Below are 48,073 nucleotides of genomic sequence, written 5' to 3' on the forward strand. Positions count from 1 at the left end.
CGTAAGAAAGAATTCATCTCGATCTTTTGGGTGACGGCCGCGGTCAACGTTCTCGCCCTGCTGGTGTTCGGCTGGCCGCCGCTCACCCAGGCGTTCGTCGACCTGGCGTCGTAGCGAGCGTTCCCTCTAGCTGCCGCGGTAGGTGGAGTACGCGAACGGGCTGAGAAGCAGCGGCACGTGGTAATGCGCTGCGTCGGTCACGATGAAGTCGACGGTGACCCTGGGGTAGAACGATCGCCGGCTCGTGCGGGTGAAATAGGGTCCGGTCTCGAACTCGAGCCGGTAGTCGCCCGCCGGCAGTTTTTCCTCGCCCAGCTCGGCGACGCGGCCATCGGCGTCGGTCACTCCCGAGGCAATGACTTCCCCGGTAGGGCCGGCCAGAGCCACCAGAATGCCGGCGGCGGGCACACCGAGACCCGAATCTAGTACGTGAGTAGTTACGTGGCTCATGCCGTGGCCTCCTCGCCGAACAGTTTCCTCAGCCTGAGCAACGCGATGTCGCGCAGCTGTTCCCCCACTACCTGCAGTTCGGTCGCCGCATCCAGTGTCAGGCGGCGATTGAGCTCGTCGAGGATTTCGGATCGGGTGCGACCTGCTGCCCTGATGATGAACACTCGACCGAACGCCTGCTCGTATGCGGCGTTGCCTGCCGCGAGTTCGTCGGCCAATTCCGACGCGTCGCCCTGCTCGGCTCGGCTGAAGGTCTGCGCAGCGCCTGAGCCTGTGAGCTTTTCGCCGATGCGCGGGTGATGCGCGATGGCCTGGTCGATCTCCTCGGCGGCCAGCGGCGTCGCCTCGGCATAGGCGACGAGCAGCAGCTCGTCGAGATTTTCGAAGGGGGCGTTGGAGGCGACGTCGTCAACCCAGCGCGGCACGGCGAGACTGGCCTTGAGGCCAGCACGCAGGTCGGCGTCCGTCGCATCAATCATCGTGTGTATAACTGTACCGATGACAGTGGCACAGAGACCCGATGTGACGGGCATCGTTTTGGCCGCTGGAGCGGGAACTCGCGCCGGTGTGCCCAAGGCGCTGCTGCGGCATCCCTCCGGTGAGCCGTGGCTGCAGATCGCCGCGCGGGTGCTTCGTGCCGGCGGGTGTTCCCGGGTCGTCGTGGTTCTCGGTGCCCGGGCGCAGGAGGCTCGATTGCTCGCGCCGAGCGACGCCGAGGTTGTGGTGGCACGGCGCTGGCAGCAGGGGATGTCTGAGTCGCTGCGTGCGGGGTTTGCCGCAGCCTCGGGAGACGCAGCCCTGGTGACGCTGGTCGACCTCCCCACGCTCCCCGCATCAGTGGTGCGGCGCGTACTGGACGGCGCGGGCGGCCTGCGCCGGACGGTCGTTCACGGACAGCCGGCTCATCCCGTCTACTTCTCGGCAGGCCACTGGATGCCCGCAGCCAGCAGCCTCGAGGCAGACACCGGCGCACGGCGCTACCTGGCGGCGCATGATGTGACCGAGATCGAGTGCGGCGACCTGTGGGACGGCGTGGACTACGACCTGGGAAACTAACCAGCCCTGGTTGCCAGAGTTCGCACCGCGGCCTCGAAGGCGGTCAGTGCAGCCGCGACATCCCGGGCCGTCACCGACTCGTCGGGATGATGACTCACCCCGCCCTTGCAGCGCAGGAACAGCATGGCGATCGGGGTCACCGCGACGATGGCGACACCGTCATGGCCTGCTCGACTCCACATAGCCATGGGCTCGTCGTCGCCGGTGGCCCGAATTCCGGCCTCGAAAGCCGAACGCAGGTCGAGGTCGCAGACGACGGCATCGGCACGGTAGAACTCGTGCCGATGGAATTCCAGTCTGCGCCGGTCGGCGATCGCCCTTCCAGCTTCGTCGATGATCCTGAGCGCTTCGTCACGGTCATCGTCGAACTCCGCGCGCAGGTCGAGGCTGAATTCGACCAGCCCGGGGATCACGTTCACGCCGCCGGGATGCACCTCGAGCTTGCCCACGGTGCCCACGACGCCACGTTCGCGTGACAACCGCTCGACCTCGACCACGAGTTCACTCGCACCCACCAGCGCGTCCTGGCGGCGTTCGAACGGTGTGCCGCCGGCATGACCGGCCTTGCCGACCATCCTCAGTTCCAGCCGCCTGGCAGCGGCAATGGATGTCACGACCCCGAGTTCGCGCCCCGCGTCCTCGAGGATCGGGCCCTGTTCGATGTGCACCTCGAGATAGCCGATGAGCTCCTCGGGGCGGCGAAATGCGCCGGGGAGTCTCGCCGGATCCAGCCCGAAGTCCTGAAACGCCTCGAAGAGGGTGATGCCGTCGTCGTCGGTCAGGTTCCACCACTCGTCGTCCCAGGTGCCTGCGACCGCCCGGCTTCCGAGCAGCGCTGTGCCAAACCTGGTGCCCTCCTCATCGCTGAAGGCGACGAGTTCGAGGGCGAATGGCAGCGTGCCGGGCTCGATACGGGCGGCAACCGAGATGGCGAGCAGCACCCCGAGCATCCCGTCATAGCGGCCGGCGTCCGGCACCGTGTCGATGTGCGATCCGAGCAGCAGGGCGGGAAGGTCGGGCTCGCGGCCCTCCATCCGGCCGCACTGATTGCCGGCGGCGTCCTGCCAGGTCTTCAGACCGGCTTCAGACATCCACCCCGCAATGAGTTCGTTTGCGGCCGCATGTTGCGGGCTGAGGTGCACGCGCTTGAGAAAATCGGGTTCGCTCGACAGAGCTGCGAGTTCATCACAGCGGTCCAGGATCAGCCGGGCTGCGGCGTCAGTGACCATAGGAATCCAATGCTGCGCCCACTCCACTGCCTGCCGTGACCGTCATTCCGCCGCGGCGCAGCATCTGCTCGAGCGCTGCCAACGTCGTCAGCACCGTGTCGCGGCGAGCGTTGTACCCCATGGTGCCGATGCGCCAGACCTTGCCCGCGAGTGGGCCGAACGACGTGCCGATCTCGATTCCGTAGTCGGTGAGCATCGTCGAGCGTGCACCATCCGGGTCGATGCCGTCGGGCACGAACACGCCGACCACGTTGTTCATGCGCACCGACTGGTCGCCAAAGAGTTTCAGGCCGAGACCGGTGAGCCCCGCCGCCATCGCGGAACCGTGAATCCTGTGCCGCTCGACCGCCTGGGGCATGCCCTCGATAACGAGCAGTCGCGCGCACTCACGTGCCGCGTACAGCATGCTGGTGGCCTCGGTGTGGTGGTTGAGACGCTTGGGGCCCCAGTAGTCGAGAATCTGGCTGAGATCGAAGTAGTTGCTGCGAATCGGATGCGCGCTGACGGCGTCCCCCTCGGAGCGGATGCCCGCCTCGACACTCTTGCGGCTGTTGATGACCTCGACTGCGCGGGCCGAGAGCGTAATGGGTGAACTTCCGGAAGGACCAGCGAGGCATTTCTGCAGGCCGGAGGTGACGGCATCCAGCCCCCAGCCGTCGGTCTCGAAGGTGTTACCGGCGAGCGAGGCCGTCACATCGCTGTAGAAGAGCACTCCGTGTTTCTCACAGATCGGGCCGATCTCGTCAAGGGGCTGCACCAGGGTCGTCGAGGTGTCTCCGTGGACGATTCCGAGCAGCACGGGCTTGTGCTGCACGATGGCAGCCTCGATCTCCGCCGCCGTGAAGACGGTGCCCCACTCTCGCTCGATCACGCGAACGTCCGCCTGGCAGCGTTCGGCAATCTCGCGCAGGAGGTGTCCGAAGCGTCCAAAGACCGGGATCAGCACAACATCGCCGGGCCGAATCAGGCTCACAAAGGCAGCTTCGATTCCGGCCCTCGATGTGCCATCCACGACGAGAGTGGCCTCATTCGTGGTGGAAAACACGTCGCGATACAGCGCCATGGTCTCGTTCATATACCCCGTCATGGCCGGGTCATACTGGCCAACCAACTGCGCAGACATCGCTCTCAACACCCGCGGATCTGCGTTGATCGGGCCCGGCCCCATCAGCAGACGAGGTGGCGGATTGATCGGCTCGAGTGACATATCACCATGGTACGGAAATCGTGTCACGGGCATGTTTCGGCGCAGCGGTGGATCCCGAGGCTGTCTCATGTTCATGCGTTCATATCGAATTCATAGAATTGTTACCTACGATGAATTCAATGATCTTCAATCTGAGTCGTCCGGCCAGCGAAAGCGTGGGCAGCGACACGCCCATGTCTGGCCGAGTTCGGCGCCGTCTTTCTGTGCTCGGACTGCGCACCCCGCGACTGTTGCGCGGTCCGCGGGTCGACTCTCCGCTCGACTCCCCGACCATTCGCACCGAACGCCTCGTCATTCGCCCGCACAGCCTCTCGGATGCCGACGCGTGGTACCAGATCCAGTCTGATCCGGGCGTTATCCGCTTTCTCTCGTGGCCGCTGCGCGACCCCGCAGAGTCACTCCAGCATCTGAAAGACCGCACCAGTCACACGCGACTAGCTCAGGCAGACGACCTGCTTGCACTAGCGATCGAGCACGACGGTCAACTCGTCGGCGACCTGTCGGTGCACCTTCGCACCGTGCATCCCGATTTCCGGTCCGCCGAGATCGGCTGGATCCTTTCGTCGGCCCACGGCGGTTCCGGTCTTGCCTCCGAAGCCGTCCACGCCGTGATTGACATGCTGTTTACCCAGCTGGATGTGAAGTGGATGTTCGCCCTGGTTGACACGCGAAACGATAAGTCACTGGCGCTCGCGTCGCGACTCGGGTTCACCGAGGTGGTCCGCGACGGGGCAATCCTCACCATGATGCTGACGAAAGACACCGTCGCCGACGCGAAGCGCCACAACAACTCCTGAGCGCGCTCAGCCGGACGGCGTCAGGCCCTCCGCGACGTCGATCAGCGCAAGGTCCCCGAAGCGCGGCCCGACGAGACACAGTCCAACCGGAGCATCGAGCAGCGAACCTGGCTGATGCACGCCCATCAACGGCACGCTGAGGGCAGGCCGGCCGGTCAGCCCGGCGACGCAGGTCAGTCGCAAGGTCCCCTGGCGTGTGCGTTCGATGAGCTCGGCATCTGCATTCACCGACGGGGCGACGGATGAGGCCGACGGCAGCAGCAGCACCCGGTCACCAAGCGCAGCCTCAAGCCGCGTTCTGGCGGCACCCAACGCCTTGCGACCGGCGGATTCCTGCTCGGGCGTGATGGTGGACGCAAACGCGAAGCGCCCCGCGACGTCCTCGCCCAGCGCGCCGGGATGGGCCTCGATCCACGCCCCGTGGGTGCGCCAGGCCTCCGCCGCCTGCACTGTGCGGAACGTGAGGAAGAGCTCATCGATGTCGCCGAGGTCGACGTCCTCGGTCGACAGCCCGGCAACGAGCGCATCGAAGGCCGCAGCGACCGCCGGCTCCGCATACGCCGCGAGGGCGGGAGCGACCACAAACCGTTGCTCAACCGCGCGCTGCAGGGTCGTGTCGAGGGTCGACTCGGCGGCGGTGCGCATGGTTGCCGCGTTTCGCGTGAGCCACCCGACCGTGTCGAAGGTCGGCGCGAGCGCCACGAGGCGGTCCATGCTGACCGACCCATGGGTCGTTCGAAGACCCCACAGTCCCTGGTACGACGCCGGGACCCTGATCGACCCTGCGGTGTCCGTGCCGAGTCCGATCGACGCCTGCCCGGTGGCGACGGCCGACGCGGGTCCGCTCGACGAGCCGCCGGGAACAGCCCCGAGCACGGCTGCGTTGGGCGGGGTGCCATAGTGCGGGTTGCGGCCTGCAATCGAGTACGCAAACTCATCGGTCTGCGAAATTCCGGTGATGGACGCCCCCGCCGCGAGCAACGCAGCCACGGCGGGCGACGTTGCCGTCGCGATCTCGCTCTCCGCGAGATAGGTGGGGATGCCCGCCCCGACCGGAAAGCCCTCGACGTCGTACAGGTCTTTCACCGCCACTGTTTCACCGGAAAGCACCCCCGCGGCGATCCCGGCCACGAGCGGTGTGCCGACAGTTCGCCAGATCGACCTGTTCACGGCTGGCGCGGGGAGTGCCACGTGCGCGGCAGCGACCACCCACGATCCTTCTTCGAATCGCCACAGCTGCGTCTGCTGGCCCCGACCGCCGGTGAGCGGCGCCGTGATCGCGATGACGAGCGCCGCGTCATCCGAGATATGGACGATTTCGACATGCAGGATGTTTCGTGCCGGGGCTCCCCCACGTCCCTGACGGAACTCCGAGATCGCGTCGTGCCCGATGAGAATGCCAGCGGCATCGCCGCGGATCGTGTCAGCGCCACGAGCGAACAGCTGGTCGAGAGCCCGAAGATCATTGCCCATCAGTGCCCGCTCGTACTGCCAGAACGCGAGAAGCAATTGGTCGTGATCAGGCAAAATCGGCCTTCCGGATGCGGGCGTGCACTCCCTTGACGAGGTCGACCACCTGGGAGATGTTGAAATCGGTGGCGGCGCTGAGGTAGGCGTAGGCGTGGGCAGCATCCATGCCGTAGCGGGCGCGGAGAAGGGCGATCGCCGCCCGCACGCAGTCCTGCATGGCAATGTCCAAATCTTCGTTCATGCCGGTGGGAATCAAGAATTCCTGTGTCTCGGCGAGCGGTCCGACGAGCTCACCGAACTCCGTCACGGCATCCTCGTGGGCGACCACCTCGAACCGAATGGTGGCGCGCAACGATGCCTCCATCGCCGTCAGCGCGACCTCGCCGTCGCCCTGCGCGAAGTGCGGGTCACCGACGTAGGCGAGCGCGCCATCCACCTGCACCGGCAGATAGAGGGAGGCACCCACCGTCAGCATGTTGATGTCGATGTTGCCGCCGTGGGCGCCGGGCGGCACCGAGTGCGGGCGCTCGTTCCCGGCGACGGCCACACCCATGATCCCGAGAAACGGATGCAGTTCAAACCGCACATCGTGCGCGCCGCCGAACACCCTCGGCATCGTGCCATGGTCGCCGTCGACAGCCGCGAACACGCTGACCAGGTCGCCGGACTCGGGATATTCGCCGGGCAGGGCGCCGCGGCCATGGCGGTTCGAGATGATGCCGTACGGCACCCGCGGAAGAGTCTCGAGCACGGTCATCCTGAGCAGATCGCCCTGGCGCGCGCCGCTGACATGGATCGGGCCCGAGATGACGTGGGGGCCGCCGCCCGCGCGATCGTAGCCGGAGGCGGCGAGCCTGGCCGCATCATCCAGAACGTCGGCAACGCCGAAGCCGCCGAAGAACGCGCGCGGATCGCGCCCCTGGTCCTCCATGATGCCTTCGTGGCTGATCGTGTCGATCGTGACCTCGGTTCCCGAGTCGATCGTGAGCACGGCCGAATCGGCGGCGCAGGGCAGCCTCCCCCACAGCACATCTGCCGGGTCGGCAGGCAGGTAGGTGTCAGCGCGAATCGGCCCGAGGCCGGATTGCAGGGCATCCATGGTCACAACAGCCCCCATCGGTTCCATTAGTGTCTAAACACTAGCGACAGTGGGGTCGCCCAGACCCCAAGGAGAAATCGTGATCACTCGGATGCGCCGAAACCCGGCCGGCCTTCACCTCGCTCTCATGCTCGCACTGACGTTTTCGACGGGTGTGATCGACGCCGTCGGATACCTCGGCCTCGACCGCGTCTTCACCGGGAACATGACCGGAAACGTCGTCATCCTCGGAATGGCTCTGACCGGCGCCAACGATCTGCCCATCGTCGGCCCGATCATCGCGCTCGTGCTGTTCATGACCGGGGCCGCGGTGTCTGGTCGCACGCTTCGGCACGAATCCGCGGGCTGGCACAACCGGTCGACGGCGCTGTTCTCCGTCGTCGGGCTCGTGCTGGTGGCCGCCGCCGTGCCGATGCTCATCGATTCCGATCCCGCCGAACCGATCAAGCTTTCCGTTACCGGCGCGCTCGGCCTCGCGATGGGCCTGCAGGCTGGCGCCGCCAGGCACATCGGAGTGAAGGATGTCACCACCGTCGTCGTCACATCGACCATCGTCGGGCTCGCCTACGACTCTGTCTTCGCCGGACGGAGCAAGGGTCATCCGTGGCCGCGCCGCGTGCTCGCGATAGCGCTGATCGGCGTCGGAGCCGCCGTCGGTGCGCTCCTGCTGCAGGTCAGCATCTCTGCCGGCATCCTGGTCGCCGCGGGCATCACGCTTCTGGTCGCACTGGTCGGCCACCTCGGCCGCCCGGCTCCCGCGGCCGCCGCCGAGTAGCCGCGGCCTCCCGGCCACCGCCCTCTCCCGATCTCCCCCGGCTTCCGCCCCTCCCCCTCCTCCTCCTCCGCGCTTCCCCCCTTCCGAAATGACGGAGTTCGCACCCCTTGGCCCAGGCATCCACTGGGCTGGGTAGCCGCGGAATGGGCCAGGATCCGTCATTTCGGAAGGTGGGTGGGCGGCCCTAGTCGTCGGACCAGCTCGCGACCAGCCTGGAGACGTATGACGTCGCCGGCGCCTGGACCAGCTCGCGGACCGTCGCCCGCTGGGTCGCGCGCCCACGCTCGATGACGACGACATCGTCGGCGAGCGCGACGACGTCGTCGAAGAGATGCGTGACGACGATCGTCGGTCCGCCCCAGTCGTGGATGAAGCGCCCGAGCTCGCCGCGCACCTCCTCGCGCACCTCGACGTCGAGTGCGGCGAGCGGCTCGTCGAGCAGCAGCAGTTCCGGATTGCTCGCCAGTGCGCGGCCGAGCGCCACACGCTGCGCCTGACCGCCCGAGAGCTGCGGAGGGCGGGTTGACGCGAGATCCGCGATGCCGAGCCGGTCGAGCCACTGCACAGACTGTGAGCGCGCGGCGGCGCGGGGTATGCCGGATGATCGTGGCCCAAAGGCGACGTTCTCGAGCACGCTCAGGTGCGGGAAGAGCAGGTAGTCCTGGAACACCACCCCGATGCGGCGGTGCTCGGTCTCGACGTGGGTGGACTCGTCGTCGAGCACGCGACCGTTTACCACGACTGACCCGGAGTCGAGGTCGATGGTTCCGGCGAGCAGGCCCAGCGCCGTCGACTTCCCGGCGCCGTTCGGCCCGAGCAGCGCCAGAGTGCGGCCGGCGGTGACCGCGAGGTCGAGGTCGAGGGTGAAGGCTCCGCGCGCGAGCCTGAGCGCTGCGGCGACGCTCATGCCGTCACCCCCGGCACCCATCGGTCGCGCAGGCTCACCAGGGCGGTCGCGGAGATGACCATCAGCACGAGCGAGAGGGCGATCGCGGCATCCGGGTCGGTCTGCAGTTGCAGGTAGGTGGCGATCGGAAGCGTCTGGGTGACGCCGGGGAAGCTGCCGGCGAAGGTGATGGTCGCGCCGAATTCTCCCAGCGCGCGACAGAAGCAGAGCAGCGCGCCGGCGGCAACACCCGGCGCGACGAGCGGCAGCGTGATGCGACGAAATACCGTGAACCTTGACGCGCCGAGGGTGGCGGCGGCCACCTCGAACCTGCGATCCGATGCCCGCAACGCACCATCCACCGCCAGCACGAGGAACGGCATCGCGACGAACACCTGCGCGATCACCACGGCCGCGGTGGTGAAGGGAAGTTGGAACGGCAGGAATTGCCCGATCAGCCCGTTGCGCCCCAGCAACAGCAGCAGCGCGACGCCTCCCACGACGGGCGGCAGCACGAGCGGAACGGTCACGAGGGCGCGAAGCAAGCGCCTCGGTACCGCGGGCCACTGGTCAGACCTGGCGAGCACGAGCGCCAGCGGGATGCCCAGCACCAACGAGATCGCCGTCGACAGCAGCGCGGTTCCGAGCGACAGCCCGAGCGCCGACGCAACCGTGGGCTGACGCAGCAACTCCGGCAGCTGGGCCCACGGCGCGCGGACGACGAGTGCCATGAGCGGCAACCCAAGCAGTGCCAGCGCCAGCCCGGCGGGAATCCACAGGGCTGGGGACAGAAAGCTCCGTCTACTGCTGCGGCGCGCCGAAGCCTGCATCATCAAGGATCTTCCTTCCCGCTGGCGAGAGCACGTAGGCGACGAAGGCCGTCGCCGCAGCATTCCGGGTGGATGCCGCGAGCCGAGCTATCGGATAGACGCTGACCGCGGCGGCGGCCCCGGCGAACTCGATCCCGTCGACCCGATCCCCCGCGGCGCGCACGTCAGTCGCATAGACGAGCCCGGCATCGACCTCCCCGAGTTCGACTTTCGTCAGAACCGCCTTGACGTCCTGCTCCAGGGTGTCTGGCTCCGGTGCGATCCCGGCGGCGGCGAACGCGGCCATGGCTGCCGCCCCACAGGGCACCTCGGCGGCGCACAGGGCGATGCTGAGCTCCGGCCGCGTGAAGTCGGCGAGTCCGGCAACGCCTCCGGGATTGCCCGGGGGCACCGCGATCTCGAGGGTGTTCGTGGCGAATGCCGTCGGCTCGCCCTCGGTAAGTCCAGCCTCGACGACGGTCGTCATCGTGGCGGCACTGGCGGCGGCGAACACGTCGACCGGTGCCCCCTCGACGATCTGGGCGGCGAGCGCCGAGCTGCCGCCGAAGTTGAACGTAACGGTCACGTCAGGGTGTTCTGTGGTGAACGCGTCGGCGATAGTGCCAAAGGTGTCGGTGAGGGATGCCGCGGCCGACACGGTCACGGTGCCGGCGAGTGTGTCCGTGGTCGTCGTTGCCACCCCGGGCGCGGGTGCCGCGCATCCGCTCAGGAGTACCGCTACGGCGACGAACGCCGGCGCGGCGCGTCTCACGGGTGAGCTTCCGGAGTCTCGACCACGACGTTCGTCGCCTTCACACTCGCGGTGGCGAGGGTGCCGGGTTCGAGTTCGAGTTCGTCGGCGGCCTCGCGGCTCATGAGCGACACGATCCTGAACGGCCCTGCCTGCAGTTCGACCTGAGCCATCACGGTGTCTTTGACAACCTTCGTGACGATTCCCGTGATCCGGTTGCGTGCCGATGCCTTCGAGGTGGGGAAGGCTGCGGAGAGCGCAGATTCGGCGGCCAGCTCCTGGGCGAGTCCGGCGAGCTCGCGTCCGTCGACGAACGACCGTCCGTTGGGGCCGCTGACGAGGGTGAGGCGTCCGCCGTCCGCCCAGCGGCGCACGGTGTCGTCGCTGACCCCGAGAAGCGCAGCAGCTTCGCTGACCTTGAACTGTGTCGCCGCCATGGGGATCTCTTTCCGTATTCGCGTTCAGATCATGCTATCCGAACCGCGAATACGGTTTCATGCGCAGGTGCGATTCGCAGGCGCGAGAATGTACCCGTGGATCTTCGCTACTCGCGCCAACTCGCGCTCCCCGGCTTCGGAGCCGACGAGCAGGCCAGGCTTGCGGCATCCAGAGTTCTCGTCGTCGGCGCTGGCGGCCTCGGCAGCAGCGTGATCCCCTCCCTCGCCGCGGCGGGCGTCGGAACAATCGGGATCATCGACGACGACACGGTCGAACTCAGCAACCTTCATCGGCAACTGATGCATTCCGTGGCCGACATCGGGCACAGCAAAGTGAGCTCAGCGGCGGCCAGCGTCGCAGACCTGAACCCGGCAACGATCGTCGTGGCACTGAACGAGCGGCTGACGAGCGTCACCGCGCCTGAGCTGTTCGCGGACTACGACCTCGTGCTTGACGGCAGCGATAACTTCGCCACCAGATATCTGGTGAGCGACGCGGCGACCCTCGCCGGAATTCCGGTGGTCTGGGGCTCGGTGTCGCAATACGGCGGTCAGGCAAGCGTCGCACCGCCGGGCGGCCCCGGCTATCGCGACCTCTTTCCCGTGCCGCCGTCGCCCGGCGCAGTTCTCTCGTGCGAGGTCGGCGGCGTGATGCCGACGGTGGTTGCCCTAATCGGTTCGATCATGTCGACGGAAGCGATCAAACTCATCACCGGCATCGGCAGGCCCCTGGTCGGCCGGGTGACGATCGTGGATGCGCTCACGGGTTCGTTTCGCGAACTGTCGTTCGAGAAAGACCCGACGGCGGAGCCCATCACTGCCCTCATCGACTATGACGCGTTCTGCGGGGCGTCCGATTCGGGCGGCACCGCTGCGTCTGAGCTCATGACCCGGCGCGACGACTTCACACTGCTCGACGTGCGTGAGCCGTGGGAGGTCGAGCTGGTGTCACTGCCTGGGGCGATTCCGATTCCGCTCGGCAGCCTGCCCGTCCGTCTGGGCGAGCTCGATCCGGCGAAACCCGTGGTCGCGTACTGCCACCACGGGGTGCGGTCGGCCGCAGCCCGCGACATCCTCACCGCCGCCGGCTTCGACGCCAGCCACCTCGCCGGCGGCATCGACTCCTGGGCGCTCGAGAACGATCCAGACATGCTGCGCTACTGATGGGCCATCGGAGCGTTGCCGAGCACGCTGAGCACATCGCCGCGATGCTCGAACCGACCCTCGCCGCGCGCATCGAGACCGTGGCACTCGACGACGCGTTCGGCCGGGTGACGGCCGCCGAGGTGCTCTCGCCGGTCGACCTTCCGCTGTTCCGTAACTCCCAGATGGATGGATTCGCGGTGCTCACCACCGACCTCGCGACGCTGCCCGCGACCCTCCCCATCGCCGGTGAGATCGCGGCGAGGCCGGGTGATCCGCTGCCGTTGCTGCCGGGATCCGCGGTGCGCATCATGACCGGCGGAGTCGTGCCCGCGGGGGCCGATGCCGTGGTTCCGGTCGAGGACACCACCGTCGACGGCTCCACCGTGACGATCACCCGCGCACGTTCCACTGGTGAGTACGTGCGCGACCAGGGCAGCGACCTTCGCCGTGGCGACCGGCTTCTGCCGCTTGGGCTCAGGCTCGGCTCGCGCCATCTGGCGGCGCTTGCCGCCGCCGGGCTCACCTCGGTCGACGTGGTCGCCAGAGTGCGGGTGGCGGTCATCACCACCGGCTCCGAGCTGATCCAGCCCGGCGACATTCCCGTGCTGGGGCAGGTGTTCGATTCCAACGCCACCGCGCTGGCTGCCGCGGTGCGGGCCACGGGTGCTGTGGTCGCCTTCCGTGCCCACGTGCTCGACGACCACGAGGCCATGCTGCGCGCGCTGACCGAGGCCGCCGCGACGGCTGATGTGATCATCACCTCCGGCGGCATCTCGATGGGCGACTACGAGGTGGTGCGCGAGACTTTGGAACCGAGAGGCGCCGAGGTGGGCCATGTGGCGATGCAGCCCGGCGGCCCCCAGGCCACCGCGACCTTCGACGGCGTCCCGGTGATCTGCTTCCCCGGCAACCCCGTGAGCACGCAGATCTCGTTCGAGGTGTTTGTGGCACCGCTGTTGCGCGAGGCTTCCGGGGTCGCGGCCGCCGTGCGGCGGCGTCGCACGATGACGGTCGGCACCGCGTCCATCGCCGGCAAGCGCCAATTTCTGCGTGGAGCGGCGGTGGGTGGCGACGGGGTGACCCTGGTCGCCGGGCCCAGCTCACACCTTGTCGCCGGGCTGGCGGCATCCGATCTGCTGATCGTCGTGCCGGAAGACGTCATCGAAATTGCCGTCGACGATTCCGTGGAAACATGGGAACTATGACCGACTCCCCCGCACGTCTCAGCCATCTCGACGGCGACGGGCGCGCGCGCATGGTCGACGTGAGCGATAAGGCCATCACCAAACGCACAGCCACCGCGACCGGTCGTTTCTTGAGCACAGCAGAGGTGCTGTCGCTGGTGAGGGCGGATGACCTCCCGAAGGCCGACGTTTTGGCCACAGCCCGCATCGCCGGCATCCAGGGCGCCAAGCGCACGAGCGAGCTGATCCCGCTGTGCCACCAGCTCGCGCTGAGCTCGGTCACCATCGACTTCTACCTCGACGACACCTCGATCGACATCACCGCCACAGCGACGACGACCGGCAAGACCGGTGTCGAGATGGAAGCGCTCACCGCTGTGGCGATCGCGGGCCTCACCCTTCACGACATGACGAAGGCCGTCGACCCCTTTTCGGTTCTCGGTGAGATCAAGCTTGCCTCGAAAACCGGAGGCAAGAGCCGCGGTACCGTGCGCCCCCTCACCGCCGCCGTGATCGTCGCGTCGACCGGTGGCGCCGCTGGCACCCGCGAAGATACGACGGGTCCGCACATCGCCCGCTGGCTGGGCGAGCGCGGCTGGACAGTGGATGCCACGACCATCGTCGCCGATGCGGATGTCGCCGCCGAACTGGCCAGGATCGTCGCCACCGCCCCCGCCGTCATCATCACCACCGGGGGCACGGGCATGAGCCCCACCGATCAGACGCCGGAGGCCACGCGGGCGCTGCTCACCCGGGAGCTTCCCGGAGTTGCGGAATCGATCAGGGCCCGTGGCCTCCCGCACACCCCGAAGGCCGCGCTCAGCCGCGGCCTCGCCGGCACCGCCGGAGACACCGTGATCGTGAACCTGCCCGGCTCGACCGGCGGCGTGAAAGACGGGCTGGCCGTGCTCGACGAGCTGCTCGACCACCTCGTCGCGCAGGTGGCCGGGGGCGGCGCCCATGAGTGACGTTCTGGCGGTGATCACCGACGAGCCACTCGACCAGGACCGGTTCGAGGCGTTCGTGCTCGACAGCGCAAACGGGGCGATCGTGACCTTCCGCGGCATCGTGCGCGACCACGATCACGGTCAGTCGGTTTCCGGGCTCGACTACCAGTCCCACCCCGACGCGCAGCGGTTCCTCGAGGAGTGCTGCACAGCGGTGGCCAGCGAGTCAGGGCTGCGGGTCGCGGCGGGCCATCGCACGGGATCGCTCACCGTCGGGGATGTCGCGCTCGTGGCATCCGTCGCCGCACCGCACCGCGCGGAGGCCTTCGCCGCCTGCGAGAAGCTCGTCGAGTCGATCAAGCTCTCCGTGCCGATCTGGAAGCGGCAACACCTCGCCGACGGCGCCACGGAGTGGGTCGGGCTGTAGCGTTACCCGCATGCCCCGCACCTCGGCCGCCCCATCCTCGGGCGCCATGAACGCCATGAACCGCATCCACCGCGCCCTCATCCGGCTGACGCGTGGGCGGGTGGGCTGGCACCTCAGCGGGATGCCCATGCTCGAGCTCACGACGACCGGGCGCACGTCGGGCGAGCCGAGGTCGACCATGCTGAGTTCACCGTTGCAACCGGGCGGAAGCTATGTCGTGGTGGCCTCCCGCGGTGGCGACGACAAGCATCCGGCCTGGTACCTCAACCTGGTGGCTAACCCGGCCGTCGAGGTCGACTATCAGGGCGGCGGGAAGCAGAAGCGCCTTGCGCGGGTGGCAACCGCGACCGAACGCGCCGAGCTGTGGAGCGTAGTTACGGCTGACCACAAGAACTACGCCCAGTACCAGTCACGGACAGACCGACAGATTCCGCTGGTATTCCTCGACCCGGTCGGGTAGCTGCGCTCAGCCGCCCGCGAACGGCGGCAAAACGTCGACCCGAGCGCCGACGGCGCGCGAATCGTCGCGGCTCACCACTCCGTCGACGAGGAACGATCCCGCCGCGAGCACTCTCGCCATGGCGTCTCCGTAGCGCTCGACCAGCAGCGACCGCAGTTCACCGACGGTGGATGCCACCGGCAACTGCTCCTCGTCGCATCCCGCGGCCTCCGCGGCCGCCGCGAAGTACCTCACGGTCACCTCAGCCACCGATCGCTCCCATGCTGCGCTGGGGCCGTACAAAATCGGCACGCTCCATGCCGTGACCCTTTTGCTTGCCCCACATCGCCGCCCGCCACCACTCAGCGATGGTGGCATCCGTCGATCCGTCGCGAAGCAGTGCCCGCAGGTCGGTCTCGTCGTCGCCGAACAGGCACGAGCGAACCGTGCCCTCTGCGGTCACGCGGGTGCGGTCGCAGGCCGCGCAGAAGCTGCGGGTGACCGAGGCAATGATGCCTACCGTGGCAGGGCCGCCGTTGTAGGTGTGCCCGGCGACGAGCCACTCTTCTGCCGGGTCCGACGGGTCGACCCGGTGTGGCTGTGTCAGGGTGAATCGGGCGCCGAGCACGTCGAGCAACTCGGCAGCGTCGACCATGTTGTCGCGCGCCCAGGCCTCGTCGGCGTCGAGCGGCATCTGTTCGATGAACCGCAGCCTCGCCTCATTGGCCAGCGACCATTCGAGCAGGTCGGCAGCACCACCGAGGGTGTCACGCATCAGCACGGCGTTGATCTTCAGCGGCGCGATTCCCGCCCGTTTCGCGGCTTCGATGCCGGCAAACACTGCGGGCAGCCGGTCGCGGCGGGTGAGCCGGGCGAAATGATCGCGATCCACGGTGTCCAGCGAGATGTTGAGCCTGGTCAACCCCGCCGCCACGAGTTCGTCGACGCGCTTATCGAGCCCGATCCCGTTGGTCGTCATCGAGATGGATGCCCCACCGGCGACCGCGGAACTCAACCCGATGATCTCCACGAGGTCCGCGCGCATCAGCGGCTCACCACCGGTGAACCGGATGTCGTGCACTCCGAGGTCGCGCACGGCGATGCCGACCAGCCGCGCGATCTCGACGGGAGTGAGCAGGTCGTTGCGGGCGATGGCGGGAAGACCCGCCTCCGGCATGCAGTACGTGCAGCGCAGCGAGCATTTCTCCGTGACCGAGATGCGGAGGTCGCGGGCGGTGCGTCCGTGCTGATCGATCAGCCCCGAGGCATCCGGTCGCCCCTCGGTCGTCGGCAACGAGGCGGGGTCGCGTCGAATCGCAGGGAGGCCGAGCGACAGGGTCATCCTGCAAGCCTACGCGTGCGGGCCTGAGCGTTCGGGCCTGAGCGTTCGGTATTCTGAAGCATGGCCATTTTCTCCCGCGGTTTCACGGGTCGTCCCCGTGAGGCGCAACCCGACCTTCCCCCTGGTCAATTTCTTACCGAAGACTTTCCCGTGCTCTCCGCCGGGCCCACCCCCACGATCGCGCAGGCCGACTGGTCGTTCACGATCAAGACGGAGCTCGGCGCGACGCACTCGTGGTCATGGGATGAACTCCATGCGCTTCCGATCGAAGATGTGCACACCGACATCCACTGCGTCACCCGGTGGTCGAAGCTGGCCACGAACTGGCGCGGTGTGTCGCTCGACACCCTGTTCGCCGGCGTCGAGTCGAGCTACGACTACGTGATGGTGCACGCGACCGGTGGCTACACCACCAACCTGCCGCTCGAAGACCTTCTCGACGGCAAGGCCTGGATCGCCACCGAGTTCGAGGGCGAGCCGCTCGAGCCGGATCACGGCGGCCCTGCACGCATGATCGTGCCGCACCTCTACTTCTGGAAGAGCACGAAATGGGTGCGCGGCATCACGATGCAGCGCAACGACTCCCCCGGATTCTGGGAGCAGAACGGCTATCACACCTACGGCAATCCGTGGCGTGAAGAGCGATACAGCTAGGTGAGCTATCGCGACTGGCTGGTCGGCACCGTGGTGTCGACAACGCAGCAGACCCCCAATGCGAAGAGCATCGTTCTGGATGTGCCGGGCTGGCATGGCAGCGCCGCCGGCCAGCATGTCGACGTGCGGCTCACCGCGCCCGACGGCTACAGCGCGGTTCGGGCGTACTCACTCGCCTCGACCGGCCCCGGCCACCAGGTCGAGCTCGCTGTCGACCTGATCGACGACGGTGAGGTGTCTCCCTATCTCGTCGAGGAGCTCCGCGCGGGCGACCAGCTTGAGTTTCGTGGCCCCATCGGCCGCTGGTTCGTGTGGAAACCGGAACAGACCGCGCCGGTGCAGTTGATCGCCGGCGGGTCAGGGGTCGTGCCGCTGCTGGCAATGATTCGTGCACACACTGCCGCTGCGAGCACGGTCCCCATGCGTCTGCTGTACTCGGTTCGCTCCCCCGCAGACCGTTTCTTCGCCGAGGAATTGGCGGCGACCACCAATGTCGATATCACCCTCGTTTATACGAGAGAGGCACCGGACGGCTGGCCAGCAGCGCCCGGTCGCGTCACGAGAGACGTCATTGCCGCAGCCACCACCCCCGCGAGCGAGAACCCGGCCGTGTTCGTGTGCGGGCCCACCGGTTTCGTGGAGGCCGTCGCCACCTCGCTTGTTGAGCTCGGGCACGATCCTGTCGCCGTCAAGACAGAGCGTTTCGGCGGCAGCTAGCGAATCCGGCGCCTGCTGTAGGCAATGCAGAGCGCCGCGATGCCCAGGATGAACACCGTCAATCCGAGGATGTATGCCACGACGCTGCCCCAGCCTGCGGTGGCCGGATCGATGAACGGGTACGGGTAGGTGGTGGGAGCGAAGCCCCCACGCACGAGGGTGAAGGCCAGCCAGAGCACCGGATACACCACGGGCACCCCGAGCGCCGCCCACGGCAGCGCCGGTCTTCCCGGGGAGATCAACCAGTCGAGGGCGATGAAGATCGGCACCCAGACGTGCAGCACTTCGTTGGGCCATTGCAGCCCCTGAAAGCCCTCGTAGGGAACGTTGCGCAGCAGCAGGTTGTAGACGCCAGCGGTCACGATGGCGTACGCGACGGTCGACATCCTGATCGAGGTGTACAGCACCGTGTCGTAGCGGTACCGCAGCGCCATCGCTCCCCCGACCAACAACACGACGATGTTGATGAGGCCAGACTGGATCGTGAAGTAGCTGAAGTATTCTGTCGGATCGAAGGCGTTGTTCAGCACCCGATCAGCGATCTGGATGCTGATCGTGACGAGTACGAAGAGCCCGACGGCGAGCCTGATGAGCCCGAGCGCCCTGCGGCCGGATTGAACTTTTTTCACGGTAGTTATTCGGAGCCACCACTGATCACGATGGCTCTCTTTTCTTCTGGTCAGGCGACCAGGTGAAATACTCTCTCGTCCCGGTTGGCGTTGGCGGTTCCGAGCGTCTCGAGCCTGCGCGCGACCTTCATGCACCGGGCGACGAATCGAGCCTGACGTGCGTTGAGGTGCCAGGAACTTCCCGCCTCAGAGAAGCTGATCCACACGACGGGGCGCGCACCGGCATCGACGACCAGCCTGTCGCTGCACGCGGGCGCCTTGAGCCAGGTGTTCCCGTCAAGGCGGGCGATGGCCTCGTCCACGTACACGCTGTAGCCGAACTCGTACGCCTGCTCCGCCGTCCAGCCGAGCACCGCCTCGATGGCGCTCGGTTCGAGGGTCGACATCAGCAGGCAGAAGGCGTCCGATAGGGCGAGGTGCTCGCGCCGATCGAGGTCGAGGATGATGTCGTCGGCGGTGATTTCGGTAATGTCCATGTCGCGCTCCCGGATCAGGTGGAACTGTTGTTATCAAAAGAGACTGCATTTCGTGGCAGCTATGACGCGATGATCGAGACTTTTTTCAGGAAATACGCCAGACATATTTATTGTGCAGAATCTGAACATGCTGCTCGTTAAGAACGCCAGACTCATTCCGATCGCCACCGATGGACCTGATGTAGTCGACGAGGGGTGGATGATCGTCACCGACGACGGTCGAATCGACTCTGTGGGCTCCGGAACACCGCCTCGGGTCGAGGGGGCCGAGGTTCTGGATGTGGCCGGCGCCTTCGTAGCACCCGGCTTCGTGTCATCCCACAGTCACCTCTTCACGAGCGGACTACGAGGGCTTGGCGTCGACGCGACCCTTTACGGCTGGTGCGACTCGATGCTGGGCTTCACCGCCAACACAAGCGCCGAGAACATCTATTGGTCGAGCCTTCACGGCTCGCTCGACTTCCTTTCCAACGGCGTGACGAGCGCCTTCGACTTCACCGACCCGCGCTTGAGTTGGGTTCCGATGATCGACGGCGTGCGCAGCGGCAACGGTGTGCTGCGCGACATCGATTACGTGCTGCGCCAGGCTGACGCGAAGGCCGACAGCGGCATTCGCTATATCAACGCTGTGGGCATGGATGTCACTGTCGGCAGCGACGACGAGATCTTCGAGCGCCTCGCCGCCGCTGTCGCCCACGATGCCGGAGCTGACCCGTTGCGCATGCTCGGGTCGGCCGTCTTCGGCGCGGTGCAGTGGTCGCCGCGCCGCGACGCCGCTGAGCTCGAGGTCGAGGCGATGCGCCGGTTCGGCATCATCAACCAAGCCCACTTCCTTGAGACGCGCGAGGAGGTCGACCTGCAGCGCTCCAAGTTCGAGTGGTACGCGGAGGCGGACGCGCTCGGGCCGTCGCTGGTGTTCGGCCACTTCATCCAGACCACCCCCGAGATCATCGACAGGGCCGCAGCCGCCGGCAGCGGTATGTCGTGGCAACCCGCCTCCAACGGACGCCTGGCCTCGGGAATCGCCGACCTGCCCAGGATGCGCGAGAGAGGCATGACGATCGGCGTCGGCCTCGACGACCAGGCCTGCACCGACGTCTCGGACCCGTGGCAGAACATGCGCATCGGCATTTTCCAGCAGCGCGCGGCGACCGGCGACCCCAACGCGATGTCTCCCGCCGACATGCTCAGGATGCACACCCTCGGCTCAGCGCAGGTGCTCGGCATCGCCGATCGCGTGGGCAGCCTCGAGCCGGGCAAGTTCGCCGACTTTGTCGTGGTCGACCCGCGCTCCCCCGATATGGGACCGCTGTGGCATCCGATCGACAACTATGTGCTCTCGTCGAGCCTGCGCAACCTCAAGCAGGTCTACGTGGGTGGTGTGCTTGTTAGCGAGAACGGCGTATCGACGAACCCGCTCGCGGCCGAGGCGAGCGCGAAGATTCACGAGCAGCTGCCCGCCGTCGCGGCTCAGCACGGATGGCCCGCCTGACGGTTCCCGTTTTCACAACGTATGGCGCGGCGCCATACGTTGCCGTCAGCCACCCCATCCCCTTCCGAAATGACGGAGATTCGGCCCGGAATGGCCAGAAAACCCATCAAAAGCGCCCGTTTCGGTCGCGATCTCCGTCATTTCGGAAGCAGCGCGGCAGGCGGAGCGCGCCCGCCGGCAACGCAAGAACGGCCCCGATCCGAAGATCGGGGCCGTTCTCAACTACGGGAGACTAGCGAGCGGCTGAGCCCTCGGTGTATCCCTCGTCGGTCTGCTTCCACGCGAAGAGCGAGCGCAGCTTCTGGCCGGTCGCCTCAATCGGGTGGGCTGCACCCTTGGCGCGCAGGTCAAGGAACTCCGGTGCTCCGGAATCCTGGTCAGCGATGAAACGCTCGGCGAACGCACCGGACTGGATGTCGGCGAGAACGGCCTTCATGTTCTCCTTCACCGACGGGTCGATGACGCGCGGGCCTGAAACGTAGTCGCCGTACTCGGCGGTGTCTGAGACGCTCCAGCGCTGCTTGGCGATGCCACCCTCCCACATGAGGTCGACGATGAGCTTGAGCTCGTGCAGCACCTCGAAGTAGGCGATCTCGGGCTGGTAGCCAGCCTCGATGAGGGTCTCGAAGCCGTACATGACGAGCTGCGAGGTTCCGCCACACAGCACGGCCTGCTCACCGAACAGGTCGGTCTCGGTCTCTTCGGTGAAGGTCGTCTTGATGACGCCGGCGCGGGTTCCGCCGATGGCCTTCGCGTAGGCGAGGGCGATGTCCCAGGCCTGGCCTGACGCGTCGCGCTCGACGGCGATGATGTCCGGGATGCCACGGCCGGCGACGAACTCGCGACGCACGGTGTGTCCCGGAGCCTTCGGGGCGATCAGGATGACGTCGACGCCCTCAGGAGCGTCGATGTAGCCGAAGCGGATGTTGAAGCCGTGCGCGAACGCGAGGGTCTTGCCCGCGGTCAGCTTGCCCTTGATGCTGTCGTTGTAGATCGAGCGCTGGTGCTGGTCCGGCGCCAGGATCATGATGAGGTCTGCCCACTCGGTGGCATCCGCGACGCTGAGAACCTCGAAGCCGTCCTCCTGAGCCTTGGTCGTGGACTTTGAGCCGTCCTTGAGCGCAATCTTGACCTCGACACCGGAGTCGCGGAGGTTCTGTGCGTGAGCGTGCCCCTGCGAGCCGTAGCCAACGATGGCCACCTTCTTGCCCTGGATGAGGGAGAGGTCGGCGTCCTGGTCATAGAGAAGTTCTGCAGCCACTTTTTTATCCTTCTGTTTCGGTGAATGAATCGTTTAGTTTTTGAAGACGCGTTCGGTGATGCTCTTGCCGCCACGGCCGATCGCGAGGAGCCCGCTCTGCGCGATCTCCTTGATGCCGTAGGGCTCGAGCACACGCAGGAACGCCTGGATCTTGCCGGAGTCGCCGGTCGTCTCGATCACGAGAGCGTCTGTGGCGACATCCACCACTCGCGCCCTGAACAGGTTCACGGCTTCGAGCACCTGCGACCTGGTCGTGTTGTCGACGCGCACCTTGATGAGCAGGTGCTCCCTGGTGACGGATGTCTCGGGGTCGAGTTCGACGATCTTGATCACGTTGATCAGCTTGTTGAGCTGCTTGGTGACCTGCTCGAGCGGAAGCTCCTCGACATCCACCACAACGGTGATGCGCGACAACCCCTCGATCTCGCTCTTGCCCACCGCGAGAGACTCGATGTTGAAACCGCGGCGTGCGAACAGTCCGGCGACACGGGTCAACAGGCCCGGCTTGTCTTCGACGAGCAGTGACAGTACGTGACTCATATCTCTACTCCTCTTCCCACTCGGGGGCGTGATCCCTGGCATATTGGACGCTCGAGTTGCTGAGGCCCTGCGGCACCATCGGCCACACCATCGCGTCGCGGCTCACGATGAAGTCGATCACCACGGGCCGGTCGTTGGTCTCGATGGCGAGCTTGATCGCGGCATCCACCTCTTCGGGCTTCGTGACACGAATTGCGAGGCATCCGTATGCCTCAGCCAGCTTCACGAAGTCGGGGACCATCGCGGTGCCGTGGCCCGTGTTCAGGTCGGTGAACGAGTGGCGACCCTCATAGAACAGGGTCTGCCACTGGCGCACCATGCCGAGGCTCGAGTTGTTGATGATCGCAACCTTGATCGGGATGTTGTTGATCGTGCAGGTCGCGAGCTCCTGGTTTGTCATCTGGAAGCAGCCGTCGCCGTCGATCGCCCAGACCACGCGGTCGGGGTTGGCAACCTTCGCACCCATGGCGGCGGGCACGCCGTAACCCATGGTGCCGGCGCCGCCGGAGTTCAGCCACGCGTTGGGGCGCTCGTACTTGATGAACTGCGCTGCCCACATCTGGTGCTGGCCGACGCCGGAGGCGTACACGGCCTCAGGGCCAGACAGCTCACCAATGCGCTGGATGATCTGCTGCGGTGAGAGCAGCCCGTCGTCGGGCATGGTGTAGCCGAGCGGGTACTGCTTCTTCAGCGTGTTGAGGCGGACCCACCAGTCCGCGTAGTCGGGTGTCGTCGAGGCGGATGCGTCGGCGAACGCCATGCTCAGGTCGACGATCACGTCTTTCGCGTCGCCCACGATGGGCACATCCGCCGCGCGGATCTTGCCGATCTCGGCCGGGTCGATGTCGACGTGGACGATCTTGGCAAGCGGAGCAAACTCGCTGGGCTTGCCGGTCACACGGTCGTCGAACCGGGCGCCGAGCGAGATGATGAGGTCGGCTTCCTGCAGCGCGAGCACGGCAGGAACAGCTCCGTGCATCCCGGGCATGCCGAGGTTCAGGTCGTTCGAGTCCGGGAACGCACCGCGCGCCATGAGCGTCGTGACGACCGGGGCGCCCACTCGCGTGGCGAGTTCAAAGAGTTCTTCTGATGCGTTGGCGCGCACAACACCACCGCCGACATAGAAGACGGGACGCTCTGCATCGACCAGCAGCTGGGCCGCGGCCTGCACCTGCTTGCCGTGGGCTTTCACCACCGGGCGGTAACCGGGCAGCTCGATCTTGGGTGGCCAGATGAACGGTGCGCTGTTCTGCTGGCAGTCTTTCGTGACGTCGACGAGCACCGGGCCGGGCCGGCCGGTCGTCGCGATGTGGTACGCCGCCGCGAGGGTTGCCGGCACGTCTTCGGGCTTCGTCACGAGGAACGAGTGCTTGGTGATCGGCATCGTGATGCCGACGATGTCGACCTCCTGGAACGCGTCGGTTCCCATCGAGGTCGAGAACACCTGGCCGGTGATGGCGATCATGGGAACCGAATCCATGTACGCGTCGGCGATGGCGGTGACCAGGTTGGTGGCTCCCGGGCCCGAGGTCGCGATCGCGACGCCGACCTTGCCGGATGACGAGGCATACCCTTCAGCAGCGTGACCGGCACCCTGCTCGTGTCGCACAAGAATGTGACGAACGGCCGTGGAGGCCATCAGCTCGTCGTAGAACGGCATGATCGCGCCGCCGGGGAGGCCGAACACATCCTTGATCCCGAGATGCTCGAGCGTGCGCAGGATTGCGCCTGAGCCCGTCAGTATCTCGCGGTTCGTATGGTCTGTGGTCGAACTCTTCGGCCGCGGCATTGAATCCGTGGGCATGGTGAATTCCTTTGAATAAGACGGTGCGCGATCGCGGGCGTTACCCGGTCACCGCACCCTCGGCTGCAGAGTGCACTAGACGCGAGTACTTCGCGAGAACGCCACGAGTGTAGCGGGGAGGAAGGGGAGCCCAGCCGTTTCGGCGGGCTTCCAGCTCAGCGGGTTCGACAAGTAGGTCGAGCGAGCGAGCTGCGATATCGACCCTTATTAGATCACCATCGCGCACGAAGGCAATGGGACCTGCGTCCACTGCTTCGGGAGCTATGTGGCCGATACACAGTCCGGTTGTGCCGCCTGAGAACCTGCCGTCGGTCAAGAGTAGTACATCCTTGCCCAGCCCCGCGCCCTTGATGGCCGCCGTGATGGCCAGCATTTCGCGCATACCCGGGCCACCCTTCGGCCCTTCGTAGCGGATCACGACGACACTGCCGGCCTCGATGCTGCCCTCGGTGAGTGCATCCAGGGCCGCGCGCTCGCGCTCGAAGACCCTCGCTGGGCCCTCAAAGATGTCTGCGTCGAAGCCTGCGGTCTTCACGACAGCACCCTCCGGTGCCATCGATCCGCTCAGGATGGTGAGCCCGCCGGTGGCATGGATGGGGTTGTCGAGGGTGCGAAGAACCTCGCCGTCGAGCGGCGCGGGGTTCAGATCTGCGAGGTTCTCGGCCATGGTCTTGCCCGTGACGGTCATGGCGTCACCGTGCATGAGTCCGGCATCCAGAAGCGCCTTCATCAGCACGGGAAGCCCGCCCTGGCGGTCCACGTCGTTCATGACGTACTTGCCGAACGGCTTGAGGTCTCCCACGTGGGGAATCTTTGCGCCGATGCGGTTGAAGTCTTCGAGGGTCAACGGAACCTCGGCCTCATAGGCGATGGCGAGCAGGTGGAGCACGACGTTGGTCGAGCCGCCGAGCGCCATGGCGATGGCGATCGCGTTCTCGAACGCCTTGATGGTCAGGATGTCGCGGCTCGTGTGCCCGCGCTCGAGCATCCCGACCACGGCCTCGCCGGAGCGGTGCGCGTAGTAGTCGCGACGTCTATCGGCTGCGGCCGGGCTCGCGGAGCCTGGCAGCGACATCCCGAGCGCTTCCGCTACCGACGCCATGGTATTCGCCGTGTACATGCCGCCACAGGCACCCTCGCCTGGGGCGAAGGCACACTCGATGCGCTTGGCATCCTCGAGGCTCATCTTGCCGGCCTTGACTGCGCCGACGGCCTCGAAGCTGTCGATGATGGTGATGTCTTTCTCTGTGCCGTCGGAGAGCTTCACCCAGCCTGGGGCGATCGAACCGGCGTACAGGAACACGGAGGCGAGGTCGAGACGCGCGGCGGCCATCAGCATGCCGGGGATCGACTTGTCGCAACCGGCGAGCAGCACAGAGCCGTCGAGGCGCTCTGCCTGCATGACAACCTCAACGGAGTCTGCGATGACCTCGCGGGAGACGAGGGAGAAGTGCATTCCCTCGTGGCCCATCGAAATTCCGTCGCTGACGGAGACGGTGCCGAACTGCAGCGGATACCCGCCACCGGCGTGCACCCCCTCTTTCGCGCCCTGCGCGAGTCGATCGAGACTCAGGTTGCAGGGGGTGATTTCGTTCCAGGAGCTCGCGATGCCGATCTGGGGCTTGTCCCAGTCAGCATCGCCCATCCCGACGGCACGGAGCATTCCGCGTGAGGTGGTGGCTTCGATTCCATCGGTGACCGTGCGTGAGCGCGGCTTGATATCAGGCGTTTCCGGCATGGTACGAGGGTACCGCCCCCGGAAGGGCTGTGCGCTCGGTCGGGCTCGACGCACGAGATCCCTTGAGCGTCCCCTGAGCAGTCATCTCGTTCATAACCTCCCGGTTACCCTTCCGCGCCGTGACAGTGCGTCCACCGCGACGGCCGTCAGGAGAACCAGTCCGGTGATCACAAACTTCTGACCCGACCCCAGCCCCAGCAGCCCCAGTCCGTTGTCGATGGACGCGATGACCAGCGCCCCGAGGAGGGCGGACCGCGCACTGCCCCTGCCACCGAAGAGGGAGGTTCCGCCGATCACGGCCGCCGCGATGGAGTAGAGCAACAGTGAGCCCCCGCCGACGTTGCTGTCGACTGAGCGCAGGCGTGACGCCAGAATGACGCCTCCGATCGCGGCCATCGATGACGCGATCATGAAGCAGGCGATACGAACCCGGTCGGTGTTGATGCCAGCCCTTCGAGCTGCCTCGATGCTTCCTCCGACGGCGTACACCGAGAGCCCGAATTTGGTGCGGTTCAGCACGAAGGTCCACAGCAGAAAGAGCACCCCGACAAGCACAAATACATACGGGATACCGCGGCTGAGGTTGGCGATCAGCACAATCCCGCTGCCGAACAGCACGAGGGCCCCTACGCGCAGCGCAACGATCGACAGCGGATCGGCCGAGAGTCCGTTGCGTCGCCGGGTCGAGCGATGAATCAGCTGCACTGCCGCGTATCCGACCACAGCGAGAGCCATAAGCCCCCACGCGATCGCCGGCAGCAGGAACTGGCTGGTCAGGCTGATGACGAGCTTGTCCTGGATGATGATCGAGCCACGGCTTCCGATCAGCAGCAGCACGACGCCGTTCCAGGCGAGGAATCCGGCGAGCGTGACGACGAACGACGGGATCTTGAGCTTGGAGATCAGGATGCCGTGGACCGCGCCGATCGCCGCGCCGGCGACCACCGCCGCAAGCAGGGCGATCGGGGTCGGCACCTGCCCATCCCCCGGCGTCAGGAACAGCGCCACGAGAACTCCACAGACGCCGGACACGTAGCCGACGGACAGGTCGATCTCGCCGATCAGCAGTACGAACACGATCCCCATGGCCAGCGTCGCCATGGCGGCACCCTGCACCATCAGGTTGACGAAATTGCCGGCGGTGAGAAAGTTGCTGTTGAGCGACTGGAACACGATGGCGATGACCACCAGTCCGATCACGATCGGTAGTGCGCCGAGGTTGCCGTTTCGCAGGCCGAGGACCCAGTCCCGCACGTACCCGCGCAGGGTCGCCGGTTCTGCTGCTGGAATACGGGTGAGGTCCGGTGCGACACTCATGCTGAAGTCTCCTCTGCCTGTCCTGGAACGTGCGAGAGACGTCCCGCGGTGATCGCCTCGACCACCTCGGTTTGGTTCGTCGTGCGCCGGTCGAACTCGGCGACGTTCTGGCCGAGACGCAGCACAACGATGCGGTCGGCGACCTCGAAAACGTCGTGGAGGTTGTGCGAGATCAGGAGCACGCCGAGGCCCTGCTCGCCGAGGCGGTGCACCAGTTCGAGCACCTCCCTGGTCTGGGCGACACCGAGTGCAGCCGTGGGCTCATCGAGGATGAGCAGCTTCGCGCTCCACATCACCGCTTTCGCCACCGCCACCGACTGGCGTTGGCCGCCCGACAGTCCCTCGACGCTTTGGCCGACCGATCTGATCGTCGTTACCCGTAGCTGCTCGAGCACTTCCAGCGCCCGTCGCTCCATGGCGATGCGGTCCAACTGGAACGTCCGCGTGAGTTTCTCGCGGCCGAGAAACATGTTCTCGACGACATCGAGGTTGTCGGCCAGGGCGAGGTCCTGATACACGACCTCAATGCCGAGCCGTGCGGCCTCCTTGGGCGACCGCACGGTCACCGGCTCACCCTGCCACCGGATCTCGCCCTTGCTGATGGCGTGGATGCCCGCAATCGCCTTGATGAGGGTCGACTTGCCGGCGCCATTGTCTCCGACAAGGGCGACGATCTCTCCCGGATTCACGACGAGATCAACATTCGAGAGCGCCTGCACAGCCCCGAAATTCTTCGAGACGCCGGTCAGTTGAATAAGTGGCGCGGTCCCGCTCATGCCATCGCGATCTGAACGTCGTCTGCCACGGAGCCGAGGATGGTGTAATCCGCGCGAGTCTCCTGGAGGAACGAGGCTGGGACGAACTCGCTGACCGGCCCGTGCGCAGCAAGACGGGCGATGAATCTCTGCCACGACACCCCGGCTCCCAAATCGCCGTCAAGCCAGAATGAGCGATGTTTCGCGCCCAGGATGTCCTTCGGGCCGATCGTGGCGGCCATCGGTGGCACCCACGACCAGTCCGCTCCAAAGGAATGCAGGGCATTCTGCATGATCGTCATCGGATGCAGTTCGACCATTCGCCCCGGCGCTGCGCGGAAGGCGTCGAGATCTCCCGCAAATTCGTGCCCAAGGTGTGGCTCCCAGAACGCGATGTGCCCACTCCAGCCGACGCCGCCGTAACAGACGTCCGCGCCCCCGGCGTCCTCAATCATGCTCGAATAATCGGCAATGTTGGCGGTATCCGGGAAGTGGATGTTGGATTCGGCTGGTCGCAGCGCCGGGTCGATCAAGGAGAAGAAATTCGCCCACATTGCCGTGCGGAACGATCCCGCCCACTCCGCTGGCGCCGTCTGTCCGTGCTCATCGGCATATTCATCCATGTTGAAGGTGGTCACATGGGAGAGGCTGATGCGCTGCTCGTTGATGGTTTTTGCAGCCAACGCGTACTGCGGGACGGGGCCGACGGGGAGGATGGCGACGAAGTCACGTGACTCGTCCCTGGCTTGCGTGATGCGGCCGACGATGTCATCGGCGAAAGCCGAATAGAACGCGTCCTTGTCGTCTTCCACGCGAATGTGGAAGTCGGGGTTGGTGTGCGTGGTGATGTCTTCGCGCCGGATCTGGCGGGCGGCGGCGCACGCCTCTGAGTCACGAAACGGCAGGAATGACGCGAGTTCGTAGTGAAAGGTCACGCTGGTAACACCTCTTTCATTGGTTCGGTGATGAAGGAGAAACTCAGTTCGTCCGCTATTTCCATCGCGCGGCGCACTGCCCCCAGGGCGGTGGCGTCGCTTCCCAGCGTGCTCAGCCTGATCGTGGTCGGATGAGGAGTAAATCGACTGACACCGTCGCGAATCGGCCCGAGCACGGCTTCTCCGGCATCCGCAATTCCGCCGCCCACCAGGATCAGCTCCGGGTTGAATGTCGCAGCAATCGTTGCGACGCCCCGGCCAAGACGCCCGAGCAGTGTGGTCGTAATGCCGGCCGCCACGGGATCGCCCTGAGCCGCAGCGGCGAAGACAATGCGAGCGTCGATCGCCGATGGGTCCCCGTGGGCCAACTCGAGGAGCACGTGGCCCTCTGGTTCGGAGGCCGCCGCCATGCCGTGCCTTCGGTAGGCGCGGCCACCCGCGAACCATTCGAAGGCGCCGACCGACCCCTCTGGCGGAACATCCTCGTTGTCGCCGCCGATCTGCATGTAGGCGATTTCGCCGGCTGCGCCCGTGCTCCCCCTGAAGAGCTTTCCGTCGATCAGCACGGCGCCACCGATCCCCACCCCGAGTTGGACGAGAAGGACATTCTCGGCGTCGCCTGCCCCGCCTCGCCACTGCTCGGCAAGCAGCGCCAGATGACATTCGTTGTCCACCACGATTCTGCACGGCGCCAGATCGCTGAGTTCCGCGGCGAGATTGAGCCCTTCCCAGCCTTCGATCTGCGGCGCCAGCGAGATCGTGCCGGTGAGAGGATCAACGACGCCGGGCGTTCCCACGGAGATTGCGTGCAGTGCGCTAGCCGCCACGCCGCCGCGTTCGAGCACATCGGCGACCGTGGACCTGATCGCTGCCAGGACGTCACTCGCGCGGGCAGACCGTGGGTGTTCGGCGCGACCCTGGGCTACCACCGCGCCAGAAAGATCCGCCAATTTGACGACGGAGTTGTCAGCGCCAGCGTCGATTCCCAGCACGTATCCGAGTGTCGCGTGGAAGGTCAGGAGTTTTGCTTTGGGCCCGCGTCGACGTGGAATCTCGTCGCTCGATGCCTCCGTCTCAAGAACGTATCCGAGTGCCAGCAGCTGGTCCACAACGTGCGCCACCGTGGGATTCGAGAGGCCTGCTTCACGTGCAAGCTGCGGACGCGAGATGGGACCACTCTTGCGAATGACTTCGAGCACGACAGTCGTGTTCAACTGCCGCAGGAGGCTCGGCGAGTCAGCCGCAAGAGTGGTCCGCATGTCTTATTCCTTCGTGGGCGTCTAACGTCGGGTCAGCGTGCGGGGCAGTACTGGGCGTATTCTCCGACGCAGATTTCGTCCCAGGTGATGAGACCGTCGGCGATCACCGTTTCCTCGATGTTGTCGGCCCGTACCGTGACGGGATCGATCATCATTGCGGGAACTTTCCTCCCCTCGTTGTCCACCTCGGCGGTGATGCCCGTGGGCTCCTCCCCGCGAAGCAACTGCACGGCAAGATCCGCCGCGAGCTTCGCCTGTGTGCCGTAGGAGAAGTAGACGGTGAAGGTCTGCTCGCCAGCGAGGATGTGCTGAAGCGCCGGTACCGTCCCGTCGAGTCCGCTGATGGGAATCATGGGCAGCTGGTGCGACTTGAGCGCCGAGACGACGGCGTTGGCGAGGGTGTCGTTTGCTGCCACGACTCCGTCGATCTTGTTGTTGGATGCTGTGAGCATCTGCTCGAAGATCGTGAGGGCGGTCGCGCCGTCCCAATCTTTGACAGCCTGGTCATCGACCTTCACCATGTCGCCCGAGTCGATGAGAGGGTCGAGGATCTTGTTGTATCCGATGGCGAGGTCCGTCGCGAATGAATCCGTCGGCGCACCATTGAGGATCGCAATGTTGGGCGTGTCGACGTCTTTCAGGTCCTCGACGATGCCCTCGCCCTGCAACTGTCCGGCGGCGGTGGCGTCTCCCGAAACGTAGTAATCGGCGTTGCCTCCCACGGTCAGGCGGTCGTAGTCGATAACAGTTACGCCCTGCGCCTGCGCCTCATCGATGATGGCGGCCCCCGAGCCGTTGTCGAGGTTGACGAGTACGAGAACTGTGGCGCCGTCAGTGATCGCCTGCTCTGCCTGGCTCCGCTGCACGTTCGCATCGCCCTCGGCGTTGCTGATGAGGTATTCGTCTGTGGTCAGGCCGGCAGCTTCGAATGCCTGCTCGAAGAAGACCCTGTCTGCTGTCTCCCAGCGGGGTGACGACTTGGAGTCGGGAAGCAGTACGGCAATCTTCCCGCCTCCGTCTGAACCCGGGGTTGCTGTGTCGCTGCTGCAGGCGCCCAGCCCTGTCACCAGCACTCCGGCGGTGAGGACTGCAAGCAATTTGGTGCGCATCGCTATTCCTTTCGGCCCGTGCGGCAGTTGTACTCTCCACACTGTCAATAATTAGTAAACATTGTTGTTAATTATTAGTCGGTGTGTCAAGAACCAAAATGCCCAGCGAATCAGTCCGCGGACTCCCGCGTCGCGCGTTCGACGACCTCCTCGAGGTCATCCACGTGCATGAGATCAGAGCGGAAGTTTCCGGTGCGATAGCCCGCACGCGCCACCATGTGGGCCGAGATCGGTGACGTCAGCATCTGAAACACCAGGATGGGCGCAAGCACCAGCAGGGTCGACCAGCTGCGCGACGACAGCGCGATGGCGGCGAGGATGAAAATCAGGCCAAGGATCTGCGGCTTCGTTGCGGCGTGAAGGCGGCTGAGGGCATCCGGGAATCGAACCAGACCCACCCCCGCGGCCATCGAGAGGAACGCGCCGAGCAGGAGCAAGACCGCCGCGAGCAGGTCGAGCACGTCGTCAGGCATCATGAGCCACCCTTCGCGGCCTGATGGTCATCGGGAGGAACTGCGCCCGTGATGGCACGATCCTGCTTGGAGACGTATCTCGCCACTGCCACGGTGGCGAAGATGGCAATCGCAGAGAGCACCAGCATGATCGGGACGCTGCGAGAGTGGTTGTTGATCACCATGTCGGCGCCGACCGCGAGGATCAGTGTCGTAAGCAGCACGTCGGAGGCGATCATCCGGTCGAGGATCGACGGTCCGCGCACTATTCGGTAGAGCGTGAGGAGAGCACCCACCACAAAGAGAATTGCGACGGCGATATAGATAGCGGCGATCATGAGTCGCGACCCTTCCGAGGTGGACTGACCGGGATGCCCGCGGTGGGCCCGCTCATCGCCAGCACTCCTGTCGCTTTCACGTCGGCTGCCGAGCCGAGTGCCCTCACGAGCGCCCGTTCGACCGAGAGAACCTTAAGCCGCAGCGCGATGACCGCCTCATCACTATCGGTAGTGAGTGCGTGCAGGTAGATGATCGACTCGTGACGATCAACCTCAGCCACGATCGAGCCTGGGATGAGCGAGATCGCTATCGAGGTGAGAGTGATGATGAAGTCTGACCGGGTGACCAGGTCGACGGCGACCATGCTGTTGCGGGTGATCCCCCGCGGACCGAGCGCCTGAAACGCCACCCCGAATGAGCCGACCACGAGGTCAGCCGCAAATCGTGCCAAAAATACCGCGAACCAGAACGGGTTGAAGCGGCCGGATAGCTCAACCGGCGGCAGGTAAAACGACCGGGTGACGGCGAAGGCGACCAACATTCCACTGACGAAGCTGAGCCAGCTGAGCGTTCCCCAGAGCAACATCCACAGCGCCACGAGGGTGATCAGCAACGGAAGCTGCACCCACAAGCGCCACCGCAGTTCTTTGCGCGTCGCAGGCGCTGGCGGGACTGCCTCGGGGGCGCCCGGGTATACGGTTCCGGTATTAGTCATCAGTACCTCCCGGATCGGGGTCGCCGGGGCCGGAATTGCCGGGGAAGACGATATCGACATAGGTTGTCGGGCCCTCGAGGTTTTCACCAGCCCGCGCGCTCAAGCTGTAGAGCGGGCCAGCGAAGACAGTGAGCGCCAGGCTCACCACGACCATGCCCGCTGTCGCGCCAATCATGAGACCGGGGAGGCGTCGGGTCGCCTGGACTGTTCTTCCGCCCGGAGCCTCCTTGACGTTGTCGAGCAGCGGCGATTCGTAGCCTTCGACGTCGTCGGCTGGCCGCCAGAAAGCCATGTTCCACACGCGGATGAGCGCGTACAACGTGAGCAGCGACACGAGTGCGCCTGCGCCGATGAGCACATACGCGAGCGGCGATCCCTGCTGGGCGCTCGCCTCAAACAACGCGAGCTTTCCGATGAAACCTGAAAAAGGCGGAATGCCCCCCAGGTTCAGGGCGGGCAGGAAGAAGAGCACAGCGACGATCGGTGCCGCTTTCAGCAGCCCGCCGAGCTTTGTGATGGAGGTGCTGCCGCCGACGCGTTCGATCAGACCGGCCCCAAGGAACAGGGTGGTCTGCACGATGATGTGGTGAACGATGTAGTAGATGGCCGCGGTCGTTCCGGCGGCCGAACCCAGGGACACGCCCAGGATCATGTAGCCGATATGGCTCACGAGGGTGAATGACAGCAGCCGCTTGATGTCGGCCTGCGCCACCGCACCCAACACACCCACCACCATCGTCAGCAGCGCAATAATCATGAGCGCGATGTTCAGCTGGGGCCCCGGGAAGATGATCGTCTCGGTGCGGATGATCGCGTACACGCCCACCTTCGTCAGCAACCCGGCAAAAACCGCGGTGACCGGTGCTGGCGCGGTGGGATACGAGTCCGGCAACCAGAACGACAGCGGGAACACCGCCGCCTTGATGCCGAACGCGATCAGCAGCATGACGTGCAGGATCACCTGGACGTCGATCGGTATCTCGGCCATCCTGAGCGAGATCTGGGCGATGTTGACAGTTCCCACGGCCCCATAAATCATCGCGATGGAGGCGAGAAAGAGCATCGACGAGACGAGACTCACCACAATGTAGGTCGTGCCCGCCCTGATGCGCTCCTCGGTTCCACCGAGGGTGATGAGCACATAGCTCGAGACCAGCAGGATCTCGAAGCCGACATACAGATTGAACAGGTCGCCCGCGATGAACGCGTTGAAGACTCCGGTCGCCAGGATCAGGTAGGTCGGGTAATAGATCGAGACCGGGGTTTCATGGTCACCGTCTGCGAGACCCTGGCCGACCGAGAAGACGAGCACGGCGAGCAGCACGAGCGCCGAAACCACGACCATCAAAGCCGCGAGCCGGTCGACCACGAGCACAATGCCGAACGGTGCTTCCCAGCCGCCGACCTCCATCGCCAGCGACCCCTGCAGGTCCACCGTGTACAGCAGGATTGCGCCAATGGCCAACACGATCACCAGCGCGATGATCGTGACGATCCGCTGAGCCTGAGGTCTCTTGCCCAGGATGAGCGTCGTGGCCGACGCGACCAGCGGCACGAGCACAACGAGCGGTACGAGCCAGTTCATCGTGCGCTCCCATCGTCGGTGGACGTGTCCGCCCCCGATGTCGCGTTGTCTGCGGCGTCCTCAAGCTCGACCTCGAGTTCCCCCGCTGTCGACACCGCGGCCTCGCCCCGGAGCCCGAACTCGGTGTCAGACGAGTCGGTATCAGAGCCGTCACTCGGCAGCAGAAGTGTGCCGGTTCTGAGGGCAATGTCGTCGGCGTCGTCCTGCACGTTGTCCTGCCTGGCGAGCTTCCACGACCGGTAGATGAGCGCCATCAGGAATGCCGAGACACCGAACGTGATCACGATCGCGGTCAGGATGAGCGCCTCAGGCAACGGATCCGTCATGTCCTCCGGCGCCACCCCGTCGGCCACGATCGGGGCGGATCCCACCTTGCCCGCCGTGATGAGGATGAGGAGGTTCGTGGCATTGCCGACGAGCAGGAAGCCGAGGAGCACCCTCGTCATGCTGCGCTCGAGCAGAAGATAGATGCCGCTCGCGTACAACGCCGCCATGACCACGAGGAGCACGAGTGACACACTCACGATGTCGCCCTCCGTTCGCCGCTGGCTACCTTCTCGACCGGATTCTCGTGCACGCCGTCTTCTTCATACTGACGATCGACCTCTGCACCGAGACTGCGCAGCACATCGAGCACGAGACCGATCACCACGAGGTAGACCCCAATATCGAAAATGGTGGATGTCACAAAGGTCAGCTCTCCGAAGATGCCGAGCTCCCATTCGAAGTAGGACGACGTGAGAGCATCGGCCCCGAAGATCAGAGGCACCATCGCGGTTCCGACGGCGAGCACAAGCCCGACCCCCAGCAGCTTTCCCGCGTCGACGGGAGCGGCGGCCCCCAGCTCATGGCGGCCACCGGCCAGATATCGCGCCACCAGCGCCATTCCGGCGACGAGACCACCCGCGAATCCGCCGCCAGGCGCATTGTGCCCCGCCAGCAACAGGTAAAGCGACACAACAATCACCGGGTGGAAGATCAGGCGCACAACCACCTCAAGCAGGATGGATCGGTTGCGGTCTGCCAGGGTTCGTCCGGCAAGCAGCCACGACCCGCGGTCGGTGGTCGTGGGGTCGCTCGACCGCCGGAGCCGGGCGCGCGCCGTCTTCTTCGCTTCGCGTCTTGCCACCGTCGGCAGGTTGTCGACGCCACGGCCGCTGATGAAAATCAGGCTGGCAACACCCGTGGCCGCCGCGATGATCACCGACAGCTCGCCCATCGTGTCCCAACCTCTGAGATCGACGAGCGCGACATTGACGATGTTCCGGCCGTGACCCTCCTCGAAGGCAAGCTGGGCCCACTCGAGCGAGATCGGCAGCTCGGTTCGTGCCCCCAACGCCACCACAGCCACAACGGCCATCAGCAGTCCAACGGATCCACCGATGACGGCACGAATTCCCTTATGCGCCGTGCCGTGCTGGTGCCCCAGCCGCGCCGGCAGCCTGCGCAGCACGAGCATGAACGCCACGAGGGTGACGACCTCCACGAGAATCTGGGTTAGAGCGAGGTCTGGTGCGCCCTGCAGCGCGAACAGCGCTGACATCCCGATCCCCGTCACGCCGACGAGAACGACGGCCTGGAATCTCTTACCAGCGCGAGTCGCGGCGACGGCGGCCACGATCATGACGGCGGCGATCGCGAGTTGAGCCGGGTAATCCCAGAGTCTCAGCTCTCCAGTCCAGGTGCGGTTCAGCATAAGCGTGGTGCCAATGGTGACGGTGAACACGGTCAGGATCACGCCGAGGTAGAACGGCAAAGAACCGCGCTGGGTAAGGCTGGTGGTGCGTGCCGCGGTGCGGTCGATGAAGCGGATCGACCTGTTGTACGCGGCGGCAGCGGAGAGCCCCGTTCCGAGAGCCTTCTGAATATGCGCGACTCGCTGACGGGCCATGAAGAGCACGCCGCCGCTGGCGAGCGTCAGCGCTGAAATGGCGAGGGCAGGCTCCAGCCCGTGCCACAAGGCAAGGTGGTACGACTCCTCCCCCGCCGGGAACGCCATTGAGTATCCGCTCAGCCAGCCGTCGACGAGGCTTGCCATCAGCCCGAGCGCGAGTCCGCTGGTCGCGAGCAGCGCCGGGGCCAGCAGGAAGTCGACGTGCTCGTTGACGGAGCGGCAGGCCTCGACTCCCGGCTTGCGCGAGAACGCACCCCAGAGGAACCTCGCGCTGTATGCCACGGTGAGCACGGATCCCAGCGCCACCCCCACGAGCGCGACCCAGCCGAACAGCGAGCCCGCCGTGGCATCCGCCAGCAATGCGGTGAAGACCGCTTCCTTCGCCACAAAACCCAGAGTCGGCGGCAGCCCCACCATCGACGCAATCGCGGCCGCCGTGATCACGGCCAGCACCGGGGCCTCCCTGCCGAGCCCGGAGAGCTTGCGCAGGTCTCGCGTGCCGGCACGGTGATCGATGATGCCCACCGCGAGAAACAGGGTGGACTTGAACAGTGCGTGGGCGAGCAGCAGCGCGGCCCCGGCGAGCGCGGCGTCACGGGTGCCGTACCCAACGACGATCAGCATGAATCCGAGCTGGCTGACGGTGCCGTACGCGAGCACGAGCTTGAGGTCGTGCTGCTTGAGCGCGTTCCACCCGCCCAGCACCATCGTGATCACGCCGAGCCCGATGATGACCTCGTGCCACCCATCGATCTCTGCGAAGCCCGGTGCGAGCCTGGCGACCAGGTAGATTCCGGCCTTCACCATGGCCGCAGCGTGCAGGTAGGCGCTCACCGGCGTGGGAGCAGCCATGGCCGCCGGCAGCCAGAAGTGGAAGGGGAAGATAGCCGACTTCGAGAGCGCCCCGACCAGCACCAGCATGATCGCGACGACAGCCAGAGTGTCGGATGGCGCTGCGGCGATGATGGCGGACAGGCTCGAGGTTCCGGTCTCCACGGCCAGCAGCACGAGCCCGACAAACATGACGAGCCCGCCGAATGTCGTGACCAGCAGGGCCTGGAGCGCCGCTGATCTGCTCGTCTTCTTGCCCGTGTAGTGGCCGATCAGCAGGTACGAGAGAACGCTCGTGGCTTCCCAGAAAATGAAGAGCAGGTAGACGTCATCCGCCAGCACCAGCCCATACATTGCACCCGCAAACGCCAGCAGCAAAGCGGCGAACCTGCCAAGCGAGTCTTCGTCGCTGCGAAAATACCTCGCGCAGTAAATCAATACGAGTGCGCCAACGCCGGTGACGACGAGGGTCAGGAGCCACGACAGGGTGTCCATCCTGACCGACACCGACATTGCCAGCTCGTCAACCCAGCTCGCACTCTGGACGATCGCTTCGCCCGCCAGAATCCGGGGGCCTTCGACAAGTGCTGCGACGAACGCCGCCGTTGGCACGATCGCGGCGATGAAGAACGCGTTGCGACCGAACTGCCGCGTGAACAGGGGCATGACAAGCGACCCAACGGCGAAGGCCAGGAGGATCGCGAGCATCTGTCCTTCCAGGGCACTATTCAGTCGAAGGGCGGCGGCATATGCACGTCGCAGCATCTGAAAGGCACTGGAGAGCATCGGAGAAAATCCGTTGCCGCATAGCCATCCTAACGGTGATGATGGGGCTATGGACTCGCTCGATCGCCACACGGATTACGGATCGGTTCCCCTGGATGAAGACTCGCTCGCGTCAAACCCGCTCGAGCAATTCGCCTCCTGGCTTGGCGCCGCGGAGAAGGCCGAAGTGTACGAGCCGAACGCCATGGTGCTCGGCACTGTCGACGCCGATTCCCGGCCGTCGAGCCGCACCGTGCTGCTGAAGAGATTCGACAAAGACGCGTTCTACTTCGTCACCAACTACCGCTCCACCAAGGGCACCCAGCTCAGCGACAACCCCGCGGTGTCGCTGCTGTTCCCGTGGTACTCGCTTCAGCGGCAGGTCATCGTGCTCGGAACGGCAACGCTCGCGACCGCCGAGATCAGTGACGCACTGTTCGCGTCCCGACCGCGCGAATCCCAAATCGCCTCTATGGCAAGTGATCAGTCTCGACCGGTCGACTCCCGCGCCAGGATCGAGCAGCGGGTCGCCGATCTCACGCGCGAGTTCGAGGGCACCGCCGTGATCACGAGACCACCGTGGTGGGGAGCCGTGCGCGTCGTCCCACGGTCGATCGAGTTCTGGCAGGGCCGCACATCCCGGATGCACGACAGGCTGCGATACTCGGCGACGCCCGGCGGCGCCTGGACGGTCGAGAGGCTGCAGCCCTAGCCCGCCTTGCGCCTCTCGCTCGGCCCCACCCCGCACGCCCTCTTCCGAAATGACGGAAGTCACGGCATCCACTCCCCGACTTTCCGGGAGCATGGATGTCGCAATCAGCGCGATCTCCGTCATTTCGGAAGGGTGCGGCACGAGGTGGAGGGCCGCCCGAGTGGAGGGCCGCGCGGGAGCGCTACTGCTCGTGGACGTCGCCCTCGCGGAGATCGGCGAGCAGCGTGAGCGTGCGGGCCACCTGGTCTGGTCCTGCGACCCGGAAGTTGGCGAGGGTCGCGCCCTCGCCGCTCTTGAGTCCGAGATCGTCCGCGTCGAGCGCGGCGAAGGCATCCTCATCCGTCACATCGTCGCCGGCGTAAAAGACAGCGTCGGCCTCCGTGTATCGCCGAAGATGCTCGACAGCTTCACCCTTGGTCGTGGAGCGGACCGAAAACTCGAGAACGTTCTTGCCTTCACGCACCGTCACACCCGAGAGTTCGGCTGCGACCTCTGAGCGCGCGACGAGGTGAGCGACCCTGCCGTGGTGCTCGGTGGCCAGGCGGGTGTGCAGCGCGAATCCTGCGGGCTTCTCTTCGAGCCAGACCTGATCCATCGAGTCGGCGACCTCGCCGAGCACGAGGTTCAGCACGTCGACTCGAGCCAGTTCTGCGGCATCCAGCCTCGAGGGATCATCGTCGGCATCCAGACGGATCTCGATGCCGTGCGATCCGACCAACAGCGCGGTGTCCGGCAGATCGGCAACCTGCTCGAGACTCTTCATCGCCCGTCCGGACACCAGCGCGACACGAGTGTTCGGCATCGCCAGAAGCCGGAGCACCGCGGCTCTCGATTCGGGGAGAGCTCGGGCCTTCTCGGGATCATCAACCTCGGGGGCCAGCGTGCCGTCGAAGTCGAGCGCGACCAAAAGTCGCTTGGTGCGGGCGAGCTCACGAAGAGCGCCGATGAGGGGCTCGGGCAGCTTCGACCACGGAGGGTCGGTGTCGACGTCAACCATCAGTTAGTCCACCGCCGGTCGACTGTCCATTCAAGCTCGTCGGGCAACTCCATGGCCGTTTCGTCGCCGTTGTGGCTGGCGCGCGCCTGCTCCAGGGTCTTCAGAAAGTTGCTCGACCACCGGGCGACATCGTTTTCGTTCACGCGTTTCCTGAGTGACCGCATTCGAGCTTGGCGCTCCTTCTTCGGCATCGCGATGGCCTGCAGCATGGTGTCTTTCAGCCCGTCGATGTCATGCGGGTTGATCAGCAGCGCCTTTTTGAGTTCGTCGGAGGCACCGGTGAATTCACTCAGTATCAGCACGCCGTCGTCGTCGAATCTGCTGGCGACGTACTCTTTCGCCACGAGATTCATGCCGTCACGTAGCGCCGTGACCAGCAAAACATCCGCCGCCAGATACAGCGCGACCATCTCTTCTCGCGGATAGCCGTGGTGGTGGTAGCTGATGGCCGTGTGGCTCATCGTGGCAAAATCCCCATTGATGCGCCCGACAGTGAGCTCGATCTCGTCTCTGAGTTGCATGTAGGCGGCCACGCGCTCGCGGCTCGGGCTTGCTACCTGCACCAGCGTGACATCCTGCACGTCGATTCTGCCCTCGGCCAGAAGCTCCCCGAACGCTTTGAGCCGGTGGCCGATGCCCTTGGTGTAGTCGAGCCGGTCGACACCGAGCATGACAGTTCGTGGGTTGCCGAGACCCTCGCGGATCTCCCTGGCCCGCTCCTGGATCTTCGGGTCACGGGCGAGCTCCTCGAAGCCCTTCGCGTCGATCGAGATCGGGAACGCGCGAGCGATGACGCGACGGGTCTGCTGGGAATCAGAGGTCACCTCAACGACGGGGTTCTTTGTGACAAACGGGGTGAGCCTGCGGACAGCCCGGAGGAAGTTGCCGGCATCGGCAACCCGCTGAAACCCGATGACGTCGGCGCCGAGCAGTCCCTCAAGGATCTGGGTGCGCCACGGAAGCTGCGAATAGATGCCGTATGGCGGAAAAGGAATGTGATCGAAGAACCCGATGGTGAGGTCGGGCCGAATTTCGCGGAGCATTTTCGGGACGAGCTGGAGCTGGTAGTCCTGCACCCAGACGACGGCCCCCTGCGCGCTCACCGCGGCCGCGGCGTCCGCGAACCGCTGGTTGACCTTCACATAGCTCTCCCACCATTCACGGTGGTAGGCGGGAGATGAAATGACGTCGTGATACAGCGGCCACAACGTGTCGTTGCTGAAGCCCTCGTAAAACTCCTCGATTTCCGAGGCGCTGAGAGCAATGGGCACGATGTGGATGCCGTTGTTCTCGAACGGCTCGATCTCGAGGTCGGGTTGACCTCCCCATCCGACCCAGGCGCCGTCGGCCTCGCGCATTACGGGCTCGAGAGCGGTGACCAGCCCACCCGGAGACCGCGTCCACGAGGCGACACCCTCCGAATCGGTCACACGATCGACGGGCAAACGATTGGATACGACGACAAAATCGTATTCCGCGGGGATGAGCTGCATCGAGTCAGACATGTGCTTCCACGTTACCAGCGCAGCGTCTCCGGCATCGGCGAGGCCTATCATGGCGAAATGCCCATCGTCGACAATGCGATCTATCGCAACGGGGTGCGCGACGTGCACCCGGTCACCCTCGACCTCACGTTCGAAGAGCTTCGCGCGCACGGCGGATTTGCCTGGATCGGCATGTACCGGCCGACCGAAGACGAGCTGCGCGCCCTCGCCGTTGAATTCAACCTGCATCCTCTCGCGGTCGAGGATGCCCTGACCGGCCACCAGCGCCCCAAACTCGAACGCTACGGCGACACACTCTTCGTTGTGCTTCGGCCCGCCCGCTACCTGGACGGCCCCGAGGAGGTGGAGTTCGGCGAAGTGCACCTCTTCATCGGATCGAACTTTGCTATCACCATCCGGCACGCGGAATCGCCGAACCTCGCACGCGTGCGCAAACGACTGGAACAGACTCCTGACCTGCTGAGCCTCGGCCCGCAATCCGTGCTCTACGCCGTGTTCGACGAGGTCGTCGACGAATACCAGCCCGTCATCCGCGGCCTCGAGAACGACATCGACGAGATCGAGAATCAGCTCTTCGACCGCGACCCTTCGGTTCTTCGCCGCATCTATGAGCTGTCCGGCGAGACCATGGCCTTCCAACGAGCCACCCATCCCCTGGTCGACATGTTGCGGTCGCTCGAGGCAGGGTTTGCGAAATACAACATCGATATTGAACTGCAGCGCAACCTGCGGGATGTGCTCGACCACACCATCAAGACCGTCGAGCGCGCGGACTCATTTATGGTCGTGCTGCAAAATGCGCTCACCGTGCAGTCGACCCTCGTGATGCAGCGCCAAAATGACGAGATGCGCCACCTGTCTGAGACCAGCCTTCGTCAGGGCGCCCAGGTGAAGAAGATTTCAGGATGGGCGGCAATTCTCTTCGTGCCGACCCTCATTGCCTCTATTTATGGCATGAACTTCAGGTATATGCCCGAACTCGAATGGACCTTCGGATATCCGCTGACACTCGCTGCCATGCTCGCCTCCGGCGTCATACTGTATTTCGTCTTCAAGAGGCGCGACTGGCTCTAGCGGCGTGTCGCATCACGACGCCCCCTGCGATGTCCCTCACAATGGGGACATGTCCGAGCGACACACTGCAGCCACCGAGGTCGAACAGCAACTTGTCTTCGACCTGATGCGCGAGCGTTTGATTGATATGTTCGGCCCTGGCGGAAGTTTCCGCATTTCAATGGGCCGTCCCGCTGCCGACGACGCGTTCTTCGTCGCTACCGTCGCCGACACCATCGCTCACGAGGTCGCGGCCGCGTTCAACCCGGTGCGCACCACCGAGGGTCGCCGGGTCGCAGAGACTACCCCCATGGCCGAACACGAGAAGCTCTGGAAGCACATCGAGGGCGAACTCGGAATCAAGACCACAGGCCCCGCGACAATCGCGGCCGATGTCGACCGTGAGGTCGCTTACGTGCAGCACCGCACGATCCTGTACCACGCTGCTTAGCCCCTGCGTGGCGGCGGTACGCCGCTCATTTAGGCTGGGCTGATGCTTACTGTGATCATCCCGTGGCGGGAACAACCGACGCGCATCTCTGCGCTCAATGCCGTGCGGGACTGGTATCTGAACGAGATCGTTGATGTCGATTTCGTGCTCGTCGACTCCCACGACGATGTTTTCAACCTCTCGCAGGCACGCAACCTGGGGGTCGCTTCGATCACGGATCCCCACCGGGTTGTCGTCATCAATGACGCTGACACCATTCCCCAGCGTGATTCCCTGCTGCACGCCGTGGATGCGGCAGCGAACTCCGGCCTCGTGCACCTGCCGTACACCGAGTACCACTGGCTGGGGGCATCCGGATCAGCACAATTCGCCGCGGGCGCTGCACTGAACGACTGCGAGTTCGAGCTTGTTCGCGGCGCATGCTCCGGGGTCTATGTCACGACACCGCAAACCTGGGTCAGCCATGGGGCGCAGGATGAACGCTTCAGGGGGTGGGGCTTCGAGGATGCTGCGTGGTACCTCGCACACTCAACGCTTCTCGGAGAACCCCCTCGCCGATCCGACGGCCGCGTGTTTGCTTTGCACCACGCCGCCCAGCCCCGCGAGGGCGACCAGTACGACGCGAACGCCGCCCTGATGGAGCGCTACAAGGACGCGGCCGGAGATGTCACGGCGATGCGCGCGTTGGTCGACGGATCCGCTGCGGCCAATGCCTCGAACGCTCTGACGCTTCCCGGGGACTGACGAAGGTTCGACGACACAGCGTCGAATCGGTCGCGCGGCAAAGCGACGGCCGCGCTGATCGCCGCCTGAAGCTCGGCAACCGTCGCCTCGTTGGGGGCAAGGGCGACGCCGAAACCCTCCCGCTCGATCGCTTCAGCGCCGGCGAACTGGTCGGTGGAGAACGGCAGCACCACCAGCGGAACGCCGAAGGTCATGGCCTCGGTGACGCTGTTGTTGCCGCCGTGGGTGACTGCGGCCGCGGCCTCGCCGAGCAACCGCACCTGCGGCAGGAACTCGCGCACGAGCCAACTGTCCGGCAGGTCGCCCAGAGCCTGACGGTCGCCGGAGCCGAGGGCGAGGGCAACCCGCAGCCCGAGAGACTCGAGCGAGCTGGCCACTTTTGCCGTGACATCCGAGCGCACCGAAAGGAAGCTGCCGAAGCTCACGTAGACGAAGGGCTGGTCGCTGGAGGCGAGCCAGCGCTCCACCTCAGGGTCTGGCGCTTCCTCGCGCACCGAAGAACCGAGGAACACGTGCCGGGGCAGCGCTTCAACCCTCGCGTCGTCGGCAAGTTCCTCCGGATAGTTCAGCAGCAGCAGGTCGCCGTGCTCGGCGAACGCGCTCTCGGATGGGGTCGCTGACGGGTTCAACTCTGCGAGGGCCGCGTTCCACTCTGCGGTGAAGGAATCACTCACGCGATCGCACAGGCGGCGCAACGTTTCGAGTTCGCCCTGCTCCGGTGCGAAGGCGCCGGGCCATGCCGGAGGGAAACCGTAGACCTCGCCCGCCAGTGGCAGCGCCGATGGATGCCCCACCAGCACATCCGCGTACGAGATGCCCGCGGCGTCCAGTGCCAGCCTCGAACTGAACGCAAGGTGATCGACGATGATCGCGTCGGGAGCAACTGACTCCACGACCGCCTGCACGTCACGACCCACCCGCACCGGCTCCCACATGAAGTCGCTCAGCCGCGCCTCGGCCTGAAACGCGAGAGTTTCGGTCATCCCCCTCCGGGTTGCGTCGAAGAACCCACGCAGGGCGTCGTCCTCCCCCGCGGGCTGGTCTTCCGCCCTGATGACGCCTGGGTTGGAGCCCTTGCCGAGCTGCAGCTGCACACGCTCGAATCCGAAGGACTCGACGATGGGGGCCGTCGCGGGACCGGTGGCCACCACCACGCGCTGCCCGGCGTCTCGCCAGGCTGTGCCGAGCGTCGCCAGCGGAAGCAGGTGAGACGCGTAGTCCGGGCAGATGATCAGCAGCGTCACGGCGTGGGCACAGCCCACTCGCCGAGCACTGCCTGAGCCTGGTTTACGTCGCTGTAAACCTCGGCGAGTGACTGCGCCATGGCCTGAATCGTGAAGCTGTCCTCGACCGTGGCCCGAGACAGCGCGGCTCGCTCGTCGTCGGTCTCGGTCGAAGCGATCTCGAGCGCATCGACCATCGCCTCCTGCAACCGTTCGAGATCCCAGGTGGGAACGAGCAGGCCCGTGACGTGTTGCTGCACATAGGTTGCCGGGCCACCGCCCGCCGGAGCCACCACGAAGAGTCCGGATGCCATCGCCTCCAGCAGGGCGATGCCGAACTCCTCCTTCAGACTTCCGCACACGTACACGCCTCGGGGGGCTGCCAGCCCCGGAATTCCGAAGCGGGCCGCGGCCACCCACCGCGCCGCGGTGTCGTTCGGCTGGTGACCGGAGAGCACGAGCCCAGCCTCTGCTCGTTCGGCCGCGGGGACGACGGCATCCATCGCCTCGAGTTGCTGCTGTTCGTCGGCCGACGGCGACTGAAGGTCACCACCGACCAGCAGCAGGTTCGCGCGGTCGGCCAGCGCACTGCCCGCCCACGCCTCCACGATCGCCGCCATGCCCTTGACCCGGTGGAACCGTCCGACGCTAACCAGCAGGGGAAGTCCGCGGCGGGATTCCGGCAGGGCCTCGAGCAGGTCGGACAATTGCTGCAGTGGTGCCGTTGCCGGCAACCCTGCGGCGAGGTCCGCCGCCTCGTCCACTGCGCGGTCGATCACCCGCATGTCGATTCCCTCCGGCACGATCGAGTGCCGTTCCGGATGGGCGGTGAGGTCGATCCCGACCAGCTCCCGCATGTCTCTCTGCAGGTTCGGACGCGGGAACAGCACGGTGTGGTCGGCGTTGGCCGCCAGTCGCTGAACCAGCCGCACCCTGAACCAGAAATGCTCACGCTCATCGACGTCGCCGAAGTTCTGCTGGGTGAGCGTGCCGGACTTGTCCAGCGAATCGATGACGGCGTGGGGATCGGGGGCGACCGTGAAGACCACGGGAATGTCGAGTTCCCGGGCGACGTCCGCGGCAGCGAGACTTCCCACGTCGGCCATCCTGAGGTGCAGCACGTCAACACCGCCCGCAGCTCGAAGGAGTCTCCGGATGCCACGGCGAACCGCCACCCGAAGCGGCCACGCACTCGCGGACTGGATCGGCTCGCTCAGGGTCGGCACGCGACCGTACACATGCCCGCCGCTGGCCGCCGCGATCTCGGAGACGCTGGCCACCGCGTCCGCGGCGCTGCCCCGCGACAGGGTGATGACGCGCTCGACCCTGGTCGAGGCATCCGGGGTCGTCATAAGAGCGTCGCCGAGGCGCACCAGCAGGGTCGCAATGCCGCCGTTGTCACCGCTGCCCACCTGCGACAGGTCAGCGTCGATGTCGGCGTGAAGGAAGAGTTGGGCGACAGTCAACGCGGTCGGTGTCGCCTGAGATGGCGATGCAGAGACGTCGACAAGCGAGAGTCGCGCGACGTCGGCGAGGTAGCTGTCTGCTGCGGCCTCTCGCTCGAGATAGGTAACGACCCTAGGGTCGGGGCCCCGCTGGCCCAGGGCCGAAACGGCGGCGACGCGCACAATCTCGTGCTCGCTCTCGTCCGCGGCAATGCGCAGCAAGGGCGCGATCGTCATGCTGCTTCCAACCAGCCCCAGAGTTTCGACCAGGCGGTAGCGAGCGTCTTCGTCGCGTACGCCGAGAAGGGCACCCTCGACTCCGACCGCGATGTTTTCCGGGGCCGCGTTTGACCATTGCTCGAGGGTGCGTTGGGCGACCATCCCGCCGAAGCCCCCTGCAATGACCAGGCCAATCAGTCGGCTCACCGCGCCGACCTGGGGAACCCGGGAACTGAGAGCCCAGGCGGCGTGCTCACGCAGATAGCCCTCCTTGCTCGACAGCAGTTTCGAGATCGCGCGGTCAGCATCATCGTCGAAGATGCCAGCGAGAGCATGAATGGCCGCGATGGCCACCAGTTGGTTGTCGTCGGCGATTGCAGACTTCAGAACCCGGATGGTGCGGACGCCACCTTCGCGGCTGGCCTCGAAGGCCAGCTCCTCGGCGAGGCGCATCGCATCCACCAGGCGGGTGGCCTGCCGAACGGCATCGAGTGCGGTGAGAATACCCATGGGCCACTCCCCCTCTGGTCGTGTCGGCCTTGTGGGCCTCGTGGAAGATCCTTATCGATGATAGGCGTGCAACCTGCCAGAAAGGATGGGCTAGCGTGAATGGGACCAAGGGAGTATGGGTGCCACAAAGAATTGTCGTCATCGGAGATATCGGTGTCGTTGACTCAATGATCCACATCGGCGATGAAGCCATGTTTGAGGCCGCAGTCGACGCCATGCGGCAGCGCGGGATCACCGACATCACGGGCATTTCGAGTGCTCCCTCCGAGAGTTCGGCCCGCTACGGCATCTCTGCCGTGATGACTATCGGGTGGCCGGCGTCGCGGCTCGATCGCGAAGCACGCTTGGCCGCGGTGATCGCCGCCGTTAGGAACCCCGAGACCCTGGATGCCGGCGACCCGGCCCATGAGGTCATCTCCGCCATCCGCAATTCCAACGGAATGCTGATCGCCGGCGGCGGCAATATGTCGACCCTGTGGCCGCACCACATCTTCGAAAGATCCGCTCTCGGTGCCATTGCTGTCGCACTCGGGAAGCCGCTCGTCGTCAGCGGGCAAACCATCGGGCCCGAGCTGGATGACGCAGACTCCGCTCTCGTTCGCGAGCTGCTCGGCAGCGCCGACCTGGTCGGCGTGCGCGAGCCGAGCTCCTTCGCCCTGTGCGACAGGCTCGGAGTTGCGGATGTCACGCAGACCATCGACGATGCCAGCTTCCTGGTTGCCGATGACGTTCCCACATCGTCGGACTACTGCCTGGTGAGCGTCGCAAGCCATGTCGGCGATGCGACGCGCGCTGACGTCGTCAGAGCTCTCGCCACCATGCTCGATGAGATCGCCAGCCACACCGGCCTCGACATCGTGTTCTTCGCCCACTTCGGGCCTTTGGATGGGCCATCTCGTGGCGACGCCGTCATGCATGACGCCGCCATCGAGGCGATGACCAGCCCCGCCCGAGTTGTGGCGCCCGTAGATTCTGTGAGCGGCGCGCGCCTCGCGCGGGGTGCGTCCATGGTCGTCAGCAGCCGTTATCACCCTGTCGTCTTCGCCGTTCCTGCTGGAGTTCCCACCATCGGCATCCCCGTGGACGACTACACCGGGGTGAAGCTGCGCGGAGCCCTGGGCAACTTCGGACAGGACGGTGTGCTGAGCGTGGAGGAGCTGCTCGCCGGCAACGGCTCGGCCCTCGTCGCCCGCCTGTGGGCCGATCGCGATGTCATCCGCTCGAACGCGAGCACGCTGGAACCCAGAGCCAGCGTCGCGTCATCGTCGTGGTGGGATCGCATCGCGACGATATTCGGAGCCAGCCTGTAGCAGCGCCTTGACCGCCGCGCGTGGGGATATCCGCGCGCGGCACTGGCCTGCCGGCGTGGGCACTGCGTTAACGCAAGAAAGCCACCCCGAGGCACTTTTCAGTACCTGGGGTGGCTTTCTCACAATTTAAGTCCGGCGGTGTCCTACTCTCCCACAAGGTCCCCCTTGCAGTACCATCGGCGCAGAGAGTCTTAGCTTCCGGGTTCGGAATGTAACCGGGCGTTTCCCTCTCGCTATGGCCGCCGA

At 65.5% G+C, this 48,073-nt stretch carries 50 protein-coding genes and 1 rRNA gene (1 of these 51 only partly in view); 17 read left to right on the forward strand and 34 right to left on the reverse strand.

Features of this window, described 5'->3' with window-relative positions:
- On the forward strand, window positions 1-114 hold the end of the coding sequence (locus QMG83_RS11385; protein ID WP_283505473.1) for a DUF1294 domain-containing protein. 525 nt of this gene lie to the left of the window's left edge; only the last 114 of its 639 coding nucleotides appear in the window; the start codon falls outside the window, past its left edge; it ends in the stop codon at window positions 112-114.
- A gap of 12 nt (window positions 115-126) precedes the next feature.
- On the opposite strand, the gene uraH is transcribed toward QMG83_RS11385, so the two are convergent.
- Both uraH and QMG83_RS11395 read right to left on the reverse strand, forming a co-directional pair.
- Window positions 127-450: a hydroxyisourate hydrolase gene (gene uraH / locus QMG83_RS11390; protein ID WP_283505474.1), complete on the reverse strand. Its 324-nt coding sequence runs from the start codon at window positions 448-450 to the stop codon at window positions 127-129.
- Entirely contained in the window at window positions 447-929 is a 483-nt protein-coding gene (locus QMG83_RS11395; RefSeq protein ID WP_283505475.1) for a 2-oxo-4-hydroxy-4-carboxy-5-ureidoimidazoline decarboxylase, read from the reverse strand. Before QMG83_RS11395 ends, uraH begins: the two co-directional genes overlap by 4 nt.
- Before the next feature lie 19 nt (window positions 930-948).
- Here QMG83_RS11395 and QMG83_RS11400 point away from each other — a divergent pair, with 19 nt between their 5' ends.
- Entirely contained in the window at window positions 949-1,506 is a 558-nt protein-coding gene (locus QMG83_RS11400; RefSeq protein ID WP_283505476.1) for a nucleotidyltransferase family protein, read from the forward strand.
- Here the strand turns inward: QMG83_RS11400 and QMG83_RS11405 are convergent.
- Together QMG83_RS11405 and QMG83_RS11410 are read right to left on the reverse strand one after the other, a co-directional pair.
- Window positions 1,503-2,735, reverse strand: coding sequence for an allantoate amidohydrolase (locus QMG83_RS11405; RefSeq protein WP_283505477.1), 1,233 nt, complete (start codon window positions 2,733-2,735; stop codon window positions 1,503-1,505). The genes QMG83_RS11400 and QMG83_RS11405 overlap by 4 nt on opposite strands.
- A complete protein-coding gene (locus QMG83_RS11410) occupies window positions 2,725-3,942 on the reverse strand; it encodes a pyridoxal-phosphate-dependent aminotransferase family protein (protein ID WP_283505478.1) in 1,218 nt (405 codons plus the stop codon). The genes QMG83_RS11405 and QMG83_RS11410 overlap by 11 nt, the downstream gene beginning before the upstream one ends.
- 119 nt (window positions 3,943-4,061) lie before the next feature.
- Here QMG83_RS11410 and QMG83_RS11415 point away from each other — a divergent pair, with 119 nt between their 5' ends.
- Window positions 4,062-4,739 (forward strand): GNAT family N-acetyltransferase, encoded by a 678-nt coding sequence (locus QMG83_RS11415; protein ID WP_283505479.1) that lies wholly within the window; start codon window positions 4,062-4,064, stop codon window positions 4,737-4,739.
- A gap of 6 nt (window positions 4,740-4,745) precedes the next feature.
- Here the strand turns inward: QMG83_RS11415 and QMG83_RS11420 are convergent, their stop codons facing one another.
- The gene (locus QMG83_RS11420; protein WP_283505480.1) at window positions 4,746-6,266 is read right to left on the reverse strand and encodes an AtzH-like domain-containing protein; all 1,521 of its coding nucleotides are present in this window, start codon (window positions 6,264-6,266) and stop codon (window positions 4,746-4,748) included.
- Complete coding sequence (locus QMG83_RS11425; RefSeq protein ID WP_283505481.1) at window positions 6,259-7,335, reverse strand: acetamidase/formamidase family protein; 1,077 nt, start codon at window positions 7,333-7,335, stop codon at window positions 6,259-6,261. Before QMG83_RS11425 ends, QMG83_RS11420 begins: the two co-directional genes overlap by 8 nt.
- Window positions 7,336-7,387: 52 nt before the next feature.
- Between QMG83_RS11425 and QMG83_RS11430 the strand changes: the two genes are divergently transcribed.
- Window positions 7,388-8,083: a YoaK family protein gene (locus tag QMG83_RS11430; RefSeq protein ID WP_283505482.1), complete on the forward strand. Its 696-nt coding sequence runs from the start codon at window positions 7,388-7,390 to the stop codon at window positions 8,081-8,083.
- A gap of 184 nt (window positions 8,084-8,267) precedes the next feature.
- Here the strand turns inward: QMG83_RS11430 and QMG83_RS11435 are convergent, their stop codons facing one another.
- Genes QMG83_RS11435 through QMG83_RS11450 form a run of 4 tightly spaced genes read right to left on the reverse strand, consistent with a single transcriptional unit; the run spans window position 8,268 to window position 10,966 of the window.
- Complete coding sequence (locus QMG83_RS11435; RefSeq protein WP_283505483.1) at window positions 8,268-8,990, reverse strand: ATP-binding cassette domain-containing protein; 723 nt, start codon at window positions 8,988-8,990, stop codon at window positions 8,268-8,270.
- Window positions 8,987-9,802 (reverse strand): ABC transporter permease, encoded by an 816-nt coding sequence (locus QMG83_RS11440; protein WP_283505484.1) that lies wholly within the window; start codon window positions 9,800-9,802, stop codon window positions 8,987-8,989. Before QMG83_RS11440 ends, QMG83_RS11435 begins: the two co-directional genes overlap by 4 nt.
- Entirely contained in the window at window positions 9,771-10,550 is a 780-nt protein-coding gene (gene modA, locus QMG83_RS11445) for a molybdate ABC transporter substrate-binding protein (RefSeq protein WP_283505485.1), read from the reverse strand. The genes QMG83_RS11440 and modA overlap by 32 nt, the downstream gene beginning before the upstream one ends.
- On the reverse strand, window positions 10,547-10,966 hold the full coding sequence (locus tag QMG83_RS11450) for a TOBE domain-containing protein (protein ID WP_283505486.1): 420 nt from the start codon (window positions 10,964-10,966) through the stop codon (window positions 10,547-10,549). Before QMG83_RS11450 ends, modA begins: the two co-directional genes overlap by 4 nt.
- 96 nt (window positions 10,967-11,062) lie before the next feature.
- On the opposite strand from QMG83_RS11450, the gene QMG83_RS11455 reads away from it, so the two are divergent.
- The 5 genes from QMG83_RS11455 to QMG83_RS11475 are packed head-to-tail and all read left to right on the forward strand — an operon-like array spanning window position 11,063 to window position 15,130.
- Window positions 11,063-12,130 (forward strand): ThiF family adenylyltransferase, encoded by a 1,068-nt coding sequence (locus QMG83_RS11455; protein ID WP_283505487.1) that lies wholly within the window; start codon window positions 11,063-11,065, stop codon window positions 12,128-12,130.
- A complete protein-coding gene (locus QMG83_RS11460; RefSeq protein WP_283505488.1) occupies window positions 12,130-13,317 on the forward strand; it encodes a molybdopterin molybdotransferase MoeA in 1,188 nt (395 codons plus the stop codon). The genes QMG83_RS11455 and QMG83_RS11460 overlap by 1 nt, the downstream gene beginning before the upstream one ends.
- Entirely contained in the window at window positions 13,314-14,264 is a 951-nt protein-coding gene (gene moaCB, locus QMG83_RS11465) for a bifunctional molybdenum cofactor biosynthesis protein MoaC/MoaB (protein ID WP_349357877.1), read from the forward strand. The genes QMG83_RS11460 and moaCB overlap by 4 nt, the downstream gene beginning before the upstream one ends.
- Complete coding sequence (locus QMG83_RS11470; protein WP_283505490.1) at window positions 14,257-14,670, forward strand: molybdenum cofactor biosynthesis protein MoaE; 414 nt, start codon at window positions 14,257-14,259, stop codon at window positions 14,668-14,670. The genes moaCB and QMG83_RS11470 overlap by 8 nt, the downstream gene beginning before the upstream one ends.
- Window positions 14,671-14,680: 10 nt before the next feature.
- Window positions 14,681-15,130 (forward strand): nitroreductase family deazaflavin-dependent oxidoreductase, encoded by a 450-nt coding sequence (locus QMG83_RS11475; RefSeq protein WP_283505491.1) that lies wholly within the window; start codon window positions 14,681-14,683, stop codon window positions 15,128-15,130.
- A gap of 6 nt (window positions 15,131-15,136) precedes the next feature.
- On the opposite strand, the gene QMG83_RS11480 is transcribed toward QMG83_RS11475, so the two are convergent.
- Together QMG83_RS11480 and moaA are read right to left on the reverse strand one after the other, a co-directional pair.
- Complete coding sequence (locus tag QMG83_RS11480; RefSeq protein WP_283505492.1) at window positions 15,137-15,379, reverse strand: MoaD/ThiS family protein; 243 nt, start codon at window positions 15,377-15,379, stop codon at window positions 15,137-15,139.
- Complete coding sequence (gene moaA, locus QMG83_RS11485; RefSeq protein ID WP_283505493.1) at window positions 15,372-16,451, reverse strand: GTP 3',8-cyclase MoaA; 1,080 nt, start codon at window positions 16,449-16,451, stop codon at window positions 15,372-15,374. The genes QMG83_RS11480 and moaA overlap by 8 nt, the downstream gene beginning before the upstream one ends.
- Before the next feature lie 60 nt (window positions 16,452-16,511).
- On the opposite strand from moaA, the gene QMG83_RS11490 reads away from it, so the two are divergent.
- Window positions 16,512-17,105, forward strand: a complete 594-nt coding sequence (locus tag QMG83_RS11490; protein WP_283505494.1) for a molybdopterin-dependent oxidoreductase — start codon at window positions 16,512-16,514, stop codon at window positions 17,103-17,105.
- A complete protein-coding gene (locus tag QMG83_RS11495) occupies window positions 17,106-17,822 on the forward strand; it encodes a ferredoxin reductase (protein WP_283505495.1) in 717 nt (238 codons plus the stop codon).
- On the opposite strand, the gene QMG83_RS11500 is transcribed toward QMG83_RS11495, so the two are convergent.
- Both QMG83_RS11500 and QMG83_RS11505 read right to left on the reverse strand, forming a co-directional pair.
- Window positions 17,819-18,451, reverse strand: coding sequence for a Pr6Pr family membrane protein (locus QMG83_RS11500; protein WP_283505496.1), 633 nt, complete (start codon window positions 18,449-18,451; stop codon window positions 17,819-17,821). The genes QMG83_RS11495 and QMG83_RS11500 overlap by 4 nt on opposite strands.
- A gap of 50 nt (window positions 18,452-18,501) precedes the next feature.
- Window positions 18,502-18,927, reverse strand: a complete 426-nt coding sequence (locus tag QMG83_RS11505) for a hypothetical protein (RefSeq protein ID WP_283505497.1) — start codon at window positions 18,925-18,927, stop codon at window positions 18,502-18,504.
- 127 nt (window positions 18,928-19,054) lie between these two features.
- Here QMG83_RS11505 and QMG83_RS11510 point away from each other — a divergent pair, with 127 nt between their 5' ends.
- On the forward strand, window positions 19,055-20,419 hold the full coding sequence (locus QMG83_RS11510; protein WP_283505498.1) for an amidohydrolase family protein: 1,365 nt from the start codon (window positions 19,055-19,057) through the stop codon (window positions 20,417-20,419).
- A 232-nt stretch (window positions 20,420-20,651) separates the two neighbouring features.
- Here the strand turns inward: QMG83_RS11510 and ilvC are convergent, their stop codons facing one another.
- From ilvC to QMG83_RS11585, 15 genes are all read right to left on the reverse strand, one after another.
- Window positions 20,652-21,680 carry a ketol-acid reductoisomerase gene (ilvC, locus tag QMG83_RS11515; protein ID WP_283505499.1) on the reverse strand — a complete coding sequence of 343 codons (1,029 nt, stop codon included), beginning with the start codon at window positions 21,678-21,680 and terminating at the stop codon, window positions 20,652-20,654.
- A gap of 33 nt (window positions 21,681-21,713) precedes the next feature.
- Window positions 21,714-22,220, reverse strand: a complete 507-nt coding sequence (ilvN, locus tag QMG83_RS11520; protein WP_283505500.1) for an acetolactate synthase small subunit — start codon at window positions 22,218-22,220, stop codon at window positions 21,714-21,716.
- A 4-nt stretch (window positions 22,221-22,224) separates the two neighbouring features.
- On the reverse strand, window positions 22,225-24,024 hold the full coding sequence (locus QMG83_RS11525) for an acetolactate synthase large subunit (protein WP_502949026.1): 1,800 nt from the start codon (window positions 24,022-24,024) through the stop codon (window positions 22,225-22,227).
- Between the two features lie 40 nt (window positions 24,025-24,064).
- Window positions 24,065-25,762 (reverse strand): dihydroxy-acid dehydratase, encoded by a 1,698-nt coding sequence (ilvD, locus tag QMG83_RS11530; protein ID WP_283505501.1) that lies wholly within the window; start codon window positions 25,760-25,762, stop codon window positions 24,065-24,067.
- A gap of 90 nt (window positions 25,763-25,852) precedes the next feature.
- Window positions 25,853-27,079: a sugar ABC transporter permease gene (locus QMG83_RS11535; protein WP_283505502.1), complete on the reverse strand. Its 1,227-nt coding sequence runs from the start codon at window positions 27,077-27,079 to the stop codon at window positions 25,853-25,855.
- A complete protein-coding gene (locus QMG83_RS11540) occupies window positions 27,076-27,855 on the reverse strand; it encodes an ATP-binding cassette domain-containing protein (RefSeq protein WP_283505503.1) in 780 nt (259 codons plus the stop codon). Before QMG83_RS11540 ends, QMG83_RS11535 begins: the two co-directional genes overlap by 4 nt.
- On the reverse strand, window positions 27,852-28,769 hold the full coding sequence (locus tag QMG83_RS11545) for a sugar phosphate isomerase family (RefSeq protein ID WP_283505504.1): 918 nt from the start codon (window positions 28,767-28,769) through the stop codon (window positions 27,852-27,854). Before QMG83_RS11545 ends, QMG83_RS11540 begins: the two co-directional genes overlap by 4 nt.
- Window positions 28,766-30,028, reverse strand: coding sequence for an ROK family transcriptional regulator (locus tag QMG83_RS11550; RefSeq protein ID WP_283505505.1), 1,263 nt, complete (start codon window positions 30,026-30,028; stop codon window positions 28,766-28,768). The genes QMG83_RS11545 and QMG83_RS11550 overlap by 4 nt, the downstream gene beginning before the upstream one ends.
- A 32-nt stretch (window positions 30,029-30,060) precedes the next feature.
- Window positions 30,061-31,137 (reverse strand): sugar ABC transporter substrate-binding protein, encoded by a 1,077-nt coding sequence (locus QMG83_RS11555; RefSeq protein WP_283505506.1) that lies wholly within the window; start codon window positions 31,135-31,137, stop codon window positions 30,061-30,063.
- A gap of 110 nt (window positions 31,138-31,247) precedes the next feature.
- Window positions 31,248-31,613 carry a monovalent cation/H(+) antiporter subunit G gene (gene mnhG, locus QMG83_RS11560; protein ID WP_349357886.1) on the reverse strand — a complete coding sequence of 122 codons (366 nt, stop codon included), beginning with the start codon at window positions 31,611-31,613 and terminating at the stop codon, window positions 31,248-31,250.
- The gene (locus tag QMG83_RS11565; RefSeq protein WP_283505507.1) at window positions 31,610-31,927 is read right to left on the reverse strand and encodes an MrpF/PhaF family protein; all 318 of its coding nucleotides are present in this window, start codon (window positions 31,925-31,927) and stop codon (window positions 31,610-31,612) included. Before QMG83_RS11565 ends, mnhG begins: the two co-directional genes overlap by 4 nt.
- Window positions 31,924-32,583, reverse strand: a complete 660-nt coding sequence (locus QMG83_RS11570; protein WP_283505508.1) for a Na+/H+ antiporter subunit E — start codon at window positions 32,581-32,583, stop codon at window positions 31,924-31,926. The genes QMG83_RS11565 and QMG83_RS11570 overlap by 4 nt, the downstream gene beginning before the upstream one ends.
- Window positions 32,576-34,168 carry a Na+/H+ antiporter subunit D gene (locus tag QMG83_RS11575; protein ID WP_283505509.1) on the reverse strand — a complete coding sequence of 531 codons (1,593 nt, stop codon included), beginning with the start codon at window positions 34,166-34,168 and terminating at the stop codon, window positions 32,576-32,578. The genes QMG83_RS11570 and QMG83_RS11575 overlap by 8 nt, the downstream gene beginning before the upstream one ends.
- A complete protein-coding gene (locus tag QMG83_RS11580) occupies window positions 34,165-34,692 on the reverse strand; it encodes a Na(+)/H(+) antiporter subunit C (RefSeq protein WP_283505510.1) in 528 nt (175 codons plus the stop codon). Before QMG83_RS11580 ends, QMG83_RS11575 begins: the two co-directional genes overlap by 4 nt.
- On the reverse strand, window positions 34,689-37,601 hold the full coding sequence (locus QMG83_RS11585) for a Na+/H+ antiporter subunit A (protein ID WP_283505572.1): 2,913 nt from the start codon (window positions 37,599-37,601) through the stop codon (window positions 34,689-34,691). Before QMG83_RS11585 ends, QMG83_RS11580 begins: the two co-directional genes overlap by 4 nt.
- A 127-nt stretch (window positions 37,602-37,728) precedes the next feature.
- Between QMG83_RS11585 and pdxH the strand changes: the two genes are divergently transcribed.
- Window positions 37,729-38,370 (forward strand): pyridoxamine 5'-phosphate oxidase, encoded by a 642-nt coding sequence (gene pdxH, locus QMG83_RS11590; protein ID WP_283505511.1) that lies wholly within the window; start codon window positions 37,729-37,731, stop codon window positions 38,368-38,370.
- Window positions 38,371-38,551: 181 nt separating this feature from the next.
- Here pdxH and otsB read toward each other — a convergent pair whose 3' ends face one another.
- Window positions 38,552-39,367, reverse strand: a complete 816-nt coding sequence (otsB, locus tag QMG83_RS11595; RefSeq protein ID WP_283505512.1) for a trehalose-phosphatase — start codon at window positions 39,365-39,367, stop codon at window positions 38,552-38,554.
- Window positions 39,367-40,872: an alpha,alpha-trehalose-phosphate synthase (UDP-forming) gene (gene otsA / locus QMG83_RS11600; protein ID WP_283505513.1), complete on the reverse strand. Its 1,506-nt coding sequence runs from the start codon at window positions 40,870-40,872 to the stop codon at window positions 39,367-39,369. The genes otsB and otsA overlap by 1 nt, the downstream gene beginning before the upstream one ends.
- A 57-nt stretch (window positions 40,873-40,929) precedes the next feature.
- On the opposite strand from otsA, the gene QMG83_RS11605 reads away from it, so the two are divergent.
- From QMG83_RS11605 to QMG83_RS11615, 3 genes are read left to right on the forward strand one after another with little or no spacing between them, the layout of a single operon-like run.
- Window positions 40,930-41,946, forward strand: coding sequence for a magnesium and cobalt transport protein CorA (locus tag QMG83_RS11605; protein WP_283505514.1), 1,017 nt, complete (start codon window positions 40,930-40,932; stop codon window positions 41,944-41,946).
- 49 nt (window positions 41,947-41,995) lie between these two features.
- Window positions 41,996-42,376, forward strand: coding sequence for a hypothetical protein (locus QMG83_RS11610; protein WP_283505515.1), 381 nt, complete (start codon window positions 41,996-41,998; stop codon window positions 42,374-42,376).
- A gap of 42 nt (window positions 42,377-42,418) precedes the next feature.
- Window positions 42,419-43,120 (forward strand): hypothetical protein, encoded by a 702-nt coding sequence (locus QMG83_RS11615; protein ID WP_283505516.1) that lies wholly within the window; start codon window positions 42,419-42,421, stop codon window positions 43,118-43,120.
- Here the strand turns inward: QMG83_RS11615 and QMG83_RS11620 are convergent.
- Complete coding sequence (locus tag QMG83_RS11620) at window positions 43,021-44,364, reverse strand: glycosyltransferase (protein WP_283505517.1); 1,344 nt, start codon at window positions 44,362-44,364, stop codon at window positions 43,021-43,023. The genes QMG83_RS11615 and QMG83_RS11620 overlap by 100 nt on opposite strands.
- Window positions 44,361-46,517: a glycosyltransferase gene (locus QMG83_RS11625; RefSeq protein ID WP_283505518.1), complete on the reverse strand. Its 2,157-nt coding sequence runs from the start codon at window positions 46,515-46,517 to the stop codon at window positions 44,361-44,363. Before QMG83_RS11625 ends, QMG83_RS11620 begins: the two co-directional genes overlap by 4 nt.
- Window positions 46,518-46,636: 119 nt before the next feature.
- Between QMG83_RS11625 and QMG83_RS11630 the strand changes: the two genes are divergently transcribed.
- Window positions 46,637-47,827, forward strand: coding sequence for a polysaccharide pyruvyl transferase family protein (locus QMG83_RS11630; protein ID WP_283505519.1), 1,191 nt, complete (start codon window positions 46,637-46,639; stop codon window positions 47,825-47,827).
- 130 nt (window positions 47,828-47,957) lie between these two features.
- On the opposite strand, the gene rrf is transcribed toward QMG83_RS11630, so the two are convergent.
- A 5S ribosomal RNA gene (gene rrf, locus QMG83_RS11635) occupies window positions 47,958-48,073 on the reverse strand.

Origin of the sequence: Salinibacterium sp. G-O1 (genome assembly GCF_030063305.1) — a bacterium.
In the GTDB taxonomy this organism is placed as follows: Bacteria; Actinomycetota; Actinomycetes; order Actinomycetales; family Microbacteriaceae; genus Rhodoglobus.

Excerpts from the sequence above, each read along its gene's own strand:
- QMG83_RS11510 (WP_283505498.1), top strand. The coding sequence starts at position 19,055 with ATGCTGCTCGTTAAGAACGCCAGACTCATTCCGATCGCCACCGATGGA.
- QMG83_RS11440 (WP_283505484.1), bottom strand. The coding sequence starts at position 9,802 with ATGATGCAGGCTTCGGCGCGCCGCAGCAGTAGACGGAGCTTTCTGTCC.
- moaCB (WP_349357877.1), top strand. The coding sequence starts at position 13,314 with ATGACCGACTCCCCCGCACGTCTCAGCCATCTCGACGGCGACGGGCGC.
- QMG83_RS11625 (WP_283505518.1), bottom strand. The coding sequence starts at position 46,517 with ATGGGTATTCTCACCGCACTCGATGCCGTTCGGCAGGCCACCCGCCTG.
- QMG83_RS11435 (WP_283505483.1), bottom strand. The coding sequence starts at position 8,990 with ATGAGCGTCGCCGCAGCGCTCAGGCTCGCGCGCGGAGCCTTCACCCTC.
- QMG83_RS11470 (WP_283505490.1), top strand. The coding sequence starts at position 14,257 with ATGAGTGACGTTCTGGCGGTGATCACCGACGAGCCACTCGACCAGGAC.
- QMG83_RS11610 (WP_283505515.1), top strand. The coding sequence starts at position 41,996 with ATGTCCGAGCGACACACTGCAGCCACCGAGGTCGAACAGCAACTTGTC.
- QMG83_RS11615 (WP_283505516.1), top strand. The coding sequence starts at position 42,419 with ATGCTTACTGTGATCATCCCGTGGCGGGAACAACCGACGCGCATCTCT.
- moaA (WP_283505493.1), bottom strand. The coding sequence starts at position 16,451 with ATGACCCTGTCGCTCGGCCTCCCTGCGATTCGACGCGACCCCGCCTCG.
- QMG83_RS11525 (WP_502949026.1), bottom strand. The coding sequence starts at position 24,024 with ATGCCCACGGATTCAATGCCGCGGCCGAAGAGTTCGACCACAGACCAT.
- QMG83_RS11490 (WP_283505494.1), top strand. The coding sequence starts at position 16,512 with ATGGCCATTTTCTCCCGCGGTTTCACGGGTCGTCCCCGTGAGGCGCAA.
- QMG83_RS11605 (WP_283505514.1), top strand. The coding sequence starts at position 40,930 with ATGCCCATCGTCGACAATGCGATCTATCGCAACGGGGTGCGCGACGTG.
- QMG83_RS11475 (WP_283505491.1), top strand. The coding sequence starts at position 14,681 with ATGCCCCGCACCTCGGCCGCCCCATCCTCGGGCGCCATGAACGCCATG.
- QMG83_RS11550 (WP_283505505.1), bottom strand. The coding sequence starts at position 30,028 with ATGCGGACCACTCTTGCGGCTGACTCGCCGAGCCTCCTGCGGCAGTTG.
- otsB (WP_283505512.1), bottom strand. The coding sequence starts at position 39,367 with ATGGTTGACGTCGACACCGACCCTCCGTGGTCGAAGCTGCCCGAGCCC.
- ilvD (WP_283505501.1), bottom strand. The coding sequence starts at position 25,762 with ATGCCGGAAACGCCTGATATCAAGCCGCGCTCACGCACGGTCACCGAT.
- otsA (WP_283505513.1), bottom strand. The coding sequence starts at position 40,872 with ATGTCTGACTCGATGCAGCTCATCCCCGCGGAATACGATTTTGTCGTC.
- uraH (WP_283505474.1), bottom strand. The coding sequence starts at position 450 with ATGAGCCACGTAACTACTCACGTACTAGATTCGGGTCTCGGTGTGCCC.
- pdxH (WP_283505511.1), top strand. The coding sequence starts at position 37,729 with ATGGACTCGCTCGATCGCCACACGGATTACGGATCGGTTCCCCTGGAT.
- QMG83_RS11415 (WP_283505479.1), top strand. The coding sequence starts at position 4,062 with ATGATCTTCAATCTGAGTCGTCCGGCCAGCGAAAGCGTGGGCAGCGAC.
- ilvN (WP_283505500.1), bottom strand. The coding sequence starts at position 22,220 with ATGAGTCACGTACTGTCACTGCTCGTCGAAGACAAGCCGGGCCTGTTG.
- QMG83_RS11575 (WP_283505509.1), bottom strand. The coding sequence starts at position 34,168 with ATGAACTGGCTCGTACCGCTCGTTGTGCTCGTGCCGCTGGTCGCGTCG.
- QMG83_RS11395 (WP_283505475.1), bottom strand. The coding sequence starts at position 929 with ATGATTGATGCGACGGACGCCGACCTGCGTGCTGGCCTCAAGGCCAGT.
- QMG83_RS11405 (WP_283505477.1), bottom strand. The coding sequence starts at position 2,735 with ATGGTCACTGACGCCGCAGCCCGGCTGATCCTGGACCGCTGTGATGAA.
- QMG83_RS11410 (WP_283505478.1), bottom strand. The coding sequence starts at position 3,942 with ATGTCACTCGAGCCGATCAATCCGCCACCTCGTCTGCTGATGGGGCCG.
- QMG83_RS11570 (WP_283505508.1), bottom strand. The coding sequence starts at position 32,583 with ATGACTAATACCGGAACCGTATACCCGGGCGCCCCCGAGGCAGTCCCG.
- QMG83_RS11535 (WP_283505502.1), bottom strand. The coding sequence starts at position 27,079 with ATGAGTGTCGCACCGGACCTCACCCGTATTCCAGCAGCAGAACCGGCG.
- QMG83_RS11400 (WP_283505476.1), top strand. The coding sequence starts at position 949 with ATGACAGTGGCACAGAGACCCGATGTGACGGGCATCGTTTTGGCCGCT.
- QMG83_RS11585 (WP_283505572.1), bottom strand. The coding sequence starts at position 37,601 with ATGCTCGCGATCCTCCTGGCCTTCGCCGTTGGGTCGCTTGTCATGCCC.
- QMG83_RS11450 (WP_283505486.1), bottom strand. The coding sequence starts at position 10,966 with ATGGCGGCGACACAGTTCAAGGTCAGCGAAGCTGCTGCGCTTCTCGGG.
- QMG83_RS11505 (WP_283505497.1), bottom strand. The coding sequence starts at position 18,927 with ATGGACATTACCGAAATCACCGCCGACGACATCATCCTCGACCTCGAT.
- QMG83_RS11425 (WP_283505481.1), bottom strand. The coding sequence starts at position 7,335 with ATGGAACCGATGGGGGCTGTTGTGACCATGGATGCCCTGCAATCCGGC.
- QMG83_RS11555 (WP_283505506.1), bottom strand. The coding sequence starts at position 31,137 with ATGCGCACCAAATTGCTTGCAGTCCTCACCGCCGGAGTGCTGGTGACA.
- mnhG (WP_349357886.1), bottom strand. The coding sequence starts at position 31,613 with ATGATGCCTGACGACGTGCTCGACCTGCTCGCGGCGGTCTTGCTCCTG.
- QMG83_RS11540 (WP_283505503.1), bottom strand. The coding sequence starts at position 27,855 with ATGAGCGGGACCGCGCCACTTATTCAACTGACCGGCGTCTCGAAGAAT.
- QMG83_RS11460 (WP_283505488.1), top strand. The coding sequence starts at position 12,130 with ATGGGCCATCGGAGCGTTGCCGAGCACGCTGAGCACATCGCCGCGATG.
- QMG83_RS11565 (WP_283505507.1), bottom strand. The coding sequence starts at position 31,927 with ATGATCGCCGCTATCTATATCGCCGTCGCAATTCTCTTTGTGGTGGGT.